Source organism: Glutamicibacter sp., assembly GCF_035257265.1.
In the GTDB taxonomy this organism is placed as follows: domain Bacteria; phylum Actinomycetota; class Actinomycetes; order Actinomycetales; family Micrococcaceae; genus Glutamicibacter.
The window spans coordinates 1-56268 of the sequence record NZ_DATEXC010000002.1; the positions used below are offsets into that span (position 1 = coordinate 1).

General features: G+C 56.1%; 58 protein-coding genes and 1 riboswitch (1 of these 59 only partly in view). Of the genes, 41 read left to right on the forward strand and 17 right to left on the reverse strand.

Going from position 1 to position 56268, the window contains the following annotated elements; genetic code table 11:
• The first annotated feature begins 123 nt into the window (after window positions 1-123).
• Window positions 124-618 carry a hypothetical protein gene (locus VJ369_RS00015; protein WP_324090111.1) on the forward strand — a complete coding sequence of 165 codons (495 nt, stop codon included), beginning with the start codon at window positions 124-126 and terminating at the stop codon, window positions 616-618.
• A 9-nt stretch (window positions 619-627) separates the two neighbouring features.
• A complete protein-coding gene (locus tag VJ369_RS00020) occupies window positions 628-1335 on the forward strand; it encodes a transposase family protein (protein WP_324090112.1) in 708 nt (235 codons plus the stop codon).
• Between the two features lie 70 nt (window positions 1336-1405).
• Here the strand turns inward: VJ369_RS00020 and VJ369_RS00025 are convergent, their stop codons facing one another.
• Complete coding sequence (locus VJ369_RS00025) at window positions 1406-3010, reverse strand: AMP-binding protein (RefSeq protein WP_324090113.1); 1605 nt, start codon at window positions 3008-3010, stop codon at window positions 1406-1408.
• A gap of 157 nt (window positions 3011-3167) precedes the next feature.
• Window positions 3168-4271 (reverse strand): PQQ-dependent sugar dehydrogenase, encoded by a 1104-nt coding sequence (locus VJ369_RS00030; RefSeq protein ID WP_324090114.1) that lies wholly within the window; start codon window positions 4269-4271, stop codon window positions 3168-3170.
• Between the two features lie 189 nt (window positions 4272-4460).
• Window positions 4461-4577, forward strand: a riboswitch (SAM riboswitch).
• Between the two features lie 107 nt (window positions 4578-4684).
• On the opposite strand from VJ369_RS00030, the gene VJ369_RS00035 reads away from it, so the two are divergent.
• From VJ369_RS00035 to VJ369_RS00050, 4 genes are all read left to right on the forward strand, one after another.
• Window positions 4685-5185, forward strand: a complete 501-nt coding sequence (locus tag VJ369_RS00035; RefSeq protein ID WP_324090115.1) for a flavin reductase family protein — start codon at window positions 4685-4687, stop codon at window positions 5183-5185.
• A 648-nt stretch (window positions 5186-5833) separates the two neighbouring features.
• Window positions 5834-7189 carry a replicative DNA helicase gene (gene dnaB / locus VJ369_RS00040; RefSeq protein ID WP_096255165.1) on the forward strand — a complete coding sequence of 452 codons (1356 nt, stop codon included), beginning with the start codon at window positions 5834-5836 and terminating at the stop codon, window positions 7187-7189.
• Window positions 7190-7493: 304 nt separating this feature from the next.
• Window positions 7494-8876 (forward strand): MFS transporter, encoded by a 1383-nt coding sequence (locus tag VJ369_RS00045; RefSeq protein ID WP_324090116.1) that lies wholly within the window; start codon window positions 7494-7496, stop codon window positions 8874-8876.
• A gap of 13 nt (window positions 8877-8889) precedes the next feature.
• Window positions 8890-9078 carry a DNA-binding protein gene (locus VJ369_RS00050; protein ID WP_324090117.1) on the forward strand — a complete coding sequence of 63 codons (189 nt, stop codon included), beginning with the start codon at window positions 8890-8892 and terminating at the stop codon, window positions 9076-9078.
• On the opposite strand, the gene VJ369_RS00055 is transcribed toward VJ369_RS00050, so the two are convergent.
• Genes VJ369_RS00055 through VJ369_RS00065 form a run of 3 tightly spaced genes read right to left on the reverse strand, consistent with a single transcriptional unit; the run spans window position 9075 to window position 11464 of the window.
• On the reverse strand, window positions 9075-9407 hold the full coding sequence (locus VJ369_RS00055) for a GNAT family N-acetyltransferase (RefSeq protein WP_324090118.1): 333 nt from the start codon (window positions 9405-9407) through the stop codon (window positions 9075-9077). The two genes, VJ369_RS00050 and VJ369_RS00055, sit on opposite strands and share 4 nt — an antisense overlap.
• A 14-nt stretch (window positions 9408-9421) precedes the next feature.
• A complete protein-coding gene (locus VJ369_RS00060) occupies window positions 9422-10423 on the reverse strand; it encodes a pirin family protein (RefSeq protein WP_324090119.1) in 1002 nt (333 codons plus the stop codon).
• Between the two features lie 9 nt (window positions 10424-10432).
• Window positions 10433-11464, reverse strand: a complete 1032-nt coding sequence (locus tag VJ369_RS00065) for a tellurite resistance/C4-dicarboxylate transporter family protein (protein WP_324090120.1) — start codon at window positions 11462-11464, stop codon at window positions 10433-10435.
• 135 nt (window positions 11465-11599) lie between these two features.
• Between VJ369_RS00065 and VJ369_RS00070 the strand changes: the two genes are divergently transcribed.
• The 3 genes from VJ369_RS00070 (at window position 11600) to VJ369_RS00080 (ending at window position 12900) form a co-directional block, all read left to right on the forward strand.
• On the forward strand, window positions 11600-12061 hold the full coding sequence (locus tag VJ369_RS00070; RefSeq protein ID WP_324090121.1) for a MarR family transcriptional regulator: 462 nt from the start codon (window positions 11600-11602) through the stop codon (window positions 12059-12061).
• 92 nt (window positions 12062-12153) lie between these two features.
• The gene (locus VJ369_RS00075) at window positions 12154-12411 is read left to right on the forward strand and encodes a hypothetical protein (protein ID WP_324090122.1); all 258 of its coding nucleotides are present in this window, start codon (window positions 12154-12156) and stop codon (window positions 12409-12411) included.
• A 48-nt stretch (window positions 12412-12459) separates the two neighbouring features.
• Window positions 12460-12900, forward strand: coding sequence for an SRPBCC domain-containing protein (locus tag VJ369_RS00080; RefSeq protein ID WP_324090123.1), 441 nt, complete (start codon window positions 12460-12462; stop codon window positions 12898-12900).
• On the opposite strand, the gene VJ369_RS00085 is transcribed toward VJ369_RS00080, so the two are convergent.
• Both VJ369_RS00085 and VJ369_RS00090 read right to left on the reverse strand, forming a co-directional pair.
• Entirely contained in the window at window positions 12880-13296 is a 417-nt protein-coding gene (locus VJ369_RS00085) for a hypothetical protein (protein ID WP_324090124.1), read from the reverse strand. The two genes, VJ369_RS00080 and VJ369_RS00085, sit on opposite strands and share 21 nt — an antisense overlap.
• 77 nt (window positions 13297-13373) lie before the next feature.
• Window positions 13374-14129: an SDR family oxidoreductase gene (locus VJ369_RS00090; protein ID WP_324090125.1), complete on the reverse strand. Its 756-nt coding sequence runs from the start codon at window positions 14127-14129 to the stop codon at window positions 13374-13376.
• A 168-nt stretch (window positions 14130-14297) separates the two neighbouring features.
• On the opposite strand from VJ369_RS00090, the gene VJ369_RS00095 reads away from it, so the two are divergent.
• Window positions 14298-15299 carry an AEC family transporter gene (locus tag VJ369_RS00095; protein WP_324090126.1) on the forward strand — a complete coding sequence of 334 codons (1002 nt, stop codon included), beginning with the start codon at window positions 14298-14300 and terminating at the stop codon, window positions 15297-15299.
• Between the two features lie 17 nt (window positions 15300-15316).
• On the opposite strand, the gene VJ369_RS00100 is transcribed toward VJ369_RS00095, so the two are convergent.
• Entirely contained in the window at window positions 15317-16339 is a 1023-nt protein-coding gene (locus VJ369_RS00100) for a sugar phosphate isomerase/epimerase (RefSeq protein ID WP_324090127.1), read from the reverse strand.
• An 11-nt stretch (window positions 16340-16350) separates the two neighbouring features.
• The gene (locus VJ369_RS00105; protein ID WP_324090128.1) at window positions 16351-17577 is read right to left on the reverse strand and encodes an ROK family transcriptional regulator; all 1227 of its coding nucleotides are present in this window, start codon (window positions 17575-17577) and stop codon (window positions 16351-16353) included.
• A 111-nt stretch (window positions 17578-17688) separates the two neighbouring features.
• Here VJ369_RS00105 and VJ369_RS00110 point away from each other — a divergent pair, with 111 nt between their 5' ends.
• Genes VJ369_RS00110 through VJ369_RS00125 form a run of 4 tightly spaced genes read left to right on the forward strand, consistent with a single transcriptional unit; the run spans window position 17689 to window position 22564 of the window.
• Window positions 17689-19227 carry a sugar ABC transporter ATP-binding protein gene (locus VJ369_RS00110; protein WP_324090129.1) on the forward strand — a complete coding sequence of 513 codons (1539 nt, stop codon included), beginning with the start codon at window positions 17689-17691 and terminating at the stop codon, window positions 19225-19227.
• Entirely contained in the window at window positions 19224-20252 is a 1029-nt protein-coding gene (locus VJ369_RS00115) for an ABC transporter permease (protein ID WP_324090130.1), read from the forward strand. Before VJ369_RS00110 ends, VJ369_RS00115 begins: the two co-directional genes overlap by 4 nt.
• A gap of 57 nt (window positions 20253-20309) precedes the next feature.
• Window positions 20310-21371, forward strand: coding sequence for a substrate-binding domain-containing protein (locus VJ369_RS00120; protein ID WP_324090131.1), 1062 nt, complete (start codon window positions 20310-20312; stop codon window positions 21369-21371).
• 44 nt (window positions 21372-21415) lie between these two features.
• Window positions 21416-22564 carry a Gfo/Idh/MocA family oxidoreductase gene (locus VJ369_RS00125; RefSeq protein WP_324090132.1) on the forward strand — a complete coding sequence of 383 codons (1149 nt, stop codon included), beginning with the start codon at window positions 21416-21418 and terminating at the stop codon, window positions 22562-22564.
• A 163-nt stretch (window positions 22565-22727) separates the two neighbouring features.
• On the opposite strand, the gene VJ369_RS00130 is transcribed toward VJ369_RS00125, so the two are convergent.
• Window positions 22728-22910 (reverse strand): hypothetical protein, encoded by a 183-nt coding sequence (locus VJ369_RS00130; RefSeq protein WP_105676629.1) that lies wholly within the window; start codon window positions 22908-22910, stop codon window positions 22728-22730.
• A 317-nt stretch (window positions 22911-23227) separates the two neighbouring features.
• Here VJ369_RS00130 and uraD point away from each other — a divergent pair, with 317 nt between their 5' ends.
• From uraD to araA, 8 genes are all read left to right on the forward strand, one after another.
• Window positions 23228-23722, forward strand: coding sequence for a 2-oxo-4-hydroxy-4-carboxy-5-ureidoimidazoline decarboxylase (gene uraD, locus VJ369_RS00135; RefSeq protein WP_324090133.1), 495 nt, complete (start codon window positions 23228-23230; stop codon window positions 23720-23722).
• A 29-nt stretch (window positions 23723-23751) separates the two neighbouring features.
• Window positions 23752-24108: a hydroxyisourate hydrolase gene (uraH, locus tag VJ369_RS00140; RefSeq protein ID WP_324090134.1), complete on the forward strand. Its 357-nt coding sequence runs from the start codon at window positions 23752-23754 to the stop codon at window positions 24106-24108.
• A 4-nt stretch (window positions 24109-24112) separates the two neighbouring features.
• A complete protein-coding gene (gene pucL, locus VJ369_RS00145; RefSeq protein WP_324090135.1) occupies window positions 24113-25036 on the forward strand; it encodes a factor-independent urate hydroxylase in 924 nt (307 codons plus the stop codon).
• 76 nt (window positions 25037-25112) lie between these two features.
• On the forward strand, window positions 25113-26648 hold the full coding sequence (locus tag VJ369_RS00150) for a nucleobase:cation symporter-2 family protein (RefSeq protein WP_324090136.1): 1536 nt from the start codon (window positions 25113-25115) through the stop codon (window positions 26646-26648).
• A 172-nt stretch (window positions 26649-26820) separates the two neighbouring features.
• Window positions 26821-27882, forward strand: coding sequence for a LacI family DNA-binding transcriptional regulator (locus VJ369_RS00155; protein ID WP_324090137.1), 1062 nt, complete (start codon window positions 26821-26823; stop codon window positions 27880-27882).
• Window positions 27883-28053: 171 nt separating this feature from the next.
• Window positions 28054-29667: a xylulokinase gene (locus tag VJ369_RS00160; RefSeq protein WP_324090138.1), complete on the forward strand. Its 1614-nt coding sequence runs from the start codon at window positions 28054-28056 to the stop codon at window positions 29665-29667.
• 34 nt (window positions 29668-29701) lie between these two features.
• Window positions 29702-30418, forward strand: a complete 717-nt coding sequence (locus tag VJ369_RS00165; RefSeq protein ID WP_324090139.1) for an L-ribulose-5-phosphate 4-epimerase — start codon at window positions 29702-29704, stop codon at window positions 30416-30418.
• Between the two features lie 42 nt (window positions 30419-30460).
• Entirely contained in the window at window positions 30461-31972 is a 1512-nt protein-coding gene (araA, locus tag VJ369_RS00170) for an L-arabinose isomerase (protein WP_324090140.1), read from the forward strand.
• 140 nt (window positions 31973-32112) lie between these two features.
• On the opposite strand, the gene VJ369_RS00175 is transcribed toward araA, so the two are convergent.
• The gene (locus VJ369_RS00175) at window positions 32113-32682 is read right to left on the reverse strand and encodes a hypothetical protein (protein ID WP_324090141.1); all 570 of its coding nucleotides are present in this window, start codon (window positions 32680-32682) and stop codon (window positions 32113-32115) included.
• A complete protein-coding gene (locus VJ369_RS00180) occupies window positions 32679-33221 on the reverse strand; it encodes an RNA polymerase sigma factor (protein WP_324090142.1) in 543 nt (180 codons plus the stop codon). The genes VJ369_RS00175 and VJ369_RS00180 overlap by 4 nt, the downstream gene beginning before the upstream one ends.
• A 112-nt stretch (window positions 33222-33333) precedes the next feature.
• On the opposite strand from VJ369_RS00180, the gene VJ369_RS00185 reads away from it, so the two are divergent.
• The 12 genes from VJ369_RS00185 to galE all read left to right on the forward strand — a co-directional run bounded on the left by VJ369_RS00185 (window position 33334) and on the right by galE (window position 44349).
• Complete coding sequence (locus VJ369_RS00185) at window positions 33334-33837, forward strand: Asp23/Gls24 family envelope stress response protein (RefSeq protein ID WP_324090143.1); 504 nt, start codon at window positions 33334-33336, stop codon at window positions 33835-33837.
• Between the two features lie 36 nt (window positions 33838-33873).
• Entirely contained in the window at window positions 33874-34050 is a 177-nt protein-coding gene (locus VJ369_RS00190; protein ID WP_324090144.1) for a hypothetical protein, read from the forward strand.
• Complete coding sequence (locus VJ369_RS00195) at window positions 34047-34427, forward strand: Asp23/Gls24 family envelope stress response protein (RefSeq protein ID WP_324090145.1); 381 nt, start codon at window positions 34047-34049, stop codon at window positions 34425-34427. Before VJ369_RS00190 ends, VJ369_RS00195 begins: the two co-directional genes overlap by 4 nt.
• Entirely contained in the window at window positions 34424-34975 is a 552-nt protein-coding gene (locus tag VJ369_RS00200; RefSeq protein ID WP_324090146.1) for a DUF6286 domain-containing protein, read from the forward strand. Before VJ369_RS00195 ends, VJ369_RS00200 begins: the two co-directional genes overlap by 4 nt.
• Window positions 34976-34977: 2 nt before the next feature.
• Window positions 34978-35565, forward strand: a complete 588-nt coding sequence (locus tag VJ369_RS00205) for a hypothetical protein (protein WP_324090147.1) — start codon at window positions 34978-34980, stop codon at window positions 35563-35565.
• A gap of 419 nt (window positions 35566-35984) precedes the next feature.
• On the forward strand, window positions 35985-37151 hold the full coding sequence (gene chvE, locus VJ369_RS00210; RefSeq protein WP_324090148.1) for a multiple monosaccharide ABC transporter substrate-binding protein: 1167 nt from the start codon (window positions 35985-35987) through the stop codon (window positions 37149-37151).
• A gap of 102 nt (window positions 37152-37253) precedes the next feature.
• Complete coding sequence (gene mmsA, locus VJ369_RS00215) at window positions 37254-38792, forward strand: multiple monosaccharide ABC transporter ATP-binding protein (RefSeq protein ID WP_324090149.1); 1539 nt, start codon at window positions 37254-37256, stop codon at window positions 38790-38792.
• The gene (mmsB, locus tag VJ369_RS00220) at window positions 38789-39970 is read left to right on the forward strand and encodes a multiple monosaccharide ABC transporter permease (RefSeq protein WP_324090150.1); all 1182 of its coding nucleotides are present in this window, start codon (window positions 38789-38791) and stop codon (window positions 39968-39970) included. Before mmsA ends, mmsB begins: the two co-directional genes overlap by 4 nt.
• A 106-nt stretch (window positions 39971-40076) precedes the next feature.
• Complete coding sequence (locus VJ369_RS00225) at window positions 40077-41015, forward strand: aldose 1-epimerase family protein (RefSeq protein ID WP_324090151.1); 939 nt, start codon at window positions 40077-40079, stop codon at window positions 41013-41015.
• Window positions 41016-41072: 57 nt separating this feature from the next.
• Entirely contained in the window at window positions 41073-42200 is a 1128-nt protein-coding gene (gene galT / locus VJ369_RS00230; protein WP_324090152.1) for a galactose-1-phosphate uridylyltransferase, read from the forward strand.
• Entirely contained in the window at window positions 42197-43375 is a 1179-nt protein-coding gene (gene galK / locus VJ369_RS00235) for a galactokinase (protein WP_324090153.1), read from the forward strand. The genes galT and galK overlap by 4 nt, the downstream gene beginning before the upstream one ends.
• Entirely contained in the window at window positions 43372-44349 is a 978-nt protein-coding gene (gene galE, locus VJ369_RS00240) for a UDP-glucose 4-epimerase GalE (protein WP_324090154.1), read from the forward strand. The genes galK and galE overlap by 4 nt, the downstream gene beginning before the upstream one ends.
• Here galE and VJ369_RS00245 read toward each other — a convergent pair.
• Window positions 44346-45140: a carbon-nitrogen hydrolase family protein gene (locus VJ369_RS00245; protein WP_324090155.1), complete on the reverse strand. Its 795-nt coding sequence runs from the start codon at window positions 45138-45140 to the stop codon at window positions 44346-44348. The two genes, galE and VJ369_RS00245, sit on opposite strands and share 4 nt — an antisense overlap.
• A 230-nt stretch (window positions 45141-45370) precedes the next feature.
• Here VJ369_RS00245 and VJ369_RS00250 point away from each other — a divergent pair, with 230 nt between their 5' ends.
• A complete protein-coding gene (locus tag VJ369_RS00250) occupies window positions 45371-45955 on the forward strand; it encodes a TetR family transcriptional regulator (protein WP_324090156.1) in 585 nt (194 codons plus the stop codon).
• 24 nt (window positions 45956-45979) lie between these two features.
• Here VJ369_RS00250 and VJ369_RS00255 read toward each other — a convergent pair whose 3' ends face one another.
• Both VJ369_RS00255 and VJ369_RS00260 read right to left on the reverse strand, forming a co-directional pair.
• The gene (locus tag VJ369_RS00255) at window positions 45980-47014 is read right to left on the reverse strand and encodes an aldo/keto reductase (RefSeq protein WP_324090157.1); all 1035 of its coding nucleotides are present in this window, start codon (window positions 47012-47014) and stop codon (window positions 45980-45982) included.
• A 203-nt stretch (window positions 47015-47217) separates the two neighbouring features.
• On the reverse strand, window positions 47218-47988 hold the full coding sequence (locus VJ369_RS00260) for an IclR family transcriptional regulator (protein ID WP_324090158.1): 771 nt from the start codon (window positions 47986-47988) through the stop codon (window positions 47218-47220).
• A 458-nt stretch (window positions 47989-48446) separates the two neighbouring features.
• Here VJ369_RS00260 and aceB point away from each other — a divergent pair, with 458 nt between their 5' ends.
• From aceB to VJ369_RS00275, 3 genes are read left to right on the forward strand one after another with little or no spacing between them, the layout of a single operon-like run.
• Window positions 48447-50078 carry a malate synthase A gene (aceB, locus tag VJ369_RS00265; RefSeq protein WP_324090159.1) on the forward strand — a complete coding sequence of 544 codons (1632 nt, stop codon included), beginning with the start codon at window positions 48447-48449 and terminating at the stop codon, window positions 50076-50078.
• Window positions 50075-51328: a DUF6986 family protein gene (locus VJ369_RS00270; protein ID WP_324090160.1), complete on the forward strand. Its 1254-nt coding sequence runs from the start codon at window positions 50075-50077 to the stop codon at window positions 51326-51328. Before aceB ends, VJ369_RS00270 begins: the two co-directional genes overlap by 4 nt.
• Before the next feature lie 10 nt (window positions 51329-51338).
• Entirely contained in the window at window positions 51339-52172 is an 834-nt protein-coding gene (locus VJ369_RS00275) for a bifunctional allantoicase/(S)-ureidoglycine aminohydrolase (protein ID WP_324090161.1), read from the forward strand.
• 65 nt (window positions 52173-52237) lie between these two features.
• Here VJ369_RS00275 and VJ369_RS00280 read toward each other — a convergent pair whose 3' ends face one another.
• Window positions 52238-52936 (reverse strand): maleylpyruvate isomerase family mycothiol-dependent enzyme, encoded by a 699-nt coding sequence (locus VJ369_RS00280; RefSeq protein WP_324090162.1) that lies wholly within the window; start codon window positions 52934-52936, stop codon window positions 52238-52240.
• A 155-nt stretch (window positions 52937-53091) separates the two neighbouring features.
• On the opposite strand from VJ369_RS00280, the gene VJ369_RS00285 reads away from it, so the two are divergent.
• Window positions 53092-53652, forward strand: coding sequence for a plasmid pRiA4b ORF-3 family protein (locus tag VJ369_RS00285; protein WP_324090163.1), 561 nt, complete (start codon window positions 53092-53094; stop codon window positions 53650-53652).
• 266 nt (window positions 53653-53918) lie between these two features.
• Window positions 53919-55679, forward strand: a complete 1761-nt coding sequence (locus VJ369_RS00290; protein WP_324090164.1) for a plasmid pRiA4b ORF-3 family protein — start codon at window positions 53919-53921, stop codon at window positions 55677-55679.
• 93 nt (window positions 55680-55772) lie between these two features.
• On the opposite strand, the gene VJ369_RS00295 is transcribed toward VJ369_RS00290, so the two are convergent.
• On the reverse strand, window positions 55773-55943 hold the full coding sequence (locus VJ369_RS00295) for a hypothetical protein (RefSeq protein WP_181148042.1): 171 nt from the start codon (window positions 55941-55943) through the stop codon (window positions 55773-55775).
• A gap of 296 nt (window positions 55944-56239) precedes the next feature.
• Between VJ369_RS00295 and VJ369_RS00300 the strand changes: the two genes are divergently transcribed.
• On the forward strand, window positions 56240-56268 hold the start of the coding sequence (locus VJ369_RS00300; RefSeq protein ID WP_324090165.1) for a formate--tetrahydrofolate ligase. 1657 nt of this gene lie beyond the right edge of the window; 29 of the gene's 1686 nt are visible here — the first part of the coding sequence; its start codon is at window positions 56240-56242; the stop codon falls past the right edge of the window.

Here is a 56268-nt window from a genome sequence, read left to right on the forward strand (position 1 = left end):
GCGCGTTGACTCATCATGAATGCTCGCGAAATGAAGCCCATGCCTCATTTACTTTTGCTCGCGAAAACTCTGGTGTTCCAGCGAGCATAGCGGTGTGCTGGAGTGATGAAACAAGGACTCTCGATGAACACTCGTCATCAAATCGTTAAAGGCTTCGCCAAAGAGTACGCCAAAGCCACGAAACGTGAAAAGGGAATCCTCTTGGACTACCTCTGTGCATCCACCGGCTGGTCCAGAGCCAACGCTCGACGCCGTCTGAGCACAGAATACAACCGAAACACCGGCAAGGTTCCCACACCAATCCCACGGCGCAGAGCCAGTAAGTACCAGCTCGCGTCCTACACGATCTTAGAGCGTATCTGGACGCTCTGCGGGGACCCCTGCGGCAAATACCTCGCCGCAACAGTCTCAGAGGACATCGAACGCCTTGAACGCTTCAATGAGTTCGGAAAACTCTCCGTACTACTCACCGACGAGGTGAAAACTGAACTGAAAAACATGTCTGCTGCCACAATGGACCGTCACCTGAAGAAAGTCCGGGATGCCAGATACCCGCTGTCCCTTTCGGCGACCAAACCGGGCTCAATGCTGCGCTCGGAGATTAAAGTCCGCTGGTAAGGGACTGCGATGGAACAACAACCTGGTTTCTTTGAAGTCGATACGGTCGCGCACTGCGGACATAGCCTCAAAGGCGAGTACCTCTACTCCATCACGCTCACCGACGTATTCACTGGCTGGACAGTTAATATTGCGGTGAAGAACCGTGCCCACCGCAACGTCGTGGCCGGCATCCAAACGCTGGTGGCGGATTTACCCTATCCGATGACGGGACTGGATTTCGATAACGGCGGTGAATTCATCAACGTCCAACTCATTGAATGGGCCGAAACGAACCACCTCGCGCTGACGCGGGCCAGACCGTACAAGCACAACGATAATGCGCATGTGGAGCAACGAAATCGTGATTGGGTGCGCAAGCACGCGTTCAGATTCAGGTATGAAACCCCTGAAGAGATGGCGTTGCTCAATGAGCTCTGGACGTTGGTGGACCAGCGGAAGAACCATCTGCTGCCCATGGTGAAAGCCAACGGTTACGGCACCGCACGGTCAGGGCGTAGGAAGCGGACGTATGATGCTCCACGCACCGCTTATCAGCGGATCATCGATTTGAAGGCCATGGATGAAGCGCATGCGGCAGAGCTCGCGGCGATCAACTATTCTTTGAATCCGGCGGCCATCAACAGACGGATCGCGGAGATTCAGGGACAGCTGATTGCCCGCTCTAAGTTCCGTAACAATGGAACTAATACTGAGTTTGGCGAGCAATTTAGTTGAGGCATGGGGTTAATTTTCGCGAGCATATTGACATGAGGCAAGGCGCCCTGAAGATAAGTCCGGGTCGCGCTTATTTAGTTTCGCTCATCCCTTGAGCACGCAGGACATTCTTTTGCACCTTGCCGGTGGAGGTGCGTGGCAGATCCTGTGGGAAGACGATGGTTCGTGGGACCTTATATCCGGCGAGTTTTTCACGCGCAAAACCGATCAAGGTCTGCTCATCCAGGATGGATCCGCTGGCTCGGATGACATAGGCGACCGGGCGCTCTCCCCACTTCTCATCAGGCAACCCCACGACCGCTAAGTCCAACACTTCAGGATGGGAAGCCAACGCCTGTTCCACCTCGATGGTGGAGATATTCTCGCCACCAGAAATGATGATGTCCTTCGCCCGGTCACGCACCTGGATGTAGCCGTCGGGATGCATGACCCCAAGATCTCCGGTGTGGAACCAGCCGCCGGCAAATGCCTGCTCCGTGGCCGCGTCGTCACGGTAGTAGCCAATCATGACGTTATTTCCGCGCAAAACAATCTCACCCATGGTCTGTCCATCGGGCGGAACGTCCACCATATTCTCGTCAACTATCCGAGCACTTTCTGCGGTCAGCATGCCCACGCCCTGCCGGGAGAGCAGGGAGGTACGCTCATCCTCGCCCAGCTGATCCCACTCGTCTTGATATTCGCAGATCGTGTAAGGACCATAAACCTCTGTCAGGCCGTAAACGTGGACTACCTCAATACCCAACTTTTGAAGCTTGGCGATAATCGCTGGCGAAGGTGGAGCGCCCGCGGTGGTGATGCGCAGTGGTTTTTGGAGCTGGTGAGCGCGCGGCGCATCGGCAATGATTGAGCAAACCGTGGGAGCTCCGCAGAGGTGCGTTGCACTCAGTTCTTCAATGCCATCCCAGACTGCCTCTTCGCGGACGCCACGCAGGCAAAGATGAGTGCCACCGGCTGCGGTGACCGCCCACGGTGTGCACCACCCGTTGCAGTGGAACATTGGCAGTGTCCAGAGGTAGCGGGTTTTGGTACTGAAACCCTGGTGGTGCGCCTCGGAGAGCGAGTTGAGGTAGCTGCCGCGGTGCGAGTAGAGCACCCCTTTGGGCTTCCCAGTGGTGCCCGAGGTGTAGTTCAAGGCGATGGGCGCGCGCTCATCTGCCACCTCATAGGCCAGTGGTTCCGCGGTCGAAGCGGCGTTGAGCAGTTGATCTAGTGTCCCGTCCACGGCAATCTCGGGGCGTTGGCCGGTGTACTGATCATCGGTGATCTCGATCAGCGCTTCGAGGCTCAAAATCTCGGCACGCAAGGTCGAAGTATTAGTCAGCAGCTCAGTGTCGGCAAAAAGCAGTTTCGCCTCAGAGTGATCCATGATGTAGCGCAGCTCGTGGGCGGTGAGTCGCGTATTTAAAGCGATCAGCACGCCTCCTGCCAGTGGTACCGCGTAGTGCGCCATCAGCATTTCTGGAGAATTGGGGGCCAACACGGCGACTCGGTCACCTGGGTTGATGCGCGCCTTGATGACCTGCGCAAAGCGTTGCACGCGGGACTCAAATTCCGCGTAGCTGTAATTTCGCGAACCGTGAATGATCGCGGTCTTGGTTGGATAAACCTCGGCCGAGCGCTGTAAGAAGCGCAGAGGGGTGAGTTCCGAATGGTTTGCCTGAGTCATAACCATGTGCGCGACTTCCTTTGATCCATCGTGTGGCTCACTTCAACATTCTCATGTGAGCTGAAGCACTTCCACCTAGTATCGTGGCATGAACCTCAGACTCAAACAAAGAAGCGCGGTCTCATTGCGTCGAGTGGGTGGAATTCAGCGGTCAGTGACTGAGTCACTGATTAAACTTTGCGGGAAAAATACCGAGAATCCTGTCATCAGATTCCTGCGCGGTGCCACGACCGTCGGTGTTATTGGTCAATACCAAAAGTTCCCCGGCAGCAGTAACCGCTACATCCCGAAACCTTCCGTAGCGGCCGGCGAGAGCTTCTGTGGAAACACTCGGTGAGCTCAAATCGATAATTCGCAGCCGTTCACCCCGTAAGTTAGCCACATAAAGTACGTCTTGGTGAATGCTCATGCCACTAGGACTCGCAGACCGCGTGCTCCATTGTTGGAGGGGGTCTACGTAGCCAGCATTATTAGCGATCCCTTCGGTGACCGGCCAACCGTAGTTGGCACCCGCCTTGATCAGGTTCAGCTCGTCCCAGCGGTTTTGCCCGAACTCGCTGGCATACATGGTTCCATCGCTCGCCCAGGCGAGCCCCTGCGGATTACGATGACCGAAACTAAAAACCGGTGAATCGGGAAATGGGTTATCTTCGGGAACTTCACCGTCGATGGTGAGCCGCAGGATCTTGCCACCGAGGCTGTCTAAATCTTGAGCCGAAGATTCGTTTCCCGCATCACCAACGGTTGCGTAGAGCATCAAATCTGGTCCGATGGCCAACCGTCCGCCATTGTGGATTGTTGCCGATGGCAGCCCTGAGATAAGAGTTTGTGGATTTGTGAGACTCAGATTTCCAGCCTCGCCGGTGACCCTGAAGCGTTGGATTCGGTTCCCTTCGGCGGCGGTCGAATAGACGAACAGATATGGCCGTTGATAAGCCAGACCGAGCAATCCACCCTCACCACCGTGAACCACGTCGTCGAGTTTGCCCACCTCCCGTTGGTTTCCTTGGACATCTATTTCCAATATTCGTCCAGAATCACGTTCTGAAACCAAGAGCGTAGTTTCCGCGAAAACCATCGACCACGGAGCATTCAACTCGTTAGCAACGACACGAGGTTCAGTTGCTTGTGGTGCAGTCGCACTGCTGGACAGGGCGTCTGGTGTTGTTGATGGCTGCGCCGTGCAGGCCGTTATGGAAACAGCGCAGGCCAGAGCAATTCCGAGGCAAGCACTGGTTTTACCGATGGCAACTGGTCCGGGACGCATGGGATCAGGCTAGCAACATTGGTTCAATGCGCAAGGGAGTTTTGGGACAAGTTTGAGCAACATCGAAAATGAACAATTTTCTGATTTGCCAGCAGAAATTGGGTGCTCATCGAATTTCAGGTCGAATATTTCGATTTGCGAAGCGATTTGTTTGACGCTTACGTACGTTGCCCAATATCGTTTAATCAGAATCATGAGCGTCAGTAACAAGCCCTGGCTAGCTGGCCGGCAACCCTCTATACGGTAGCGGGGTGCTCCAGGTGAGGATTCGGTGTCGTGCAACACCGCACGATACAAGTACCGCACATCGAGGCGTAAAACCTTCGACGGCGGGCCAGAGCATGCAGTAGATGCTTTTGTCCTGCCGCCGACCGTCGCCGTACCGGTGTGTATCGAAGTGAAGGAAGCAAAGCATGTCTTTGAATCAAGAGCTTGACGCGCTGACGTTACGCAAAGTTTTCGCCCAGCACCCATCGGGAGTTGCCGCGCTTTGCGCCGATATCGACGGCGAGAAAACGGGAATTGTTGCCTCCTCGTTTACGGTCGGTGTCTCATTGGAACCCGCGCTGGTGATGTTTGCGGTGCAGAAGACCTCAAATACCTGGCCTAAGCTGCGCGATGCTAACCGTATCGGTGTCTCAGTGCTCAGTGAGCGTAATGAAGGAGTCTGCGGGCAGATCGCATCGAAGAAGGGCGATCGGTTCCACGGTCTTGATACACACAGTAGCGCTGATGGTTCATTGTTCATTGAGGACTCCACGCTATGGCTCGACACCTCAATTTATAGTGAGGTTGAAGCGGGGGATCACTGGGTAGTTCTCCTTGAAGTTCACGGTCATAAGCTTGCCGAGCATCTTCCATCGATTTTCCATGATTCACGATTTCACTCCTTACCAGTCCCGGAATTCGTCTAAATAGCTTTTTCGCGCCGCCATCCTCTTGGTCAAGAGGATGGCGGCGCGATGCTGTTTAAACAGCGGGTTCGATTTGATTCCGGTGACTTTATACGTCACACGTTGACGCGGGCCCCGTTGGGTTTAATTGTGGATTACTTTACCCAAAGTTACGTCTCAGTAGCTTATAGTCGCTGTGACTACCGATTTCTAAGACCCTTGATTATCCACAAAACTATCCACATGTCTGTGGATGGGGCGTTGATAAGTTAGCTCATGCGTCAAAAAACACCGTAATTCCGGACTTTATCCTGTGGACAACGTAATTTGAGAAGGTTGTCTCTACAAAGAAATAAACTTTCTATCCACAGGGATGAAAATACGTTGATACAAGTCAGCGCATATTTTAATGAGTTTAAGTGGGGTAATCCACAAGCTTCTCCCCAAGTCACGCACAGGTTCATCCACAGTGAGAGCCTGCTTATCCACAGATCTTGTGGATAACCGAGTTTACGGCTATGGATAAGAGACCTACTGTTGGCTTTGGGACTGATATATCCACAGGTACCGCTGACGCTATAGCGTCGGTCGGCAGTGACATGCTTGAGCGTTGCCATCGGGGCACAAGGGTATTTCCCAGAGGTTCAATAGGGGATGGAAGTGTCTGTTATGAGTGCGGAACCGGTCTACGAGAGTCAGGGTTCTGAGGCGGGTCGTACTCCGCCGCAGGATATTCCTGCCGAAATGTCGGTTCTCGGCGGCATGATGCTGTCTAAAGATGCCATCGCCGACGTGGTTGAGGTATTGCGTGGTACAGATTTTTATCGTCCAGCCCACGAGTCAATCTTCGATGCAATTATCGACCTCTACGGCCGTGGTGAGCCTGCCGATGCCGTGACCGTCTCAGATCTGCTCACCAAACGCAGCGAGATCGCCCGTGTCGGTGGAGCCGCCTATCTGCACAATCTCATCCAACAGGTACCAACGGCCGCTAACGCCGGCTACTACGCTGAGATTGTCCGTGAGCGTGCGGTGCTCCGCCGTCTGGTGGATGCTGGAACACGCATCGTGCAGATGGGTTATTCGCCCGATGGTGAAGTTGACGCCATCGTGAACGAAGCTCAGGCCGAGGTCTACAAGGTTGCCGAAAACCGAAATAGTGAAGACTACGTACGCCTCTCGGACATCATCGAAGGAACCGTTGATGAAATCGAGAACGCAGCGAATGCCGGCGACGGCATCACCGGTGTGCCTACTGGATTCTACGAATTTGACGAGCTGACCCAGGGTTTGAAGGGCGGACAGATGATTATCATCGCGGCCCGTCCGGCAGTGGGTAAATCAACCTTTGCGCTGGACTTCGCCCGTTCCGCGGCCATCAAGAACAATATGGCCACCGTCTTCTTCTCCCTGGAAATGGGCCGCAATGAAATTGCCATGCGACTGCTCTCAGCCGAAGCATCCATTCAGCTCCAGGACCTGCGTAAGGGCTCGGTAGAGGACGCGCAGTGGACCAAGATTGCCACCACGATGGGACGGCTGAACGAAGCGCCGCTATTCATCGACGATTCGCCGAATATGTCCATGATGGAAATTCGCGCGAAATGCCGCCGGCTCAAGCAACGCAATGAGCTGCGCATGATCATCTTGGACTACCTCCAGCTGATGAGCTCCGGTAAGCGTGTGGAATCGCGTCAGCAGGAAGTCTCTGAGTTCTCACGTAACCTCAAGCTGCTGGCCAAGGAGCTAGACGTTCCGCTGGTTGCCCTGTCGCAGCTGAACCGTGGTTCTGAGCAACGCACCGACAAGAAGCCAATGATTTCGGACCTTCGTGAATCGGGTTCGATCGAGCAGGACGCCGATATGGTCATCTTGCTGCACCGTGATGACGTGTATGACAAGGAAAATCGTCCAGGCGAAGCCGACGTGATCATCGCTAAGCACCGTGCCGGTCCCACCAAGACCATCACCGTGGCCTTCCAAGGTCACTACTCGCGCTTCAGCAACATGCAAAACGACGGCTAAGAGCCTGCGTTAAACCAAAACAAAAATGTTGGGCTCAAGAAATCATGGAGATTTCTTGAGCCCAACATTTTTAAGTTAGTAGCTAGCCCTCGCGCAATTTGGCCAGGCTAGAAAAGGCTGAGCACCCCGCTGGAAAGAATTCCCGTGGCACCAACCATCACGGCTAGAGAAACCGCGGTGATTTTGACCATGCGGCGACGTGTATCTTCTTTAAGCATGCTTTCAGCTTACAAAGCAAAGCTGAATAAATGCTAACCAGAGGTGCCGAATCTGTGGGCGTGACATTCGATGAAAGAATGACGGTATGCCTTCGTCACCCACCCCACCCGCAAAAACTTCGGGTACCGAGTCAATCTACGACGCCAAATATTTAGCCACTACCGTGGGAATGTTTGTTTTAGTGTTCTTGGTGGCCTTTGAGTCGATGGCGGTGACCACCGTAATGCCGTTGGTCAGCGAATTATTAGACGGGCAACGATACTTTGCGCTGGCCTTTGCCGCTCCCATGGCTAGTGCCATGCTCGGCATGGTTGCCGCAGGTGAAATATCGGATCGGCGTGGTCCTAAAATCCCGCTCTATGCCTCGGTGGGTGTCTTTGTTATCGGCCTCTTGATCTGCGGGACGGCGAACACCATGCAGGTGTTGATTCTTGGAAGGATCTTGCAGGGGATTGGCGGGGGCGCTATTACTGTGGCCATTTATGTGTTGATCGCCAGAGCCTACCCAACAATTCTCCATACAAAAATTTTTGCACTCTTCGCCACCGCGTGGGTGATCCCGGCTCTGGCTGGTCCGTGGATTGCAGGGCTCATTGCCACCTATATCCATTGGCGCGCGGTATTCCTTGGCGTTCTAGTATTTATTGCTCTGGCCTTTATCGCTATCGTCCCCACCTTGCACCGAATGTCCGCAGAACGTGATCCGAGCTTTGGGCCGGTCTCAACTAAACGCCTACTATTGGCGGCGCTCACCGGTGCACTGGTCATCGTGATGAATTTACTTGGCAATGCCGGTACCGGGTGGTCCTTTGCCGGGTTGCTGGCCGCTTTGGTACTCGCGCTGGTAGCCATCAAACCCTTGCTTCCGCGTGGAACTTTTACAGTACGTCGCGGACTACCGGCCACAATAATGACCCGCACGCTGGTAGCTGGCGCATTTTTCGGGGCTGAGATTTATCTCCCCTATATGCTCCGTGAAGACTACTTCTTAGCCCCAGACCGCGCCGGGCTAGTCCTGACGGCATCCGCATTGATGTGGTCGTTAGGATCCTGGTTGCAAGGCAGAGCCGGCGATCGGCTCAGCAACGCTGCCTGCATTTCGATTGGCGGCGCAGCCGGTGTTATCGCAATCTCCACAGCGTTGTGCGCGGCATTGTTCCGTCCTCCCGTGGTGGTACTTGTCGCCGGATGGGCGGTTGGCGGATTTGGCATGGGGATGATCTTCCCTCGACAAAACGTGAACATGTTTGCCCTGTCTACGAAGTCGGAACAAGGCTTTAACTCCTCGGCTATGACCATGGCAGACTCGTTAGGCAATGCATCGGTGACCGCGCTAGGTGGTGTCATCTTCGCCATGGCCGCTATCGGCTTTGGCTTTGTCGCAGTGTTCACGTTCTCGCTGTTCCTGATCCTAGTGCTGCTGATCATCGCCCCGCGCACCAAAGCCAGTGCCGTAGTAAGTGTCTAGTTATGCTGGTCTAATGGCTACCAAATTACCGGCGATCGGGGCACCTGCAACCAGGGCATTAGAAAAAGCCGGCATCACCAACCTGGAACAGGCAGGGGACACCGGCTTTAAAGCACTCGCAGCACTCCACGGGGTGGGGCCGAAAGCCCTGAAGATTCTTAGCGAAGCGCTCGCCGAGCGCGGACTCACCATGAAGGGCTAAGCGCTTGGCAGAGCCTTTAAATGCTCGTCCGTGGCTGCGGTTAGATGCTCTTGGAATTCAGGATGTTTGGCAATATAGGCCTTGACATAAGGGCAGACCGCGACGATTTTTGCTCCGCCGGAGATCGTGTTATCCAACGCGAATTTCACCATCACGCTGGCTAGTCCTTGGCCGCTGTATTCCTCGTCTACTACCGTGTGGAAGAAGATCCGTTCGACGCCTTGCGAGCCCTGAAAATCACGGTAGTGTGCGGCTCCAATCAACTTTCCGTTGTCGTCCAAGGCATAACGATTGCGATCCGGAAGATATGCGGGGGTAATCTCACTCATGCTGATTCAACTTTCTACGAAGGGTTCACGCGGGGACGTAGCCGGACGGTGGGTAAGGCCGGGGCAGGTAATGCCGCCGGAGTGTTCGCTGGGAAAGGTCCAAACCGATCTTCTGAGGCATCTCCCGGTTCGGCACCAATTTCAGCCTGATATTGAGCACGGAAAGCGAGGACCTCTTCATGCGTGCGGCCCACGAAGTTCCACCACATGAGGATGTCTTCGCCTAGTGGCTCGCCACCAATAAGCAATGCGCGCAATGGCTCGTCACCTGCCTTAATTCGCAGAATGGTGCAGCCGGCCCGGACAAATCCGAGTTCACGGTGTTCCAACTGATTCCCATTAAGCGTGGCTTGGCCCTGGTCGATGAGCAGTCCGTGTTCGTGATGGGCGGGCACGACGATGTCGACTTCGGCTCCGGCTTCTAGATGCAGTTCGGCGCCACTGAGTTCGCTATGTGTTTTCACCGGTGAGGTAGAAATCTGATCGCCGATGGACAGGGAGCCTAGGAATACGTTGAGCATCCAGCCAGCGCCGTTCATTGGCTCTGGACGGAAGTTCTCAAAGGTCGGTTCCATATTGCGAACCCGGTCCGGCAGCGCAGTCCACAGCTGTGCTCCGTGTAAGACGGTGGAGTCTTCACACAAGAACTCCGAATGCGTGATGCCATAACCGGCGGTCATCAAGTTCACTTCACCGGGACGTACTATCGCCTGATTTCCCGCAGAATCGATGTGCTCAATTTCTCCAGTGAATAACCACGAAACTGTCTGCAGCCCGGTGTGCGGGTGGCGCGGCACATTCATGCCGCCGGTGAGCGAAACGTCATCCGGACCGTAATGATCAAGGAAACACCAAGCGCCAATCAAGCTCCGCTGACGCTGGGGAAGCGTGCGGAATACGGTCATAGCTCGTGGACCACCCAAGGGAACTGGGCGTGGTTCCAGGGTCTGTACCTCTAGATGCGCGTCGAGATTACTGCAGTCAATTTCCGCAGGGGCTGGTTCGAGGTTGCTCATAAGATAAGACTAGGCAGGTTGTTTCATTCGTGCCACCCATAACGCGATGGTTCCCGCCCAGGCTGCGACCGCAACCCAGATAAGTATTTGCCCCAAGGCAAAGAGCGCGGTGAAGTCCGGAATAGACCCCAGTGAAAGGCAAGCTGTGGAGAGCATGCCCAGCGGGAACACAATGGCCCATAACCCGGTCTCGTAGCTGACCGGATGCTGATGCATCACATGTCGCCAGATCCCAAAAATTATCAGCAGCGGGATGAACCACAGCCCGATAGACAACAACGCCAACGTGGTGAAAGCGATGTTTGCCTGCAGCCATTGAGGAATTTCACCACTATTTGCTAAGCCTAGAAGCTGCGAGCCAGTCAGGACGCTGATCGCCGTGGCACCCATGAAGATCCAATAGGTGGGGGAGAGTGTTTCAGCACGATTTGGGTAGCGAATCATCCGTACCGTCACCAGTGTTGCGGTCAGCAGGTAAAGCGCGCAGCCCAGCAACCAGATACCTAAGGACAGCATCGGTGTCCAGGATCCGAGGTAAGTGTGGTGCGCTAGGCCGCCTGCCACCGACTGTGTCGCAACAACCCAGAGGAACCACGAGCCGTTGGCAAGTGTCAGCGCAGGCTCGGGGCGCTCATGCAATACCAATCCGGCAGGAATGGCATAGGTGCCCGCGACCCAGAGAAGCGCACCAAAAATCATGGCTGTTAGTGCGGCGCCTGGCATATTCAAAACTGCCAAACCTAAGGCCAGGACGTTGGCTGCCGCGACGACTGTGAAGAACCCAAAACCAACAGCAGGGTTCAAGATATCTAACAGCATCGCGGCTGGGTGCCGAACCGCGCGTAGCGTCAGTACGCCCAGCAATCCAAGGAACATGACGAAGGCGAGCAGAGAAAATACTTGTCCCAATGCGATAAAACCAGACAGAACCAAGCCCAAGCCAATGATGCCGGTGGCCATGACGGACGAAAATACCGAGGGGGCAAGAGCGGTAACCCAATGGGAGAAGCGCCGGCGTATGCCATCGAGTTTTTGGTTCACCTGTAGTTCCTCGTATTCTTCGGTCTCAAATTTGAGGGTAGCGCGAGCGGGGCTCGGTATCCAAGCGGCGTCTCAGGTTGCTGGCGTACGATCTTAAGGAAGGTACCGGGATGAGCTCAAGGAGAACTAAACATCGTGGACACTACCAATCTTCGTCGTGATGATCTGCTTAAGCTTGAACGTCAATTATGTTTCGGGTTAGCGGTCGCCTCACGCGCGGTGATTTCAGCCTACAAACCCGTGCTTGACCCGATGGGGCTGACCCACCCGCAGTACTTGGTCATGCTGGCTTTATGGGAGCACGGCCCGATGGGCGCTCGTGAACTCAGCGAGAAGCTGCATTTGGATCCGGGAACCCTCACTCCGTTGGTGAAACGGCTTGAAAAAGCCGGTTTGCTTGAACGTCGCAAGAACCCTCGGGATGAACGTGCAATTCTGATTGAAATTACGGCGCAGGGCAGCGCATTGCGTGAACACGCTCTGGATGTTCCTGGCGAGATGATGCAGCGCCTGAACCTCAGCGAAGAAAAGGTTGTTGAGCTGTGCGAGATTCTTGGCTCGGTAGTGAACGCGGGAATTTCTGCGCCGAGGGAGTGACCTAAAATATAGTTGGTGCACCAACTAATAGCGTAGACTTGAAGTACTGACGTAGCCCGCCCAGGCGCACCGACAAGCATGAGGTTTACACCATGGACGAGTCACCACTACCCATCATCAGAGATACCACCGGACTAAGCCTTCGGTACCGCGCCCTTTGGCGTCTAAAGTTTCTAGGCCTGAGCATCTTCGGCCCGGCTGAACGCTCGGTAGCCACCAGTCCGCGTGAACGAATCAAGTGGGATCGGGCCATGATGGTGTTGCGCGCACATCAAGCCGCCGGAACACAGCCTGATGAACAGACCATCTACACCACAAACCGCATGGAATCGCGTCGCCCCAAACAGTAGTCAGTCGATTCCTGAGAAGGACCACGGTAAAATCTGAATATGCAGGAAATGACTGAACTTGTAGTGTCCCGGCAATTCACCGCACCGCGTAGCGCGGTGTGGGCGGCTTTTGTTGAGCCAGAAATTATCGCCCAATGGTGGGGCCCGCAAGGGTGGAACGTGCAAGATGGCTCGGTCATCCTGGAACCAAAAGTCGGCGGACGTCACGAACTGACCATGGAGCAGGGCGATAACCCCGAAGCACAGGTGCCTCTTAAGGCTGTAATCACCATCTTTGATGAACATACTTGTCTGGCGAGTGCCGACGGCCCTCATGAGATGACCTTGGATCTGGTGATTCACACCAAGGTGGACTTCAAAGAATTCGCAGGACAAACCTATGTGACTCTCACGCAGACGCCGCTGCCTTACGAGGTCATCGACACCAGCACCAAGGCGTGGAATTCGGCCTTCGCGAAACTTGAATCGTTATTGTCCGAATACTTCTAAGTGGGGCCTGGAGACTAGGTAACTGCGCACGGAGGCAATACGCGCTGTTTTGGTTGCCCCGGTGAAGCGCAGTACATGGCTGAAGGCCGCGGAGATATCTTGCTCGTTGGTGACGTTTCCGTCGGTGCTGCCCTCGCGTCCGTGAGTCAGTACGCTTTTGAATTCTAAAGACTTCGTTTCTCTGGAAGTGCTCACCCATTGGCATAGGGCATCAATTCCGTGCAACGTCTCAAAGCCCACGATTTCCCATTCAATATCGTCGCTCACCCACCGTTTCAGATGATCGACGTCCTTGCTGTGCAAGGCGACAATCACTTCTTGAATGATTTGATGCCGTGGGGCGTTACCGCAATTCTGCGGATAACTGATCTGTAAGTTTGAACGTTCGGCTGACATGTTTTCACTCACCTGGCTTCGGACTTAAATGGTTTGTCCCACTATAGTCACCACTTTTGCGGTGAGTCGGCAGAGCCTTACCCGCGACCGATAAATGGCATTCCGGCAGCGGTAATGGTTAGTTGATTGACCGACACGGTCAGTGGACTATTGGCGAGGAAAGCCACCGCATCCGCCGCCTGTTGCAAAGCGAATGTTGGTTCGACCTTGAGCGAGCCATCGGCCTGCAATGCACCCTGAGCGGTGCCTAGCTCATTCATGATGTCGCTTGCGGTATTGCCTATATCTATTTGGGACGCGCAAATATTAAACGGCCGGCCATCTAGCTCGATGGATTTTGTGAGCCCCGTAATAGCGTGTTTGGTGACTGCATAAGCCACCGACCGCGGCCTAGGAACCTGCGCAGAGATAGAGCCATTATTGATGACGCGGCCACCGTCGTGAGCTTTCATATAGATAAAGGCCTCGCGGGCGCAATTTATCGCACCGGTGAGGTTGACCCGGCAGACCCTGTCCCAATCGTCCTCGTGCAATTCATCGATTGATACCGCAGGGCCAAAGGTACCAGCATTATTAAACAGGGTGTCGAGTCTGCCGAAGTGAGCGGTGGCCTTGGTGAACAACTCATGGACTTGAGCGGCGCTGGTTACATCGGCGGTGAGTACAAGCGCATGCTCGTGGTCCTGGGCAGCCTGGCGGAGTGTGTCCTCGGTGCGCCCGGCCAGCACCACATTCCAGCCTTGGCTGAGCAGCGTTTGCGCGGTCGCTTTTCCAATCCCGGATCCGGCGCCGGTTATCAAGATGGTTGAACGAGACGTATTTACAGTAGCCATTTTCTCTCCTTAGGACACCAAAGTTCAGCACAGTGGTGCCTGACTACAGAGCATATGAACTAGTCGGCCAATGACTGAACTCGGTCCACGGATATTACGCCGATGCGCAGCGCCAGCACCTTAACTACTAGGCTTAGAAAGACTCAAAAAGACCTGTGAAGGATTCGTGTGTTCCTCGACGTGCTGTTCGGTGTTTTGCCGCTATTTTTCGTGATGCTCATTGGGTATGCGGTTAGCTATTCACCGAAGTTCCCGCCCAGCGTTGAACCAGCACTGAACGTCTTCGTTTTTTATGTAGCGCTGCCGGCACTGTTGTACAAGGTAGTTGCCCGCTCCGACATCAGTCATGGCGTTCCATTGGATTTTCTCTGGATTACGGTTCTAGCTACGTTGCTCTTCGCGCTCAGCTGTTGGGTGATTTTCCGGTATGTGCTTCGCGTGGACCGCGGCCGTTCCCTGGCAGGGATGCTCAGTACCAGCTTCGGTAATGTCTCGTATTTAGGGATTCCGGTAATTCTCGGAGTGCTCGGCAGCCAAGCCGGCCTTGCCGCCGGGATGGGGCAATTGATCCACAACGTCATTTTCATGGTCGGATTCCCGATTCTCGCGCAGCTCATGATGCCAATCGGTCCGGGAAACGGGCACAAGCCAAGTGGCCGTCGCATCGCGTTGACTATTCGAAATGCGCTGATTTACAGCCCCGTGACGTGGGCGATGGTTATTGGCGGGGCGGTAGTCATGTGGGGGATCCCGGTACCGCAGCCGATAGATGACACGGTAGATCTAATCGCCGCCGCAGCGGCTCCCGGAGCGTTGTTCGTGATCGGGTTGTCCTTGCGGCGTACGGTTCAACGAACATTAAAGCGGCGTGCCTCGGCAACTGCGGTTCCGGTGCGAGCGGCAAAACGCACCATGGGCATCATGGTGGTGGGCAAAATGCTAGCCCTGCCAATGCTCACGGTTTCATTGCTCTGGATTTTTGCTCCAGAACTTGATGCGATGTGGTTCAACACGGCGGTGCTGATGGCAGCTATGCCTACCTCGGCCACGGCGTACATCATGGCGCAAAACGACACCGGTGATGGTGAGCCGACCGCACTAGCCATCGTGATCACCTGCGCCTTGTCGGTGGTGGTCCTCCCGGTACTCGCGCAGCTGGTGCTCAAGTAGCTTGCTGCACCCGGGGGTCATTCTTGGTTGCTGAATGCAGCATCAAACCCTGCTTCGGGCAGTTTCCACAGCAGCGAGCGGACGTAACTTAGCGCCTGTCTGGCACCAAGCAAACGATCCATTCCGGCGTCTTCCCACTCAACTGAGATGGGGCCGGTGTAGCCAATAGATTTCAGTGCCCGGAACGCGTCCTCCCACGGTACGTCTCCGTGGCCGGTAGAAACGAAATCCCAACCTCGGCGAGGATCACCCCATGGTAGGTGTGAACCAAGAACACCAGCCCTCCCGTTAGGGGTGCGCATCCTGGTGTCCTTGCAATCCACGTGGTAAATCCGATCTTTGAAGTCCCAGATAAATCCCACTGGATCAATGTTCTGCCACATCATATGTGATGGGTCCCAATTAAAACCGAATGCCGAGCGGTATTCGATTGCTTCGAGGCTTCGCACCGAAGACCAGTAGTCATACGCAATCTCCGAAGGATGAACCTCGTGTGCGAATCGCACGCCTTGGTCATCGAAAACATCTAGAATTGGGTTCCAACGGGTGGCGAAATCTTCATAACCTGCTTCGATAACCGAAGCGGGAACCGGTGGAAATTGGGCGACGTAGGGCCAAATTTTTGAGCCGGTAAATCCCACCACCACGTTAACATCGAGCTTGCGGGCCACTCTGGCCGCGCGTTTCATATCTTCCGCGGCACGCTGGCGTACCCCCTCAGCGTCTCCGTCTGCCCAGGTGTATGTGCGCACCATAGCCTGATGGCGAAAATCAATGGGATCGTCACAGACGGCCTGACCAGTGAGATGGTTGGAGATTGCATAAACCTGCAATCCATACCGGTCCAAGATCTCCAGACGTGATTTCAGATAAATTGGATCTTCGTCGGCACGTTTAAGGTCTAGATGATCGCCGGAGGCAGCGATCTCCAACCCGTCATAACCCCAGTCCGCGGCCAACTTAGCTACGTGCTCGAAGGGAAGATCTGCCCATTGCCCGGTAAAGAGCGTTACCGGGTGGGTTGCGGGGTCGGTATTCATCGCAGGCTCTCCTAGGTGGTTTCGTGTGAGGATCGGGCGGCGGCTCGGGAATTGGCTAGTTCGTCGACTGCCTCGGCGGAAAGGACGTGCGAGATGACCAGCATGCTTGCACCACGGACACCGGCCATGTCTTTCGCCGTCGAGCCGCCGATGACCAGATGTTGGGTCGCCAAGGGTGTGGATCGGAAATAGACGACTTCACGTACTCCGGCGATGACGTGCTCGCCAGCGCGGGCCAGGCGTCCACCCAGGACGATTACCGAGGGATTGAGAAGATTGACGCACATGGCAAGCACTGCCCCGATATCGCGTCCGGCTTGCCGGAGCACTTGAATCGCGGCGGTGTTATTTTCCTCGGCGAGTTTTCCGACGTCGGATGCGGTCTGTACTGGATAACCTAGAACCGCCAGGTTTTTAGCTACCGCTGCCCCTCCCGCAAGAGCCTCTAAGCAACCGGTGTTTCCGCAGCTGCACGGTTTATCTTCTCCGCCGGGAACTTGCACATGGCCTAGGTCCCCAGCTGAGCCTTGAGCACCACGCTGCAGCTTGCCACCGCTAATGATGCCCACGCCGACCCCGGTCGCGACTTTCACAAAAATAAGGTTTTCGGTAGTAGGCCAAGACAGCGTTTTCTCGCCCAGCGCCATGATGTTCACGTCGTTGTCGACCAGGACCGGGACATCAAAGTGCTCTTGGATGGTGCCCGGGATATCGAAGTCGTTCCAGCCGGGCATGATCGGAGGTTTGGTGGGGCGCCCCGTTGAATGTTCGACCGGGCCAGGGACACCAATGGCGATGCCGGAAAGTGTATCTACACCGCGTGCATTACGTTGAAGTAGTTCCGTGAAGCTCTCCACGACCCATGTCAAGGTAGCAACGGGGCCGGCAGCGATGTCGACATCTGCGCGCAAGTGGTCAATGATGTTCCCGGCTAAATCGGTCAGCGCCAAAATGGCGTGCGCGGCTCCTAAATCGGCGGCGAGCACCGTGCGCGATGTCGGTGCGAAAGCAAAGTTTGACGGTGGCCTGCCTCCGGAAGACGCGCTGGCCCCGACGGTGCCGATGAGTTCGAGGTTAAGCAGTGCTTCTACACGTGCTGCGATGGTGGATCGCGATAACCCGGTGATCTGGGCGAGCTCCGAGCGCGTGCGCGGTTTGCCATCACGCAGAAACTGAAACAGTTCCCCTGCACCAGGTGCAGCGGTAGGTGGCTTGGGGGCTTTGATCGTCATGGCCATGACTCTAGTGAAACATACTCGGCAAAAGATGTTGTCCAGATCACAACTAATGACAATAATTAATCGACTTTTGCTCGACACTTATCAAAAGTCAGTGTAACGTCCATCACTATGAGCCACGATGAAGTCAACGGTGGGACGGGTGAGCAAGTTACTTTGCTCGAAATGCGGGGGATCGAAAAGCGATTCCCGGGCATCATAGCCTTGCAACAAGTCAGCTTCGGCGTCCAAGCCGGAGAGGTCCACTGCCTGCTGGGTCAAAATGGCGCGGGAAAGTCGACACTGATCAAAGTCCTCGCAGGGGTGCACCAGCCTAATGACGGAGAAATCCTGCTTGACGGCCAACAGGTCCGTTTTTCCTCTCCCGATGATGCGATCAAAGCTGGGATTGGAACGATGTACCAGGAACTCGACTTAGTCGAGTCGCTGACGGTTGCACAAAATATCTTCCTAGGACACGAAAAATCCCGAGGGGGATTCAGTTCCCATCAAGCTGAACAGGTCGAGGCAGCAAAGCTTCTTGCCAGGCTAGGCCACCAAGAAATATCGCCAAGTATGGAAGTCGGCGAGCTTTCGGCGGCCGGCCAGCAAATCGTCTCCATGGCCCGCGCACTGTCTCGCGAGGTGCGCCTTATTATCATGGATGAACCCTCTGCGGTCCTCGATTCCGAAGAGGTCCGCAACCTTTTTGACACCGTCAGAGCATTAACTGCCAGTGGGGTTGCGGTCATTTACATTTCGCATCGCCTTGAAGAAATCCGAGTCATTGGCGACCGCATCACGGTCTTGAAAGACGGCCGCGCCGTCGCCTCCAACCTAGAGGTCTCGCAGACTTCCAATGGTGAACTGATTACGCATATGACGGGCCGGACCATCAGCAATGTCTTCCCGCCGGTGGTCAGTCTTCCTGACGACGCACCAAACATTTTGCAGGTCCAAGAGCTGATCATCGCTCCCGGACAGGAACCACTCTCATTTAACGTTCGTGCGGGTGAGGTGCTTGGGTTGGCGGGGCTCGTTGGTTCCGGACGTTCGGAGATCTTGGCAGCCATATACGGCAGTACTAAACCCGTCTCCGGAGCGGTGCGCGTCGAGGGCAAACAATTGAGACCGGGTTCTGCGGTAGCCGCCGTCAAAGCAGGCATGGGTCTTTGCCCGGAAGAACGCAAAAGCCAGGCTCTGCTGCTCGACGACACGCTCATCTCGAACTTCACGCTCGCGAGTATCGGGCGCTACGGTACCGCGGGGTTTACCAGTGGTAAAAGCGAATACCAAGTCAGCATGGAACAGATCGACAAGCTCGAATTGCGGCCCGCAGACCCCACCCGCGAGGCCCGCACGCTCTCTGGCGGGAACCAACAAAAGATCGTCTTGGGTCGCTGGCTTTCCCACGGGTGCAAGGTGCTCCTGCTTGATGAACCAACGCGTGGCGTAGATGTCGGTGCACGAAGCGAGATCTATCAACTGATCTCGGAACTCTCCCGCGCAGGAATCGCGATCATCGTGGTGTCCAGTGAACTAGAAGAAGTACTCGGATTAAGCCATCAAATTCTGGTGGTTTCCGAGAACCGCATCGTGCACCGGGGCGCGGCAGCAGAACTGAGTGAACATCAAATTCTTGACCTTGTGATGGAAGGGACCACCCTATGAGCTCCGCAACTTCGAGCCACGCGCGGTCAGCGGTGCATAACCGGCCGCGACGCAGCGTCCTCAAATGGCTGCTCGATGCTGGGCTGCGCAGAAATATGGGGCTGATTTTTGCGCTGATCTTGTTGTGCGTAGTGGGCGGCCTCACCGCCGGAGAGCGGTTCGCTGACGTCAACAACATGATGACCATTCTGCGCCTGGCCGCGGTCACCGGCGTGGTCAGTATCGGGGCAACCTTTGTGATCACCATCGCCGGCATCGATCTGTCCGTGGGTGCGATCCTGGCACTCGCAGCAGTCTGGGCGACTACCTTGTCCGGGCAGATGTTCGCAGAGAGTACCTCTTGGATCTTTTTGCCCATCACCGCGATGGCCATCGGTGCCGCGGCCGGACTGGTCAACGGTATTTTGATCGCTTATGGCAAGGTCGTTTCGTTTATTACAACCTTGGCTATGATGGCCGCCGCACGTGGTTTGGCGGAGATTATTTCAGATAAGAAAACACAACTGATTTCGGTGGATGGATTTCTTCAGGCTATCGGTGGAGACCTTTTCGGAATTCCCACTATCGTGCTGATCTTTGTCCTTGTGGCGATAGGCGGTTGGGTCTTACTTAACCGCACGACTTTCGGACGCAGAACCTTCGCCATCGGTGGAAACGCAGAAGCCGCAAGGCTCGCAGGGATCAAGGTCGAACGTCACACCATGATCGTGTATGCGCTCGCCGGTCTATGCGCCGGAATCGGTGCTTTTATGCTCATGGCTCGTACCACCACCGGCAGTGCCACACACGGTACCGGCTTGGAGCTGGACGTCATTGCCGCGGTGGTTATTGGCGGAACTTTGCTCACCGGTGGCCGCGGCTCAATTTTTGGAACGGTGCTTGGTGTGCTGATCTTTTCCACACTGACCAACATTTTCGCACTGAACAACCTCTCGCTGTCGGTGCAACTGGTAGCTAAGGGCGCCATTATCGTGATCGCAGTGCTGATCCAGCGGCAGCTGGCGATTAGGCAGTCGAGAACCTGATTTACCTCAAGACTTTCCGTGCACCACTCGCAGTAACAATGATTCAAGGGAGAAGAAATGTTTGCCTCGGTTAAAGGTCCACGCAAGATGTTAGGTGCGGCCGTGTTGCTCGCAACCTCAGCATTTATGCTCACCGCATGCGTCTCAAATTCACCAGCACCCAGCAATGAAAATTCCGACGCCCAGAATGCCCCGGCAGCAGCCGGCGCCAACGCCGAAGAAGGCAAGAAGGTCACGATTGGTTTGTCGGTGCCCGCCGCGGACCACGGATTCATGGCTGCCATGACTGACCTCGCGGTGGAGACCGCGAAAGATTACCCAGACGTAGAGCTGAAGGTATCCGAAGGCACCAACGATGTCAGCGTACAGATCAGCCAGGTCGAGACGATGATCAATGACAAGGTCGATGCGATCGTGCTCTTGCCTTTCGACGGGGCTGCGTTGACCAAGGTGGCGCAAAAAGCCATGGATGCAGGCATCCCCGTGATCAACGTTGACCGTGAGTTCAGTACCGCGCAATCGTCACGAGTCACGGTGCTCGGCGATAACTATGGTGTGGGAGTCTCCGCTGGCGACTTCATCTGCGCCGAACTGGGCGACAAAAAAGACGCCAAAATCGGTGAAATACCTGGAATTGATTCCTTGCCACTCACCCAGGAGCGTAGTGAGGGGTTCAAGGATTCGCTGGCCAAATGCGGTCTTGAAGTTTCGAACCGGGTTCCAGCAGAGTTCACCGTAGAATCCGGTGAGCGCGCCGCCTCAAACCTGTTGCAAGCCGCACCTCATCTGGATGCAATCTGGAACCACGATGATGATCAGGGCGTCGGGGTGCTGGCAGCCATTAAAGCCGCAGACCGCAGTGAATTCTTTATGGTAGGCAATGGCGGTTCGGCAAATATGATGCGTGAGATTCAATCCGGAGATTCGGTGGTCAAGGCGACCACCGTATACCCGGCATATCAGGCTGCTGATGGCGTGAGGATGGCGCGCCTCGTTGCGCAGGAACGTTCATTGGAAGACCTGCTGGACATTGAAATTCCGCGCAAAGTTGTGCTGTACGCCGCAGTGGTGACCAAGGACAACGTGGAGAAGTATTTGCCTACAGCCTTTGAGTCCTAGACCACAGAGCGCAGCGAAATTAGTTCCATCAGAAGGAGAAGCAAATGCTCAGAACAGGATCGGCCCTTGGGGTTGCGGTGATTGGCCATTCGTTCATGGGCAAAGCCCATTCCCAAGCGTGGCGAAACATAAACGCCACCTACGATTCGACCCTGGTGAGCATGCGGGTGCTGGTGGGTTCTAACCCCACCAGCACCGCAGAATCAGCTGCCAAATATGGGTGGGAAGAATTTAGCACCGACTGGCGCGCGACAGTCCTCCGTGCAGATATCGACATTGTCGATATCTGCACCCCGGGAGCCCTGCACGCTGAAATAGCACTTTTTGCTTTAGCGCATGGTAAACACGTGGTGGTTGAAAAACCGCTGGCTAACACGCTGGCCGAAGCCGAGGAGATGAATGCGGCTGCGCGGGCGGCAGCCGAGCGTGGAGTTATCAGTATGGTGGGGTTCAACTATCGGAGAATTCCTGCCCTGGCCCTGGCGCAGCGATTGTTAGCCGAAGGGCGACTGGGCAAATTGCGACAGCTGAACATTCGCTACTACCAGGACTGGCTGGTCGATGATGCAGCTCCTATGACGTGGCGGTTGCGCAAGGATGAAGCCGGGTCCGGCGCGCTGGGAGATTTGGGTTCGCACGCGGTGGACCAGCTCAGGTTTCTCACCGGGGCGCAGATCAGCTCGGTTTCGGCGACCAGCCGAACCTTTGTCACCGAACGGACTGGGGACTCAGGGACAGAGCAGGTCAGCGTCGATGATGCGATCTGGGCGACCCTGGAACTGGATAATGGTGCGATCGCCACGGTGGAAGCCAGTCGGATGGCAACAGGCAGGAAGAATTCCCTGCGTATCGAGGTTTACGGATCCCAGGGATCCTTAGAATTCGACTTGGAGTCCATGAATTTTTTGAAGTTGTACGAGGCTTCGGGCGATACCGCGGAGCAGGGTTACAAATCGATTATGGTCACCGAGCCAGAGCATCCGTACTTAGACGGCTGGTGGCCTACCGGTCACGTACTTGGCTGGGCGGAAAGCTTTACCCATGAAATCCGGGATTTCCTGGCGGCCATTGGCAGTGGCATGCCGGCCAGTCCATCGTTCGCTGATGGGCTTGCAGTGCAGCAGGTGCTGGCAGGAATCGAAGATAGCGCGGTCCAAAGTGGTGTGCGGGTGCACATTGCAGGCCCAAATTAGCGAGAACCACAGGGAAAGAAATTCAAGTATCCGATTACCGGCGGGATCAATTTTCCAGTGGCATCATGCGCGGTGCCACGAATATTAAGCACGCAAAGACCATGCTCGGCGCCTCCGGAGCATGGTCTTTGCGCTGTTTGTGGCCCACGGGGTGGGCGGAGGTCTATCTGCGCAGCAAACGATCAAAGAAGGTTGGAGCGGAAGGGTTGATGCGCGCCCGCGGGGACATATCTGGATCCAGGTTTTCAATTGGCTGGAACATTCCCGTTTGCAATGCTGCGGTCGCGCTGAGGACTCGCGCTTCCTTGGGTGAGTAGTTGATGCTGGCCGGCTGGTTGGCGGTCATGGCGACCCTCCTTCTTGATTCTCTTCATTCCACAGTATGGAAGTTTAATTTTGTTCTACGGAACCATTATCTCCGGGTAGCTGGAGTCTTGGCAAGGGTTTACGCCCAAAAACTTCTTTCGACCGAAATCCCGGACAATAAATCACACTTCAAAAAAATAGTCTCGCCGAACCTCTTGACGGAAGTGGTGTGAGTTGGCTTACAGTTGTGGAACGAAGATTCCACGATCCAAAAACATCGAGTCGAAGCCGATAAACCATCGGTGGTAAGGGTGTTCAGCCGCCGGATTGTGGTGTAAGAAAAGAGCTGATCACCCAATGAACCTCGAAGAATTTAACAACCTCACCCAGGGGCAGGCCGCAGCTATTCTGCGCCCGTGCCTTGATGTGGAGCGTTGGATCAACGACATCGTTGCATCTCGTCCGTACGCAAGTACCGATGAATTACTCGCAGCAGGTTATCGAAGTGCTCAATCCCTGAGCGAAGCAGAGACCGCCGCCGCGTTGGCGCACCATCCAAGAATTGGTGAACGAGCCGATGGTAACTCGGCCGAAGCCACCCTTTCACGCGGTGAACAAGCAGACCTGCAGCTGAACGAGGACATTACCGCTCAGCTTTCAACGGCTAACCGCGCCTACGAAAACCGATTTAACCGGGTATTCCTTATCCGTGCCGCCGGTCGAAGCAGCGCCGAAATTCTAAGCGAATGCGAACGCCGTTTAGGCAATGACGATGACATTGAAGCGCGCGAAGTCGCCGAGCAACTGAGCGCCATTGCGCTGCTACGGCTAGAAAAAGCTGTCAGCAACTAAAGCCACCCCTTTGAACTAAGGAGTACTCCATGGATGAACAGACCGCGGAGCGCAGTCACATCACCACCCATATTCTCGACACCGGGACCGGGAGGCCTGCCTCTGGTGTTAAGGCCACGCTGGAAGCCAATTTGGCATCCGGCTGGCAAGAAATCGGATCCCGGATCACCGATGCGGACGGACGCATTAAGCATCTTGGACCGACTCAGGTTGAAATAGGCCGCTACCGGATTTCCTTTGAAACCGGCGACTATTTCGGGAAGCAGGGAACGGAAACTTTCTTCCCCGCGGTAAGCATCGAATTTTACGTTTCTGACGTTGCCGAGCATTACCACGTACCCCTTCTTATCAGCCCGTTTGCATATTCCACGTACCGAGGAAGTTAGAGTCATGACCGCACAAATCAACGCCCCCGCCGGAACTAAAATCGTCCTGGGTAGCAACCAGTACGGTAAAGCTGAAGTCCGCCTAGTGAAGATCACCCGAGACACCGACCGTCATCAGATCCAAGATCTAAACGTCACCAGCCAACTGCACGGAGACTTCGCCGCCGCCCACACCGATGGTGATAACGCCCATGTGGTCGCCACCGACACCCAGAAGAACACCGTATACGGTTTGGCCCGTGATGGAGTGGCTTCACCAGAAGAGTTCCTGAGTCGACTCGGTGAACACTTCACCAGCGAATTCGCTTGGGTTAGCGGAGGACGCTGGGCCGCGCAGCAATTCTTCTGGGATCGGATCAACGACCATGATCACGCGTTCTCGCAGAACAAGTCCGAGGTTCGCACCGCGGTCTTGGAAATTGCCGAGAACGGTGAGAAAAGTATTGTTGCAGGACTGGAAGACCTGACGGTTTTGAAGTCCACCGGCAGTGAATTCCATGGGTTCCCAGTGGATAGATACACCACCCTCAAGGGCACCACCGATCGAATTCTCGCCACCGATGTCACCGCCCGTTGGCGCTACACCCCGGAAGGTGTATCGGCCGGCATCGATTTTGATGCAGTATATGCGTCGGTGCGTTCCTTGTTGCTGACCCAGTTTGCGCTCACGCATTCCTATGCCTTGCAGCAGAGCATGTACAACATGGGCCAAGCGGTATTGGAGGCCCATCCGGAAATCGCTGAAATTAAGATGTCCTTGCCAAACAAGCATCACTTCCTGGTGGATCTTGAGGTTTTCGGCCAGGACAACCCGAATGAAGTGTTTTTTGCTGCTGACCGTCCTTATGGACTGATCGAAGCAACTGTCACCCGCGAGGGCACCGAAGCTAACCATCACATCTGGGCTAATATCCCTGCATTTATCTAATTCGACGTGAAAAGGGTGTGCCAGTGCTGGTACACCGGTACACCCTTTTGGCAGCGACTGACGTAGGAGGTCAGCCTTGAGCGCTACACACAATGAATCTATCAAAGCAGCACGCCCGGAAGACGCTAAATTACCTTTTGGAAAGTCGTTGGCCTACGGGCTTCAGCATGTATTGACGATGTATGGCGGCATTATCGCCCCACCTCTCATCATCGGTGGGGCGGCCGGTCTCAGCAGTGAAGAAGTAGGGCTCCTGGTCGCCAGCTGCCTATTCATTGGTGGACTTGCAACCATCCTGCAGACCATCGGCATTCCTTTCTTCGGCGCCCAACTGCCACTGGTTCAGGGCACCTCCTTCGCCTCCGTGGCAACCATGGTCGCCATCGTCAACGGTGGTGGAGGGCTTCCGGCTGTCTTCGGCGCGGTTCTGGTCGCGGCGCTCATTGGCTTTCTCATTGCCCCATTCTTCGCCCGAGTCATTAGATATTTCCCGCCGGTAGTCACCGGCGTGGTGATCACCATGATTGGCATTTCGCTGACCCCTGTAGCCGCAAACTGGGCAATGGGCGGAGATGCTAAAGCTGACGACTACGGATCACTGGCAAATATAGGTTTAGCAGCCGGTACTTTGCTGCTTGTTTTGCTGCTGTCCAAGGTCGGTAACGCAGCCATCTCGCGAATGTCTATCTTGATCGCAATCGTTTTAGGCACCGTCGGTGCCGCCTTATTTGGCATGGCCGACTTCTCTCAAGTGGGATCCGGGGCGATCTTCGCCTTCCCGCAGCCGCTGGCCTTCGGAATGCCGGTCTTTGAACTCGGTGGAATCATCTCGATGACCATCGTTGTCCTGGTTATCTTGACGGAGACGACCGCCGATATTCTTGCGGTCGGTGAAATCGCTGGTTCCCGCGTGGATTCCAAACGTATCGCCGACGGACTACGCGCAGATATGGCATCTTCCGCGGTAGCCCCAATCTTTAATACCTTCACCCAGTCTGCCTTCGCGCAGAATGTTGGTCTGGTAGCAATTACTGGGATCACCAGTCGCTTTGTTGTGGCTGCCGGTGGCGGAATCCTGGTGGTACTTGGACTGCTCCCAATCCTGGGTCGGGTAGTCGCGGCGATCCCCACGCCGGTTCTTGGCGGTGCTGGAATCGTCTTGTTCGGAACCGTGGCGGCCTCAGGAATTCGCACGCTGTCGAAGATTAAATATGACGGAATGAACCTGGTGATTGTGGCTGCGTCCATCTCCTTCGGTTGTATCCCCATCGTCAAGCCTGACTTCTATGCAAATTTCCCAAGCTGGTTCGAAACGATCTTCCACTCGGGGATCTCCTCGGCGGCCATTATGGCCGTGTTGCTGAACCTGCTGTTCAACGAATTCAAGTTCGGAAATTCCAAGAACTCTTCGGTCTTCTCTGCCGCCCCGCCACGTTTGGTGAAGCGCGAAGAGGTCTGCGGACTGATCGAGGGTGACCACTTTGAAGGTGGCAAGCTCATCGATAAGGAAGGCTATGAAATTCCCGTGGTGACACCCGACGAATTTGAACAGATTCAGACTGGAGCCATTGAAATGCCTGTACCCAAAGTCGCCAAAACACCGGAGCACTAACGGCGAAAATCCTATCGGCAAGCCCGATGTACAAGGTTGAAAGTACCAATGTTGGCAAGGTGCCCGCAGATGTTTATCTGCGGGCACCTTGCCTTGTTCTCAGACCGAGAAAACCCCACTATGTGAACAATATGGGAATTTATAGTCGGCGGGGCCCGTGGGGTTTGCAATAATGACGAATGTGAATACTTACCAGACTGACGCCGAGAGCTCTTCCAGCCGGCCGCCATCGATGGCGGACGTGGCAGCAGTCGCCGGGGTCTCCCATCAAACTGTGTCCCGGGTTTTGAATGATCATCCGAACGTCCGTGAAGGCACCCGGGTTCGGGTTTTGGAGGCAATTAAAGAGCTCGGATACCGACGGAACCTCGCCGCACGTGCCCTGGCTACGGCGCAAACACGCACCATCGGTATCTTGACCATTGGGAGCGAGTTTTTTGGGCCGCAGTCCACCGTACTTGCGGTAGAAGCGGCGGCTCGGGCCCAGGGGTATTTTGTCACGGTGACCTCCATGGACAGCTATGACATTGGCGCCGCGGTTACCGCGTTGAATCACCTCACCGACCAGAGCGTGGACGGCGTGGTGGTAGTTGCCCCCCATGATCAGGTCACCGAGGCTATCGATGAACTGAAGCTGAAGGTGCCGGTGGTCGTAGTGGCCGCCCGCACAAACGTTCCGGAGAATGATCCGGTGCACTACGTATATGTTGATCAGCGCGATGGAGCTCGGCAGGCCACCGAGCATTTAATTTCGCTAGGACACCAAAAAATAGTGCACGTTTCCGGCCCCACTGGATGGTTCGACGCGACCGAACGCAAGGTTGGATGGGCTGAGACCATGACGGCCGCGGGTTATGAAGCGGTGGAATTTCCCGCCGAGTCCTGGCTGGCTCCAAGTGGTTACGACGCGGGGGTTAGTCTTGCGCCGCGGGTAAAGGCCGGAGAAATTACCGCGGTTTTTGCATCCAATGATTATCTGGCCATCGGGTTATTGCGCGCCTTTTGGGAAGCTGGGGTATCGGTTCCGGAAGACGTGTCGGTAGTGGGATTTGATGATTTACAGATTGCCGAGTTCTATATTCCCAAGCTGACCACGGTGCGCCAGCCCTTTGGTGACGTGGGACGTGCAGCGCTCGCCGAGTTGCTCAATGATGATCCGGCGTGCTCTGGTCCACGGATGATCGCACCAACCATGATTGTGCGAGCAAGCACTGCGCCACCTGCGCGGAGCTGATCTGCGCGCTGAAGTAGGTAACTCAAACTTCTCCATGTGTTGCGCATCGCATTTTGTTAGCGCTAACATTGTGTGAGTGTTCCGGTTAGCCGTAGGACTTCACGCCCTCACGCGCAGCGGAACGCGAAGACATTGAGCGTCACCCGTTTGTGGGTGTAGGACGGAGAAGCGATGACTGGTCACCACATAGGTATGTCCGCGCCCGAGGTGATCGGTTCGGGACGTGCGGTGCTCGGCATCGAGTTCGGCTCGACGAATATCAAGGCGAGCCTCATCGGGCCCAACCACGAACAGCTGGCCAGCGGCCAACATGCGTGGGAGAACCAATTTGTGGACCGCCGCTGGACCTATTCACGCGAAGCCATCGTGACCGGTTTGCAAGAGTGCTTCGCCGATCTCGTCAACGAATGCGAACAGCAATACTCGGTGCGCCCCACCCAGTTTGCCGCCATCGGCATTTCGGCCATGATGCACGGCTATCTAGCCTTTGATGATGCGGGTCAGCTCCTTGTCCCATTCCGTACCTGGCGCAATACTTCCACCGAACGGGCCGCCGAAGAACTGAGCCAGGCTCTTGAGTTCAACATCCCTCAGCGCTGGTCAGTAGCCCACTACTACCAGGCACTATTGGACAACGAGGAACATGTTGCTGAGGTGGCTAGCCTCAATACCTTGGCTGGTTTTGTTCATCAGCAGCTCACCGGGCGCCGGGTACTAGGTGCCGGAGACGCCTCGGGTATGTTCCCGCTGGAGAGCTCCGTTCTTGGCTACGACCCCAAATTTTTAGCGGCCTTTGATTCGCTAGCCCAGCGTTTAGGTGCCACTGGCACACTGGCTGAGCTGCTACCTGAGGTGTTGCCTGCCGGAGCCGACGCCGGGAGCCTGACCGCTCAGGGTGCACTGCTGCTTGACCCAAGCGGGCAACTACAACCCGGAGCGCAGTGCTGTCCGCCGGAAGGAGACGCCGGAACCGGAATGGTGGCAACTAACTCCGTCGCCCCACGCACCGCAAACGTCTCGGTCGGAACGTCAATCTTCTCAATGGTGGTCCTCGACGCCGCGCTGCGCGAAGTTCACCCTGAAATTGACATCGTGACCACCCCTACAGGGGATCCGGTCGCCATGGTGCACTGCAATAACGGAGCCAGCGAACTAGCGAGCTGGGCATCTGTCTTCGGGCAATTCGCGTCGGCGCTGGGACAACAGGCCTCGGCGGATGAGGTGTACCAGGCGCTTTTGACCTCGGCGCTAGACGGTGCCGCGGACGGGGGAGGACTCGTTGCCTACAACTACCTTTCCGGAGAACCGGTCACCGGGTTAGCCGAGGGCAGGCCGCTGGTAGTGCGTACCCCCGACTCAACGCTGAATCTTGCAAACTTCATGCGAACTCAGGTGTATTCGATGTTTGCGACCTTGAGCGTGGGAATGGACATTCTTGGCGCAGAGGGTGTCAAAATTCAGAAAATGTTCGCCCACGGTGGCATTTTCCGCACCGCACAGGCCGCCCAAAGGCTCCTCGCGGCGGCACTTAACGTGCCAGTTTCCGTAGGAAGTACGGCACAACACGGTGGACCCTGGGGGATCGCCGTACTGGCCGCATATCGCCACTATGCCGGCACGCACCCAACGGTGAGTCTCGCCGAATATCTGAAGTTGCAGGTATTCGCGAACGCGCAGCTAGATGAGGTAACACCTCTGCCACAGGACGTAGCCGGTTACGCAGACTACCTGCTCACTTACCGGGCGGGGCTGGCCATTGAACGCGCCGCGATTAATGCAATCTAAAAACATTCCCACCGCGGCACCAAGGAGTTCTCAGATGAGCGATGCTCAAGGATTAGCCAAATACTCAGCAGCAATGCGCCAGGAAATTGCGCAAACACGCGAACTCGTCGCACAACTGCACGCGCAGTTGCCGCGTTATGAGCTGGTGGTGTGGACCGCCGGAAACGTCTCGCAACGCGTACGAAATCCCGAGGTTGCCGACGGCAGCGCGGATGTATTTGTCATCAAACCTTCCGGCGTTGCCTACGAGGAATTGACTGCCGAATCCATGGTGGTCTGCACGTTGGATGGGGAGCTCATTGACGGGACCCGCGCCCCATCCTCGGATACTGCCGCGCACGCCTACACCTACCAGCATCTGGCGCATGTTGGCGGTGTGGTGCACACCCACTCGACCTATGCGACCGCATGGGCTGCCCGTGGAGAAGAAATTCCTTGTGTGCTGACCATGATGGCAGATGAATTTGGCGGACCCATTCCGGTGGGGCCATTCGCCATCATTGGTGATGACTCCATCGGCCGAGGCATCGTCCAGACACTGCAAGAGTCGCGTAGCCCGGCGGTACTCATGCAAAACCATGGTCCCTTCACCATTGGCAAAGACGCACGCTCCGCCGTCAAGGCGGCAGTGATGTGCGAAGAGGTGGCCCGTACAGTTCACATCTCCCGCCAATTAGGTGACCCGGTGCCAATGCGCAGCGAAGATATCGACGCACTCTACGCACGCTACCAAAACGTTTACGGACAATAAGCGCTTCTTTCGCGCCCACCTACTTCAATTCGAAAGGACGTCATGAGCAAAGCATATGATTCCAAGGAAATCTGGTTTTTCACTGGAAGCCAAGACCTCTACGGGGAAGAAACCCTGCGTCAGGTCGCCGAGCAGTCGCGCGCAGTTGCCCACACGCTGGGGGATTCCGACCAGGTGCCCGCAAAGGTGATCTGGAAGCCGGTGCTCAAGGATTCCGATTCCATCCGCCGGGCCATGCTGGACGCAAATTCGGATGACAATGTGCTCGGCGTGATTACCTGGATGCACACTTTCAGCCCAGCCAAAATGTGGATTTCGGGTCTGAAAGCACTGACTAAGCCACTGTTGCACCTGCATACTCAGTCCAATGTTGAACTGCCTTGGGAAAGCATTGACTTCGATTTCATGAACCTGAACCAGGCCGCACACGGTGACCGTGAATACGCGTACCTAGCAACTCGTATCGGTGCCACCCGTACCACGGTGGTTGGTCACGTCTCCAACCCGGCGGTAGCCGGACGTATCGGCAACTGGGTGCGGGGCGCCGCAGGCTGGAACGCCACCCAGACGATGAAATTGGTTCGATTCGGCGACAATATGCGCAACGTTGCGGTGACCGAAGGGGATAAAACAGAAGCAGAACTACGCTTCGGCGTCTCGGTGAACACCTGGGCCGTGAACGACCTGGTGGAAGCCGTGGAAGCAGTTTCCGAGCCTGCCGTAGATGAACTCGTTGCAGAATACGAGCGTCAATACGACGTCTCCGCCGAATTGCGTGCCGGCGCCGAGCGTCATGAATCGCTGCGTTATGCCGCTCGACAGGAATTGGCCATCGAGTCCTTCCTGCGTGAGCTAGGTGCATGGGCCTTCACCACCAACTTTGAAGATCTTGGTGGGCTCAAGCAGCTACCGGGCCTCGCGGTACAGCGTCTCATGGGCAAGGGCTACGGCTTCGGTGCCGAGGGCGACTGGAAGACTGCGGTGCTGGTGCGTGCGGCCAAGGTGATGGGAGCCGGGCTGCCCGGTGGTGCCTCGCTGATGGAGGATTACACCTATGATCTGACCCCGGGCAAGGAACTGATCCTCGGCGCGCACATGCTTGAGGTGTGCCCGTCGCTGACCACTACCAAGCCACGAATCGAAATTCATCCGCTGGGTATTGGCGGCCGAGAAGATCCGGTACGCATGGTCTTTAACGCGGACGCGACCACCGGGGCGGTAGTTGTTTCCATGGCCGATATGCGTGAGCGTTTCCGGTTGACCGCCAACGTAGTGGACGTGGTCACTCCGCCACAGGACCTGCCGAATTTGCCGGTGGCACGCGCCGTTTGGCAGCCACGGCCAGACTTCTCCACGTCGGCCGAATCATGGTTGACCGCCGGTGGAGCGCACCACACGGTGATGTCTACGGCCGCCGGTATTGAGGCCTTTGAGGTCTTTGCTGAAATCGCCGGCACCGAATTGTTAGTCATTGACGAGAACACGACGCGTCGCGGGTTCGCCGAACAGGTGCGACTGAACCAGGCGTACTACCGTCTGGCTCAAGGCCTGTAAGAAAAAGAAGAGCTAGGGCCGGCAACAAAAGTTGCCGGCCCTAGCTCTCGATGTGGACGGTCTCAACTTAGTCAGACTCGTCGAACCACGTCCAAGATGCACAAGTCACGAAGAATGTAGCGAGAATCCTTGGCCACGGATCAAGCCTGGATTTCTGAGCGCACTAACACTTCACCGTGAACGTCTTCGACGGTAATTTCTACGGTGAGGTGGTCGCTCGCCACCATTGAATTGAGTCCAGCATTTACGTGAGTGAGGATTTCTTGCTCAATTTCGTGCACGGTGGACCTCGTGAGCATACTTACCGTGCATCTGATTAACCACATAGTATGTGGGATCGAGGTATCGGTGGCTCTGACTTCCGTGTAGTTCAACTGGGTCTTTCGAGATTCGGCGAACTCGGCTCGTATGCGGGTAATGATTTCGGTGGAAGACACTCGTACTGGTTGTCTCGTTTCGGGAGAGGCCGCATCCCAGCTGCGTTGCAAAGGCCGCAAGTTTGAGATTTTATCTAAAACATTGCGCATGAAATCTGGAGTGTTTTCCGCGCTCGAACTAGCCCGCAATTGGGACAGCATCTTGGCGTCTTGATCCTTGAGCCGGCGTCGCTCCTGATGGCACCATCTGCATTCCAGCTCGTGCAGGCTTGGCGCCTCGTCAAGTTTTTGAAGTATGTCATCCGTCGTGCGTCCGCAGGGAAGATTTTTCATGACACCTCCTCAGTGATAAGTTTTCGTGCCCGGGCAATCCGGCCGCGGATGGTCGATTCGGACGTGTTGGTGATGCGGGCAGCTTCCTGATAGCTGAGTTCTTCGAGACAAACGAGCACGAATGCCTGGCGCAAAGCGGAGGGGAGGGTGGCTAGAACACTCCAGGCTCGTTCCGTTTCGCTTCGTTGCACGGCAACATTTTCCGGAGAAAGATGTTCGGGCGCCGCCACCAACGCTAGTTCTTCATCGTCAATCGTGGGGACTTGGTTTTTCGGCGAACGTACACGATCTAAACAGATATTGCGTGCAACCCGGTAGAGCCATGTTTTAAATGCCCCATTCTGATTAAGCGTCGGAAGGCTTTTCCAAACCTTAACCCAGGTGTCCTGAAGCGCGTCGTCCACATCCTGCCAATTGTTGAAAAAAGAGCGGCAATATCTGCGTAAGCCAGGGCTCAGCTCCGCTACTAACGCAGCAAATGCTTGTTGATCCCCTTCACGCGAGCGGCCGACTAAGGCAAGTAACTCGAGTGCTTCCACGCATCACCCCAAATGTGACTTAGATCACTCATATTATGTGTGAGGATATTGTTATGCACCTCGTCTGTATGAGTGTAGGCGAAAATTTCGTCTCGAAAGTAGGAGTGAGAACATGACGCAGTCACAGATGAACGACAAGATCATCAAGCCCACCGGAGAAGAGATTGAGCGTCAGTCGAAGCGTCAGCAAGCGGAACCGGAAGAACAGCTTGTTGGCCCGCTGCATACCCAGCTTGGCAAGACGACTATTGAGGACCGCGTTGTACAGAAAATCGCAAGCATTGCCGCTCGCGAAGTCCCAGGGGTATATGCCATGGGCAACGCAGCACGCCGAACTTTCAATTCCTTGGCAGATCGCATCCCAGGGGCTTCGGCCAACACCGCCGGCGGCGTCAGCGTAGAAAAGGGCGAGCAGCAGACCGCCATCGATGTATCGATTGTAATTTCCTACGGCTTCTCAATCGTCGACGTTTCCAGTGACATCCGTTCAAACATCATTTCGCAGGTCGAACGCGCGACTGGCCTTGAGGTCATTGAAGTGAACATCGACGTTACCGATGTCCACCTGCCAGAAGATGATGAAGACGACAATGAGCCACGCGAAGACCTGAAGTAACCACGGCACCATCGATGAGCAGCGAAGGGAACAACCATGAATCAAATTAGGTGGGGACTAGCCGTGGGGCTAGTCGCGGGATTGCTGATTGCCTTCGGCTCTTTCACCCAATTTATTGTCGTAGCGTTTTTTGTTCTCATCGGTGGAGCGGTTGGCTGGTTCCTGCAGTCTCGCGTCGACTGGGAGCGCTTGTTTATTAATCGTCGGCGGTGAGTGGATTGGTAAGTGAGTTCAATTCCCGTGGCACAACCACCATTGCCACGCAGATATACGCGAAGATTGCTGCCAAGGCAGCCTCTGATATTGCTGGTGTGGGTTCCAGCAGTGGTGGACTGCTGAGCTTGGGCAGGCCCACGGAAATCACCGGACGCCCGCAAGTCGATGCGGAGGTTCTGTGTGGAACCGTAGCTGTTTCCATTAAGGCTGGCTTGCGATACCCGCTGAACATCGAGCAGACCTGCGAGGCCGTGCGGCGCCGAGTGGCAGATGAGCTAAGAGAGTACTTGGGGGTCTCATCTGTCCAGGTAGACATCGACATTTCGTGGCTACACGCGTCGGGAACTTCAGCGAAGGAGAGGCTCCTATTGTGAGTAGGTTTTGGTATATTCGCAGCGCCCGCACCGTGGCATTGCTGCTCATAGCGCTGCTCGTGCTCTCGGTAAGCATTGCTGCACTGGTACTTTGTCAGGTCCGGTTGAGCAGTGGGGCCTGGCCCGAGTGGATTACCGGGTTCCTGGGCGCAGTAAAAGGCATGACGTGGTCGGATGCGGGGTTGCTTGGTGCCGCCATTGGATCTGTAATCGTTGGCCTTTTGCTTCTTGGCGCGGCGGTGATCCCGGGAAAGCGCAAGACAGCGTTGCTGGACTGGGACTCGCAGGAGCTTAGCGAAGAGTGGACGATGGATCCGCGTGGTCTGTCCAACCTTGCGCGGTATGAAGCCGAGCGGACCGATGGTGTCCACAAGGCATCAGTGTCGTTCCGGGCTCAAGAACTGAAAATTCACGTTTCGACGCCGGTTCATGAGGTTGCTGAGGTTAAAAATTCGGTTCAGGAGCATGTGAAAGCCGCCCTGGCAGCGATTCCTTTGTCTCGTGAGGTCAAGGTCAGCGCCAGAGTCCTGATGAAAGGGGAACGGTAACCTTGTGGAAGACTAACGGTGCACGTCAACGCGTAATTCTCGCAGTAGTAGGGCTGATCCTCGTGGCCGCCGGAGCGGCTCTGTATTGGGGCAGGTGGAACGCGCCCAATACTGATCAGCCGGTTTTGAGCGGTCTGGATCACGGGGCCTGGTCGGAGGCAATGCCGTCGATAGTCATTTATACTTCACTGTTCCTCGGATTGCTTGCGGTAGCATCTCTGATTGTCATTTTGTCGACGTTCCCCCGTAAACCGTCAAATCAGAAGTTCATCTATCGCTCGAAAGAGCAATCGGGGATCAGCCGAATCGACACGGGTGTTATTTCGCGTGCAGCGCAGGATGCCGCGAAGGTCCATCCGGAACTCCTTGATGCTTCTATCCGCATCGGTGGCAGTACGGAAAGCCCGGTCCTCTACGCATGGTTCACCCTACGTGTTGACGCTTCCCCGATCGAAAGCATGAATTTGGTCCGCTCCCGCCTAATCCCGGACATGGAGGCCGCCCTGGGTCGAAGTTTTACGCAGAAGCACGTCAAACTGGATTTTGGGTTTAAGAAGTCTGAATCTGATTCCAAGGTAACGCTTAACTAGGTAGGTTGAGCGTCGATTCTGACGAAGTAGTTGAGCTAGCTGCGCGATTATTGCCCAGAAGCGCAGTGCTTGGTTGCCTCAGCGGAGAAATAATTATATTCAGTGGCCGTCACCGGAGTTTATCCGGGGATGGCCACTGCCGTTTTAGTATCGAAGTTATTTAGCTTGTTAGCTGCAGGCAAATAATCAATGGCAACGATGGGCAGCTTTTGTCGTCCGGGGCACTTGTTACCCTTGAGTAGGCGTAATTTTCCCTGCCGACGGCTAAATTTTCTGTCCTCTCGCGCTGAAGTTGGCGGCCTAAGTTTGAGAAATAAAAATTCTTCTCCAAAAAAGTGGCTCAAAGCACGTTGTTAGCGCTAACATAGTGTGAGCCCGGTCGCACCGCCGGAGCGAATCGGAACACGCAGGAGGAAAAGATGGCACGGAATAACTGGGCTCGCCGAGCGGTAGTAACGTTCGGATCCCTAGCACTGGTCGGCTCTTTGGCCGCATGTGGCGGTGGCGGAGCAGGAAGTGGCGACGCAGCCGGTGGCGACAGCAAGGCACCTGAAGATATCCAGGTCGGTGTCGCCATGCCAACCGAAACCTCCGAGCGTTGGATTGCCGACGGCGAAGCCGTGAAGTCCCAGCTTGAAGAAGCCGGCTACGAGGTCTTCATGCAGTTCGCCAACGATGACATCCCGACTCAGCAGCAGCAGATCGACCAGATGATCACCAAGGGTGCCGACATCCTTGTGGTCGCCTCCATCGATGGCACCGCACTGTCCAGCCAGTTGCAGGCTGCAGCTGACCAGGACATTCCGATCATTTCCTATGACCGCCTGATCAACGGCACCGAAAACGTTGACTTCTACGTCACCTTCGACAACTACAAGGTAGGTGTGCAGCAGGCTACCTCGCTGCTGACCGGCCTAGGCCTTGTCGATGATAAGGGCGAGAAGACCGGGAAGAAGGGCCCGCTGAATATCGAGCTCTTCGCCGGCTCCATCGATGACAACAACGCTCACTTCTTCTGGAAGGGTGCCATGGATACCCTGAAGCCATTTATGGATGACGGCACCTTGGTAGTCAAGTCCAAGCAGACCAAGATCGAACAGGCAGCTACCCTGCGCTGGAGCCAGGAAGAAGCCCAGAGCCGCATGGAGGACTTGATCACCGCGCACTACGCCGGTGGCAAGACCAAGATTGACGGTGTGCTTTCGCCATTCGACGGAATCTCCCGTGGCATCCAGACCGCATTGACCAACGCTGGCTACGGCAAGTCCATCAAGGACGGTCTGCCAATCATCACCGGTCAGGACGCCGAGATCGCTTCGGTGAAGCTGATCGATGACGGCGTGCAGTACTCGACCATCTTCAAGGACACCCGCAAGCTGGCTTCCCAAGCAGTCACGGCTGTGAAGTCCTACGCGGAGGGTACCGAGCCGGAAGCTAATGACACCGAATCCTATGACAACGGCAAGAAGGTTGTTCCTTCCTTCCTGCTTGATTCGGACGTCGTGACCGCCGACAACATCAGCTCGTTGCTGGTTGACTCCGGTTACTACACCGCCGCTGAGGTCAAGGCAGGACAGACCAAGTAGTACTCGGTGTACGACGCGTTGGCGGGTGCTGAAACTTAGTACCCGCCAACGTAGTCACCACGCAACTTGCAGTACAAAGATCACGACAAGGACGGCGCCAGTATGGACAGCACCATCCTGCAGATGCAGGACATCACCAAGACATTCCCCGGGGTCAAAGCCTTAGACGGAGTAAACCTTTCCGTCAGGCAAGGTGAAATCCACGCCATCTGCGGCGAAAACGGGGCCGGCAAATCAACCCTTATGAAGGTGCTCTCCGGCGTCTATCCACACGGCAGCTACGACGGAAAAATTCTCTTCAACGGTCATGAGCTCAAGGCTTCGAGCATCAAGGATTCCGAAGCCGAAGGCATCGTGATCATTCACCAAGAATTGGCTCTGGTGCCCTACCTGTCGGTTGCCGAGAACCTCTTCCTTGGCAACGAGACCAAGCGCCGCGGACTGATTGACTGGCAAGAAGCAAACCAGCGTGCCGCCAAGTTGCTGGCCCGCGTGGGCTTGGCAGAGTCACCGGTTACTCCGGTCGGACAGCTCGGAGTTGGCAAGCAGCAGCTGGTGGAAATCGCCAAGGCGCTGAACAAGGACGTGAAGCTGCTCATCCTTGACGAGCCAACCGCCGCCTTGAACGATGACGACTCCGAACACCTGCTTCACCTGCTGCGCGAACTACGGGAGCAGGGAATTACCTGCATCATCATTTCGCATAAGTTGGGCGAAATTGAAGATATCGCCAATAACACCACGATTATCCGTGACGGCCAGACCGTGGAGTCCCTCGACATGGCAGACCCCGGATCCACGCAGAGTCGGATCATCCAGGGCATGGTGGGACGCGCCCTCTCGGCGCGTTACCCAGACCGGGAACCGGATATCGGACAAGTGGTCTTCGAGGTACGCGACTGGTCGGTGCACCATCCCACACAGCATGAACGCGTAGTAGTCGACAAGGCCTCACTGGACGTACGCGCCGGAGAAATTGTTGGCATTGCCGGACTTATGGGTGCAGGACGCACCGAACTGGCCATGAGCATCTTTGGCCACAGCTACGGACGCGGCATTTCCGGCACCGTGCTGATGGACGGACGGCCGGTAGACACCTCCACCGTAGGCAAAGCCATCAAGGCTGGTATTGCCTACGTTTCCGAGGACCGCAAAAAATTCGGACTGAACTTACTCGAAGACATTCGCGTGAACACCACCGCCGCCGGGCTCGGAAAGATCTCTTCGCGCGGGTTTGTCAACGGCAACAAGGAAATCCAGATTGCCGAGCATTACCGAAAATCCATGCGTATTAAGGCGCCGAGCGTGCTGGCTAAAACCGGCAACCTCTCCGGCGGCAACCAGCAGAAGGTAGTACTGGGCAAATGGCTGCACACCGCACCGGAACTGTTGATCTTGGATGAACCAACCCGCGGTATCGACGTCGGTGCAAAGTACGAGATCTACACGATCATCAATGAGCTTGCTGCCTCCGGTAAGGCGGTGCTGGTGATCTCCTCGGAGCTGCCCGAACTGCTGGGTATCTGCGACCGTATCTACACCCTTGCTTATGGCCGAATGACCGGCCAACTCCCGAAAAGCGAAGCCACCCAGGAACGCCTCATGGAGCTTATGACCATCGAGAAGGAAAACGTCCGATGACACTGAAAACCGAGCTGAAAGACATTTTCACCAAGAATTTGCGCACCAGTGGCATCTATATTGCCTTCGTGCTCATCGTGGTGCTCTTTACCATCATGACCGACGGGCTGCTGCTCAGCCCGATCAACCTGACAAACATTGTGTTGCAGTACTCTTACGTACTGATCTTGGCCCTGGGCATGATTATGGTCATTGTCGCCGGACATATTGACCTGTCGGTGGGTTCGCTGGTCGCCTTAACCGGTGCGGTCTCCGCGGTACTGGTGATCAAGACCGGGGCCCCGTGGTGGGTTGGTATCCTGGCGGCGGTAGCCGTGGGTGCTTTATGCGGTGTGTGGCAGGGATTCTGGGTAGCCTATGTGGGCATCCCGGCGTTCATCGTCACGTTGGCCGGCATGCTGCTGTTCCGTGGCTTGACCTATGAAGTGCTCAACAACGTCTCACTGTCCCCATTCCCTGGTGAATACCAGCAGGTGGCCGGCGGCTTCCTGAACGGTCTGCTCGGCGGTTACGGCTTTGACATGTTCACCGTGCTGATCGGCGTGGTGGCCGTGGCAGGTCTAGTGTGGTCGCAGTACAGCACTCGTCGTGGACGGGTGAAGTTTGGCCAGGACGTCGAGTCGATGACCATGTTCATCGCCAAAAACGCATTGTCGGCGATCGTGATTCTGTGGTTCTTCTGGCAGATCGCCATCAGCCGCGGCATGCCAATCGTGCTGATTATTCTTGGCGTACTGGTGATCGCCTACCACGTGTTGACCACACGGACCGTCTTCGGCCGCCACATTTACGCCATTGGCGGCAACCTCTCGGCTGCTCGGCTTTCGGGAGTCAACGTCAAGAAGGTCAACTTCTGGATCTTCATTAACATGGGCATGCTCGCCGGTGTGGCCGGAGCGGTCTTCTCCTCGCGTTCCAATGGTGCACAGCCCGGCGCAGGTAACATGTTTGAGCTGGACGCCATCGCTGCCTGTTTCATCGGTGGCGCCTCGACAACCGGCGGTGTGGGCCGGGTAACTGGTGCAATCGTTGGTGGTTTGGTGATGGCGGTACTGTCCAACGGTATGCAGCTGATGGGTGTGGGTGCTTCGGCCCAGCAAATCGTCAAGGGCCTGGTGCTCTTGCTCGCCGTTGCCTTTGACATCTACAACAAGCGCCGCGCAGGCGAAGCCAGCTAAGCGCCTTGAACCCTCCTGCCGGTTCACCTTGGCTCACGCCTGACAAAGGACCTGCGGGAGGGTTCAGCTATGTCCTGAGCACAGCGAAAACTAGGAAAGAAAAGATATGCAGGCGGAATTGAAGGACCTCACCGCAAATGGGCAGCTGATCAACCTTGCAGCCCATGGCTACAGTGCGCAGATCGCCACCATCGGAGCCACCGTGGTGAACCTGGAATACCGCCAGCGTCCGTTAGTGCGCAGTTTTGACCCGCAGTCACAACGCCCGGTGTACTCCGGCGCAACGCTTGCCCCATGGCCAAACCGGGTTATCGACGGCCGGTACAGCTGGCAGGGCACAGAGTATCAGCTACCTCTCACCGAGGTGACTCGCGGACACGCACTGCACGGGTTGGTGTACCTCTCGGATTTCTCGATCCTCAGCCAAAGCGCCGAGCGGGTGGAATTAGAGGTACTGATCCCGAAGCAGGAAGGTTACCCCTTCGCCTTGCTGCTGCGCGTGAATTATCAGCTTGAGCCCTCCGGGCTGCGCAGTACCATCAACGCCACAAACCTAGGCGATCTTCAGGCTCCCTATGGCTTTGGCTCCCACTGTTATCTGGTGGCTCCCGGGGACCGCGTGGATGACTGGACCCTGCATGTTCCGGCGCAGCAAGTTCAGCAGGTCAGCGGCGAGCGCCTGTTACCGGAAGATGTCATCGCGGTGGCAGGAACGAACCTTGATTTTAGTTCCCCGCGCATCATTGGGGACACCTTTATCGACCACGCGTTTACCGACTTGCGGGGCACAGGGGGACGGCACTACCGCGTTGAGCTCAGGGATCAGCACGGTGTGGGTAGTTACATCAGCTTTGATGAAAGCTGCCCATGGGTGCAGGTGCATACTGCGGATCAGCAAGACCCGGCGTTGAACCGTACCGGCTTAGCCATAGAACCCATGAGCTGTCCACCAGCAGCGTTTAATGATGGCACCGACGTCATTAGTTTGGCTCCCGGAGCTAGCCATCATGCCGCGTGGGTCATCGGCGCCATCCAACCACACTAAAAGCCCGCACCGGCAGTCTTTTTACCGCCTGGAACCATCCACTTACTGGAGCAGCAAATGCCACAGGGCACACAGCACAATCGGTCACTCACCGCACACCGTACCCACCATCTGGCCGATGGCCGCGAAGCAATCTTCTTCGCCGACCACGGGCATACCGTTCCCGAGCAGGTCAGCGACCAGCGTTCGCTGGATCCTCGCGGGGAGCCTGGCGAACTACGTTTTGACCAGTTGACGGGGGATTGGGTAGCGGTAGCGGCACACCGTCAGGCGCGCACCTACCTTCCACCTAAGGAAGACTGCCCGCTGTGCCCAAGTACCGAAACCCGGCATAGTGAAATTCCGGCCAGCGAATTTGATGTGGTCGTCTTCGAGAATCGTTTCCCCTCCCTGGGCCCTGTTCTGGGAGAAGTCCCGGATCCCGCAGAAGCGGCCGAACTTCCGGCCGGGGCCGTGGCTGCGGCAGGCCGCTGCGAGGTAGTGGTCTTCACCTCTGACCATGCCGGATCCTTCGCTTCCTTGGCTGACGGCAGGGCTCGCACGGTCATCGACGCCTGGGTGCAACGCACCGAGGATCTCTCGGCGAAAACCGGGATCAAACAGGTTTTTGTTTTTGAAAATCGGGGACAGGATATCGGGGTGACCTTGCATCACCCGCACGGGCAGATCTACGCCTACCCCTATGTCACACCGACCGCGCAGAAGATGGCCGAGCAAGCACGCAAACACCTAGCTTCCACCGGTAAAAACCTGCTGGGCCAAATCCTGGAAGATGAACTGGCTGACGGTTCGCGAATCGTGAGCCAGGGTGAACACTTCACGGTGTTCGTCCCCTACGCATCGCGCTGGCCGTTAGAAGCGCATCTGGTCCCGCACCGCCATGTACCTGACCTTGCTGCCTTGAATGAGGCAGAAAAAGCCGAGTTGGCCATCATGTATCGCGATTTAATGCGCCGTTTTGACGCGCTTTATGAGACCCCTACCCCTTATATTGCTGCGTGGCATCAGGCGCCGCTCAACGCTGCGGACCGTGCGGCTTCCCGACTGCATCTGCAGCTGACCAGTCCGCGCCGGGCGGCAGATAAACTTAAGTTCCTTGCCGGTTCCGAAGCCGCCATGGGTGCCTTCATCAATGACGTGCCTGCCGAGCAGACCGCAGCACGCCTGCGCGAGGTGAAACTGTGAACACCGCCTTTACCGTGCAGCGCGCCCAAACGCTGCAGCAAAAATTTGTGGACACCTTTGGGCAGACGCCTGACGGAATCTGGCGAGCGCCGGGACGTGTGAATCTCATCGGTGAGCACACCGATTACAACCTTGGTTTTGTGCTGCCCTTCGCCATTGACAAGAACGCGCTGGTGGCGGTGCGACGCAAAGCTGCAAACGAAACTCAAAGCTACCAATTCGCCTCCACTTATGGTGCGCAAAATACGGTGGAAATCACCGAGATTCTCCACGAAAATCTAGTACCAGGCGCGGTGCCCGGTTGGGCTGCCTACCCGGCTGCGGTTGCCTATGTTTTGGATCAGCTGCCGCAGGTTCAGCTGGGCGGATTTGAGCTGCTGGTTGATTCCAACGTTCCGGTCGGTTCGGGACTCTCCTCTTCGCACGCCATTGAGGTCGGAACCATTGTGGCGCTCAACGACCTCTTTGAGCTGGGACTTAATCTGAAAGAAATGGCGCGGTTGACCCAACGTGCTGAGAACGAATTTGTGGGTGCACCGACGGGCATTATGGATCAAAGTGCGTCACTGATGTCCGGGGCGGAACATGCGCTGTTCTTGGATTGCCGAACTCTTGATTCACAGCTCGTTCCGTTGCCGTTGGATGAACATCACTTGGTGGTGCTGGTGATCGATACGCGGGTGGAACACTCGAATTCTGACGGTGGCTACGGTGCGCGCCGGGCCAGCTGCGAACAAGCAGCCAGTGAGTTAGGAGTTGAATCTCTGCGAGATGTCCAAGATATTGGACGGCTAGAAAATCTTGAACCGTTGGTCCGGCGCCGAGCCACACATATCGTCACCGAAAATCAGCGGGTACTGCACACCGTTAAAGCACTACGTGCCGCCGATATGAACGCCGTAGGCCAATTACTCAACGCCTCTCATGTTTCGATGCGTGATGATTATGAAATTTCCTGCCCCGAACTGGATCTTGCGGTCAGTGTTGCGCAGGGCGCCGGGGCGCTCGGAGCCCGAATGACCGGTGGCGGGTTCGGTGGCAGTGCCATCGCGTTAATTTCCGAAGATAAGATCGACTTGGTGAGCGAAGCAATCACGGATGCTTTTGCTGGGGCTGGATACCGCAGTCCCACAATATTCACGGTCATTGCAGATGAAGGTGCAGGAAGTCTATGAGTTGGTTAGTCACCGGCGGTGCCGGATATATCGGATCCCATGTGGTGCGTTGCCTCGATGAGGCAGGGCTTAAACCGGTCATCGTGGATTCAATGAGCAGTGGAATCCGCTCCTTTGCGCCTGCGCATGTGCCGTTCTACGAGGCGAGCGTGCTGGACCGTGCGGAACTGGTACGAATTATGGAGGCGCATTCAATTACCGGTGTCATCCACTTGGCTGGTTACAAGTATGCGGGAGAATCAGTGAAATTCCCGTTGCTCACCTTTGAGCAGAATGTCACCGGGACCTCCCGCCTCCTCGAAGCAATGCACGAGGCGGGAGTAAAGAACATGGTCTTCTCCTCCTCCGCGGCAGTTTATGGAACGCCGAGCGTTGCACTGGTTACCGAGCAGACCGCCACCGAACCGGAGTCACCTTACGGGCAAAGCAAACTCATCGGAGAATGGCTGATTCGTGATCAGGGGATTGCCACCGGACTGAAGCACACCAGTCTGCGCTACTTTAATGTGGTGGGTTCTGGCTCCGAAGAGCTCTATGACGCGAGCCCGCACAACCTGTTCCCACTGGTATTCGCAGCGCTCAACTCCGATGCCACACCAAAAATCTTCGGTACCGACTACGACACCCCCGACGGCACCTGCGTGCGCGACTACGTGCACGTGGCAGACCTGGCGCTAGCCCATGTGGAAGCCGCTAAAAAGTTCGAAGCGGACCAGGGCTTGGAGCCGGTGTACAACCTCGGTTCGGGTGATGGAGTGTCCGTGCGAGAAATCATGGATGCCGTAGCGCGGGTGACCGGGAACCAGTTCCAGCCGCTGCTGGAACCACGGCGCTCTGGAGACCCTGTTCGGATTGTTGCTGACGGCCAGTTAGCTGCCCGCGATCTAGGCTGGGCTATGCGCCACAGCTTGGACCAGATGGTTGATAGCGCGTACCGAGCCTCACACGCGTTGACTCCTGCCAAGGAAGCCTAAAGATCGACGGCGTTGTCCAAAACCGGTAGCTGCTTGCGTGCGGTCACCACTTCGGTCAAATCCAGCTCCACTACCAGGAGTTCTGGAGCCGCGCCGGCCTGGGCAAGAACCTCGCCCAGCGGCCCCACTGCGATGGAGTGGCCGACCCCAAGCGGAGCGCTGCTCTTTGGTTCTTGTCCCATGCTCAACGGGTCCGCTTGATCCACCGCGAGCACAAAGGTGGTCGAGTCCAAGGCGCGTGCTTGGGCCAATGCGGTCCATTGCTCAACTTTGCGTGCTCCGGCGCCCCAGGAAGCCGAGACGAGGCTGACCTGCGCTCCCTGCCTGGCATGATGCGTGAACAACTGCGGGAAGCGGATGTCGTAACAGGTCGCCAAGCCGAAGGTGACCTCATCGATTACAAACTGCACTGGGCGCTCGCCGGGGGTCACCGTGTCCGATTCGGAGAAGCCGAATGCGTCGTAGAGATGAATTTTGTCGTAGTGGGTGTCGGCGTCGGGTCCGGTAACCAAGAGCGTATTGCGTACGTGTCCTGCGGTGCCCGGGGTGAACATTCCCACGACAATGTTGATGCCGATATCCCGGGCGAGCTGCTTGACGAGCGTGGCCCAGGGACCGCCTAGCGGCTCGGCGATGTTCGTCAGGGAATGGCCAAAGCAGATCTGCATGGCCTCGGGGAAGATCACCAATTTCGCATCTTGCGCTGCTGCCTGTTTGGCGTAGTCACGGATGATGGCGAGATTGTGCATCGGATTGGCGGTGCTAAGCACCTGTGCCATGGCGATTTTCATCTTAGGCAGTTTCCCTTCCCTGAGGTGTTCTGGCAACGCGTACGTGCTGCTTCTGACTCTACGGAAGGACCCTGAGCACTGGCAATCCCGGCTCAACCACGTCATTGTGGAATTTGCTGCTGACCGGAGCTGTTGCACCGGCGAATCCCCAGATTTCGGGATAAAACGACACAAAAAGTGTGAGACGCAGTCTCATTGGTGGTTGATCATCTCAGAGTAGAGTTATTGTCATGAGCGTAAGCATGCGTACCAGGGTCCGAGCCAAAATGCGCTCCGAGCTCGCGCTGCAGATGTATCCACTGTTTGCAGAGCAGGGAATTGAGACTGTCACCGCAGAACAGGCAGCCAAAGAAGCCGGTATTTCACGGGCAACGTTTTTCCGATATTTCTCATCTAAAGAAGAAGCAGTTGTCACTGCCTTGCATGCTGTGGGCACAGATTTAACGTCCGTGATGGAGCAGCTGGAACCACGAAGCGGAGAAAGCACTCTAGAAATGCTTCGGCGTTGTTTTGAAGCTTCGGTCATCGCCGCCGAGTCGGATCCATCGACGGTTCGTAGCCGCACGCAGCTGGTGCTCTCTTCGCCTTCCTTGCGCGCAGCATGGTCAATGCAACGCCGTGAGACGGAAAAGTCTTTGGCTGAGGCACTGAACGAACACTGTGGAAATCTACGGTTAGCCCAAACGGCAACGGTGATCGCACTGACATTGCATGAACATGCCTTGATGCGCTGGCTGGAAAGCGACGACATTTCCTTGAGAGATGCGCTTGATGAAGCTTTCGACTATGCGGCCATGCTTGATACTCCGCGGTAGTGGAGATTGAGCTGAAACTAGCGTTTATCGTGTACTCATCTGCTGTTCTTCGCGTCCTTTAGACACCGAGTAAATGTCTTTCTGACGTTCGCCGGCAACTCGGCTTGCTAATGCGTCTAAATCCGTCAGAGCTTGCGCGCTGAGTTTCAGAGAAATCGCGGAGACATTCTCCTCCAGGTGCGAGATGAAACGTGTTCCCGGAATCGGTGCCATGGCTACATTGAACTTGCGGCCTTGCTCATAGACCCAGGCCAGCGATAGCTGCCCGGGGGTGATCTTTTCATCGTGTGCAATGGAGAAGATTTCGTCGCGAAGCGTGAGGTTAGAGTCGATGTTTTCCGCGGCGAAGCGGGGGAAATTATGTCGAATATCCTCTTTGGGTAGCTGCTCCAGCGATTCGGCGGCACCGTTAAAGAATCCGCGTCCGAGAGAGGCGTAGGGAACTACGCCGACCCCTAGTTCGCTTGCTGCGGGCAGTAGCCACTTTTCGATGTCACGGCTAAATAGCGAGTATTCCATCTGTATCGCGGTGATTGGGTGAACCTGATGCGCACGTTGGAGTTCGTGGGTCGTGACCTCGGACAGGCCAATGTGCTTGATCTTCCCAGCCTGTACTAGCTCGGCGTAGGCGCCTACGGTTTCTTCGATAGGAACGCGGCTGTCCACCCGGTGGTAGTAGTACAGATCAACTTCGTCGACTCCCAGGCGCTGCAGGCTCTCGTCCAGGCAATTTTTGATAAATGCAGGATCGCCGTTTGCGCGTGGATCTCCGGGGTTCTTGGGCCGAACGATACCTGCCTTGGTTGCAAGGGTGACCTCGTCGCGGCGTGTTTTGAGCACCTGAGAAAGCAGTGCTTCGCTGTGCCCTGCCCCGTAGATATTTGCGGTGTCCAGGAAAGTGACGCCGATATCCAATGCATGATTGACCATGCTCACAGACTCGACGTCGTCAGCTGAACCGTAGACGCCGCTGACCGACATGCACCCGAGTCCTTGTTCGGATACCTGCAGTCCTTGACCGAGATTGATGCTGGAAAGCGTTCGTTGATCCTGCGCCATGGTGTTCCTCTGGTTGCCGTCAGTTCTCTGTGCCGAGACTACCGGCGGAGGGGTGGTGCCCGGCAAGAAGTAATGCGCAATATGTCGGCAGGTGAAGACTGCGCGATCGCCCTATAAAGGAGGACAACGGATCCCAGCAGCTGCGAGATTCTCTGATCAGTCGAGATCTATCATCCCTGCATAGCCGAGTGCCGCCAGATCAATTAATCAGAGACAGCGATGAGCTGACGCCCGAGCTCCGCAGCTGCCTGGTGCAATTCCGGAACTGCCTGCACGATGAATTCCTGATTGACGCGGGTTACTGGCCCGGAGACAGAGATCGCCATCGGTGTTGGTGCTCCGGGGACCGGAACAGAAATGCAGCGAACCCCTAATTCCTGTTCTTCATCATCCATTGCGTAGCCGCGTTCGCGGGTCGCCTCCACATCGGTGAAAAGCTTGCCGAGCGTGGTGATGGTCTTCGGGGTTTTTGGCGGCATGCCCGATTGCGAGACCAGGCGCTGTACGCGTTCATCATCAAGTACGGAGAGTACCGCTTTACCGACACCCGAGTTGTGCAACATTGCGCGGCGGCCAACTTCAGTGATCATGCGCATCGAGTGAGGGGACTGCGCCTGGGCAATATAGGTGACCATGTCGCCATCGAGTACTGCGATATTTGCAGATTCGCCCAGTTTTCCTACAAGTTCCTTTAATACTGGCGAAGCCAGTGCTCCGAGCTGCCGATTAGCGACTTCGCCCAGACGGATCAAGCGTGGGCCTAGTGAGTAGCGGCGGTTGGGAAGCTGGCGAACGTAGCCGACCCCGACGAGAGTCCGCAATAAGCGGTGAATCGTGGGTAGCGGCAGCGGAGACTCGAGCGCTAGCTCGCTCAATGCCGCTTCTCCTCCGGCGCGGGCAATAACCTCTAGTAGCTCAAAGGCGCGTTCGACCGACTGGACACCACTGGTTGCCTTTGTTGGGGTCTGTGTCATGTCTTGCTCCTAGTAACTTGATGTTGCGAACCGCGAACTTCTGCAATGCGGAATCTTTCCCTTTAGATTACCGCTAAAACCGCAAAACATTCCACGATCCGAAAAAACTGTCCGAATTTATGTGAAGTGGCGGACAAAAAGCTCTTGCAATTTCATTTTATAGATAATAGTATCCACTATACGGAAACTTTTTGGAGGAGGGGCGGAATGGTGGTCTTGAGCGTAGAGCAGTCGTTGATGATTCGAGTGCAGACTTCAGCCTCGAATTTGGCAATGAAGCTATTGACTTCCACCATCCGGACGTTCGTCGCTGAATCCGCCAAACCCAACTCCATACGCATTACCTCGCGGGTTGCACCGCAAGAGCAAAATTTCGGGTTCAGCAGTCTCTAAAAGACGAAAGAATCCACCAGTAGAAAATGTCGCCGGAACACGACACCAATAGGTTAAGGAGCACCATGACCATCTCAATCTCACGCATCCCAGAGGTAAACGGAGCGGAAGAAATTCTCAGCATCGAGGCGCTAGCCTTCATCGAGAAGCTGCATGAAAAGTTCGCGGACACCCGTAATAACCTGTTGGACGCACGCAGCGTACGCCGCCAAGAATTCTCCGACGCCCGCGCCATCGACTTTGATCCGGAAACCGAGCACGTACGCACCGGAGACTGGAAGGTCGCCGAAGCGCCGGAAGCGTTGCGCGACCGCCGTGTGGAAATCACCGGTCCGGCCTCCCCGGCCAAGATGGCCATCAACGCGCTGAACTCAGGCGCGAAGGTCTGGTTGGCTGACTTGGAAGATGCTTCCACCCCTAACTGGTCAAATGTCATTGATGCAATCGCTAACCTGTCAGCCGCCGCCCGTGGCACCCTGGCCTTCACCGATGAGAAGAGCGGCAAGTCCTACGCACTGCGCAACGACGCCCCACTCGCGGTAGTAGTGGTACGCCCACGTGGGTGGCACCTGCCAGAAAATAATGTGCTGATCAATGGCAAACCTGCCATCGGCGCGCTGGTGGACTTCGGTCTGCACTTCTTCCACAACGCGAAGGTGCTCGCCGAGTCCGGCCAAGGCCCGTTCTACTACCTGCCAAAGATGGAGCACTACCTGGAGGTACGCCTGTGGAATGAGGTCTTCACCTTCGCGCAGGAACAGCTCGGCATTGATTACGGCACCGTGCGTGCCACGATGCTCATTGAAACCATCCCGGCAGCATTCCAGATGGAAGAATTCCTCTACGAACTACGCGACCACGTTTCGGGACTAAACGCCGGACGCTGGGACTACCTATTCTCGATTATCAAGACCTTCCGTGAAGCCGGCGAAGCGTTCATCATGCCTGACCGCTCCGCGGTCTCGATGACAGCGCCAATGATGCGCGCCTACACCGAACTGCTGGTGAAGACCTGCCACAAGCGTGGTGCCTTCGCCATGGGTGGCATGGCAGCCTTCATCCCCAACCGCCGTGAACCAGAAGTCACCGCCGCAGCCTTTGCGAAGGTCCGTGAGGATAAGACCCGCGAGGCCAATGACGGATTTGATGGTTCCTGGGTGGCCCACCCGGATCTGGTGGACATCTGCAAGGAAATCTTCGATTCGGTGCTCGGGACCAAGCCAAACCAGATCGATCGCCAGCGCCCAGAAGTTGAGGTCACTGCCGCTCAGCTTCTGGACATCGCCAGTGCACCCGGAGATGTTACCGAGGCAGGCGTGCGCGCCAACCTCTACGTCGCGGTGAACTACGTGGCCGTGTGGCTTTCGGGCAATGGTGCGGTCGCCATCCACAACCTGATGGAAGACGCCGCTACCGCAGAAATTTCCCGCTCACAGATCTGGCAGCAGATCCGTAACAAGGTTGTTGCCGCTGATACCGGTAACACCATCACCGCGCAGCTGGTCTCCGGCATTTTGGCGGAAGAAGTTGAACGTCTGCGTTCGGAAGTTAATAACGAGGAACAGTTCACCGCCTACTACCAGCCGGCAGCTGAGCTGATTGCGCGGCTGACCAGTGGTAAGGATGAGGACTTCGCCGACTTCTTGACCACTCCAGCCTACGAACTATTGGATAAGGAATTCGTGACCAAACCATGAGTAATCTCTTCGATGAGTCAACCCTCGCTGCCGTAGAAGCGCAACTGGCCGATACCGACAAACTCTTGCGTGAGAACTATCCAGGCGATAGCGGAGCACGTCAGCCGGTGCACACCGTGTATGTGCCCGGGGACCGTTTCACCGGTGAATTAACCGCGCAGTGGGGAACTAACGCGCTCACGGCCGCCGGGGGAGCTGCGGGGTTGCGTGAACTAGCCACTCGGTTAGGTTATGCGCAGCCAGAGAAGCTCGGTGCCCTGGTGGCAGCCAAGCTTGAGGGTGAACCCATCGAAGATTTACGCCTCGACTTTGAGGATGGTTACGGCAACAGGCCGGATGCCGAGGAGGACGCGCACGCACTTGCCGCCGCCGACTCGGTATCCGCCGCCGTGGCCGCCGGGCAAGCTCCTGCCTGCATCGGTATTCGTTTTAAATGCTTCGAAGCCCCCACCCGGGCCCGTGGTATCCGCACCCTTGACTTGTTTATATCCCGGCTAGTGGCCAACGGTGGGTTACCTGCAGGATTACGCTTGACCTTGCCCAAGGTCAGTACGGTCACGCAAGTCCAGGCGATGGTATTCCTTGCAGAGAAACTTGAAGCAAACCACGGTCTGGATGCCGGGCGGATCCGCTTTGAGGTGCAGGTGGAAACGCCGCAGGCAATTATTGCTGCGGATGGAACCCACCCGGTAGCCCAATTGATCCACGCGGGTAAGGGCAGAGTCTCCTCCCTGCACTACGGTACTTATGATTACTCGGCGTCGCTGTCGGTAGCCGCCGCCTATCAGTCCATGGAACACCCGGTCGCGGACTTCGCCAAGGACGTCATGCAGGTTGCTGTGGCCGGCACCGGGGTGGAACTCTCAGATGGATCCACCAATATCATCCCGGCAGGAGACCCGGAGAATATCGCCGCCGCTTGGGCCTTGCACGCTCGGTTGGTGCGTCGTCACCTGGAACGCGGGATCTATCAGGGCTGGGATATGCACGCCAACCACCTGCCTACCCGTTATCTAGCGACCTTCGCATTCTTCCGCGAAGGGTTGAGCGCCGCGGCCACACGATTGCGTAACTACGTACACCAGATCGACTCGACGATTATGGACGAACCCGCCACCGCCAGGGCCTTGGCCCGTTATATCCACCGCGGACTCAGCTGCGGCGCGGTGTCCGTGGAGGAAGTCCAAGAACTTGCCCAGATCTCGGCCGCCGAGCTTGAAGCCATCGCCTTAAATCGAACCCATGCCTAGGAGGAAAATCATGACTGCAGCAGCCACACACAAAGCCCCGTATTACACGAACTTCGGTGGGCACCCGCCACAAACCGAACTCTTGACCGATCGCGCCATCGTGACCGAGGCCTACACCGTCATCCCCAAGGGCGTTTTGCGTGACATTGTCACCAGTGTGTTCCCCGAATGGAGCAACACCCGTGCCTGGGTTCTCAACCGTCCGATAGCCGGAGGCGCGACCACTTTCTCCCAGTCAATCCTTGAAGTTGCTCCCGGCGGAGCCGCTTCCAAGCCGGAGCCGCAGGCCGAAGTTTCGGGATTTATCTTTGTTCTCGGCGGGGAACTGACCCTAGTTATCGAGGGACAGGAGCATGTGTTGGTTGATGGCGGTTACGCCTATCTTCCTGCCGGAGCTACCTGGTCTGCCCGCAACGACGGCGGCGAAGTGGCAAGCTTCCACTGGATCCGCAAGCGTTATGAGCCGGTGGCTTGTATTTCCGCTCCGGGTCCGGTAGTGGGCAACGAACGCGACGTGGAACCAGGTGAAATGCCTGGCACTGAGGGTAAATGGCGGACCACCCGGATGCTTGATCCGAATGACATTGCCTTCGATTTTGGCGTGAATATCGTGACCTTTGAGCCCGGAGCTTCGATTCCCTTCGCAGAAACTCATGTCATGGAACATGGCCTGTATGTGCTCGAAGGCAAGGGCGTCTACCGGTTGAACGGTGACTGGGTCGAGGTGGAGGCGGGGGACTACATGTCACTGCGCGCCTTCTGCCCACAGGCTTGTTATGCCGGGGGACCGAGTAACTTCCGCTACCTGTTGTACAAGGATCAGAACCGCCAGGTCGCTTTGTAAGCTGCTAAAAAATGTAGGCTGCGGAACTGAAAAGTTCCGCAGCCTACAGTAGGTCTGTGCCGGTGCTACCAGGCAGGCAGAACCGGGATTGGGCCATCGGCTTCAATATGCCGGGCCTGGCCGCGGGCCAGCCACTCGATGAAACCTTCACGGTCTGAACGAACTTGCAGCGCACCGTCACCGATAACCCATTCGTCGCCTTCTTCGCTGAGCAGCGTCATGCCTGGGGCGTTCTTCACACGCATGGTGCGCACTGCTGCCTCGACGGCGTTCTCCTGTGAATCAGGATCGGCTTCTTCGATGGTCCATGCGGTTTGCAGGTCATGGTGGTGGATGACTACCTCGGCGATGCGCAGTGCCACGATGGACGTTGCAGGGATGATCTTGCCGTGCAGATCAACCTCGTCAACGGCTAGTTCACCGGTGAGGCGTTCGGACTGTTCGGCGAAGTAGCTGGCTGCGTCGCGGAAGCGGGAAAGCAGTTCGTCGCCGGGCAACGCTGCAAGTTCGGCAATTTCCGCGTTGCGTGCTTCGGTGGACGCGTAAAGCTGCTGCGGTTCGCCACTGATCGCCCAATCGATGAGCTTGACCAGGGTGCGGCCATTGGAGGCAAGGTGGGCGATGACGTGGGCGCGGCTCCAACCCTCACAGAGGGAGTCGGCTGCAAGTTCCTCGGCAGACAACGTGTCAATCGTGGCCATCATCATTGAGGTTTCACGGTTCAGGCGGGACAGGTCTGAGTGCAATCGGGCGGTGTTGATCATGGTGTCACCCTACCAATGTGGGGTTTGAAATAGCACGGGAAAGTCCTTCTATATCAAACGAGTATCGCCGCGAACCCGGGAAGTTCTATTCGGGGAGCGGCGCGCAAGAATCCAGTATTGAAGATTAGCGATCTAATGTTCAGGAGTAAGAGCTGATGCGCTCAAAACCTTCGGTAATGCAGTTGAAACTAAAAGTAAGGGACACCAGCCCGCCCATCTGGCGCAGGGTATTGGTTCCGTCATCGATGCGATTAGACCAGCTGCACCAAGTGATCCAATACAGCTTCGGATGGTACGACGCACACCCGCACCAGTTTGAACTTGATGGTGTCAGCTACGGCGCTACGGATTCCGAGAATTTGTCGGACCTTGAAGAATCCACTGTGTGCCTTGGGCACCTTCCATGGTCTCGACGAGCCATCCTCGATTACGTTTATGACTTTGGCGATTACTGGGAAGTGCGCATTGAACTAGAACAGGTTCTCTTTGACGACGGCGGTGATCTGCCACGCTGCATCGGCGGGCGCCGTATGGCCCCGCGCGAAGACTCCGGCGGCCCGCTGGGTTGGGCCATGGTCATTGAAGCGTTAAAAGATCCAAACCATCCTGACCTTGCGGAGTACCGCGAGTGGCTACTGCTCCGTGAAGGTGAGCAGTTTGATGCCGCACTTTTTGATAAGCAGCAAATCAACGAAATGTTCGACTACGCCAGATAGTTGCCGAGCTGGACGCGGTGAGCCTGTGGATAAACGTGTAAAAACCTTTACATGTTTTCCAGTGCCACTATGCGCACCCGCATTGACCGAAAGCTACGATTTGTTCACCATATACACCATGCAAGAGCAGCTGTCCGAAAACATCGGAGGCGATTTCATGGAGGAATGGGCAACAACCTTCTTGAATCCCAGTACGACGGCGAAGGTCAACACCGCTAAGAACCGTTAGCCTTAAAGTCAAGCCGACCGTGGATGAAGGAATCGTTGTGGCCAAGAGCAATAAGAAGCAACCAAAGCAGGGGCACCCGGGTCGTAGCCAACATGGCATGGTCTCGGTGGGGCAGGTCAAGATCGATCGTGGGATTGATGCGATGACGCCTTCGTTCGTGCGCTGGTATAGCCAATTTGATGTGGACACGGAGACTTCATTAGTGGTGCTGGCCGCGGTTCGAGAGACTTTGTATGGGTATGCCGATAGTGCCACGTTGGATTCGGTGACCGCATTCGACGTGCGTCCTCTCTTCGCCGCCATAGAGGATTTAATCGAGTTCCAATCTGGCTTTGAACCAGCCGGGCAAGCCGATCAGATGCGCGGACTGATCCACATGGCTTGGGCGGACTATCTTGATTACCTCGAAGAGATGGGGCTCTGGGAAAAGAGCACCCAGGATTTGCAGTGGTTGCGGAGCAAACTTGAGGCGTCTAATCTTTTTGCGACAGAAGACCTCGAAGCATCAGCAGTAAACGGTGAGGTTGAAGCTCTTCTGCTGACCGATATGACGAAGCCTCCACTGGTGGATTTGGCCCGAAACTTCGCACAGTGGTGCGCCAACGAATTAGGATCCGTTCAAGGAAGAATTCTTGACGAAGATTTCATCCCCCATGCGGCGAAAGCGCTCAATGACGAGGTGCTCAAGACACTGAACACAGAGCAGGCTGAGCAGGTCCTGACCATCACCTTCATGGGGTTGTTGAGAGCCGAAGTCGTCGCGCTCGAAGCACCAAATCAGTTATCTGCAGGCGCCAGGTTCTCTGAGTTCCAGAAATCAGCTGGTGAGCTGACCTTCGAGACGATTTACATGTTCCTGCAGAGCTTCCTCGACGCCTACCTTGAAATGCCTGAAGACACCGATCCAATGGTGGTCGAGACGTGGGGTCTGGCGAACCTGTGGATACTTGAAGGTATCGAAGGTGGAGGGCATGAAGTCGCCGAACCTCGCGACGAACAATTTTCCGCCACCGTGTGGGACGCCGCGCATCAACGCATGGCAGTATTGTGCGCACTAGGGCTCGTCGAAGAGGGAGAATATTATTCACTTCCCGGCTTCGTCGCAGCATTCTTGACCGACATTGATGAAGAGACAGAGGACGAAAACTTGACTGAACAGAATCTGGACTCGAAGTGGGAGGAGCTTTTGGCATTGCTCCCGAACGAACCGCGACGCTTGAAACGCGAAGAGCCCTATACCGGCAAGGTGCTGCAGCTCAAGCTCGGATTAAAAGAAACCAAGCCGCCGATCTGGCGCAGAGTTCTAGTGCCGATGGATCTGCACTTAGGTGACCTGCACGATATTATTCAGGCGAGTTTCGACTGGTACGACGGACATCTGCACGAGTTCCGCTCCGGCGGATATAAGGGCACCAGCTATGGGCCCGAAATTGAGGAGATGGAATACGACGAAGTCGAGGACGGCTTCCTTGTGTCCGAGCTACTCAAGGCAGAGAAAGACCGTCTGGATTACGCCTACGACTTTGGCGACGGCTGGGAAGTGCGTATTGATGTAGAGAAGATCCTCGACTCTGCCGAAGGCCAGCTTCCACGTTGCACGGGAGGCCGGCGTATGGCGCCCATTGAAGATAGCGGCGGGCCCTGGGGTTGGGCAGAAATGCTCAAGGCTATGAGGGAGCCAGCTCATGAAGAACATGGCGAAGTCTCGGAATGGTTTGAAGAGATGGGTGTGGACGAGATTGATCCTGCGGCCTTTAGCATCGAGGAGATCAACGAGGCCCTGGAACTTGAGTTCTAACTTCTAAAAACCAGCAGAGCAAAAATAAAGTTCCCCATTGATGACATCAAATTCTGATGCCCCCAATGGGGAACGAATGCGCTTATGGGTCGGTTATCGCTGGGATTCTTCGGGACTGACATCTGTTGCAGGACCAGCGGGGGTTGCCCCACCTTCATCGGTCCAGTCATGTCCCGCTTCATCGGAAAGCGCGGGATCCGAAATGTGGTCCTCCAGCGTCTGATCCGAAGTATCGGTGGAATTCGTTGGGACGCTTTCTTTCATACATCTCCCTATGCTCGAACTTCCGCCGCCAACCTCTTGCCTGCCAATAATGACCAAGGACTAAGGGGTCGAGCGATCCTTACCCGGCCAATCTAGCACTGCACTGCGAGGTTTGCGAGCGTTCTAAGAAAGCTCTCAGCTAACTGATCAGCAACGTTTTGATATTGCCGAAGTGCCCGCGGGGTTCGACCCCCATCAGCAGCACAGTGGTAGCTTGTAGATGAATCGAGGAAAACCATAAACCTTGGACTTCCTCATTGGCCGATATGCGGAAAGCCAGGCAAAGGGGACACACGATGGAAGCGACGCAGGAAACCGATATGAG

Bases quoted from the DNA above. Each gene is read 5' to 3' on its own strand.
- VJ369_RS00110 (WP_324090129.1), top strand. From the start codon at position 17,689: ATGAGCCACGATGAAGTCAACGGTGGGACGGGTGAGCAAGTTACTTTG.
- VJ369_RS00120 (WP_324090131.1), top strand. From the start codon at position 20,310: ATGTTTGCCTCGGTTAAAGGTCCACGCAAGATGTTAGGTGCGGCCGTG.
- VJ369_RS00125 (WP_324090132.1), top strand. From the start codon at position 21,416: ATGCTCAGAACAGGATCGGCCCTTGGGGTTGCGGTGATTGGCCATTCG.
- VJ369_RS00280 (WP_324090162.1), bottom strand. From the start codon at position 52,936: ATGATCAACACCGCCCGATTGCACTCAGACCTGTCCCGCCTGAACCGT.
- VJ369_RS00225 (WP_324090151.1), top strand. From the start codon at position 40,077: ATGCAGGCGGAATTGAAGGACCTCACCGCAAATGGGCAGCTGATCAAC.
- dnaB (WP_096255165.1), top strand. From the start codon at position 5,834: ATGAGTGCGGAACCGGTCTACGAGAGTCAGGGTTCTGAGGCGGGTCGT.
- VJ369_RS00160 (WP_324090138.1), top strand. From the start codon at position 28,054: ATGACTGGTCACCACATAGGTATGTCCGCGCCCGAGGTGATCGGTTCG.
- VJ369_RS00105 (WP_324090128.1), bottom strand. From the start codon at position 17,577: ATGGCCATGACGATCAAAGCCCCCAAGCCACCTACCGCTGCACCTGGT.
- VJ369_RS00055 (WP_324090118.1), bottom strand. From the start codon at position 9,407: ATGAGTGAGATTACCCCCGCATATCTTCCGGATCGCAATCGTTATGCC.
- VJ369_RS00190 (WP_324090144.1), top strand. From the start codon at position 33,874: ATGAATCAAATTAGGTGGGGACTAGCCGTGGGGCTAGTCGCGGGATTG.
- VJ369_RS00030 (WP_324090114.1), bottom strand. From the start codon at position 4,271: ATGCGTCCCGGACCAGTTGCCATCGGTAAAACCAGTGCTTGCCTCGGA.
- VJ369_RS00015 (WP_324090111.1), top strand. From the start codon at position 124: ATGAACACTCGTCATCAAATCGTTAAAGGCTTCGCCAAAGAGTACGCC.
- uraD (WP_324090133.1), top strand. From the start codon at position 23,228: ATGAACCTCGAAGAATTTAACAACCTCACCCAGGGGCAGGCCGCAGCT.
- galE (WP_324090154.1), top strand. From the start codon at position 43,372: ATGAGTTGGTTAGTCACCGGCGGTGCCGGATATATCGGATCCCATGTG.
- VJ369_RS00260 (WP_324090158.1), bottom strand. From the start codon at position 47,988: ATGACACAGACCCCAACAAAGGCAACCAGTGGTGTCCAGTCGGTCGAA.
- mmsB (WP_324090150.1), top strand. From the start codon at position 38,789: ATGACACTGAAAACCGAGCTGAAAGACATTTTCACCAAGAATTTGCGC.
- VJ369_RS00035 (WP_324090115.1), top strand. From the start codon at position 4,685: ATGTCTTTGAATCAAGAGCTTGACGCGCTGACGTTACGCAAAGTTTTC.
- VJ369_RS00165 (WP_324090139.1), top strand. From the start codon at position 29,702: ATGAGCGATGCTCAAGGATTAGCCAAATACTCAGCAGCAATGCGCCAG.
- chvE (WP_324090148.1), top strand. From the start codon at position 35,985: ATGGCACGGAATAACTGGGCTCGCCGAGCGGTAGTAACGTTCGGATCC.
- VJ369_RS00075 (WP_324090122.1), top strand. From the start codon at position 12,154: ATGGACGAGTCACCACTACCCATCATCAGAGATACCACCGGACTAAGC.
- VJ369_RS00090 (WP_324090125.1), bottom strand. From the start codon at position 14,129: ATGGCTACTGTAAATACGTCTCGTTCAACCATCTTGATAACCGGCGCC.
- VJ369_RS00025 (WP_324090113.1), bottom strand. From the start codon at position 3,010: ATGGTTATGACTCAGGCAAACCATTCGGAACTCACCCCTCTGCGCTTC.
- VJ369_RS00080 (WP_324090123.1), top strand. From the start codon at position 12,460: ATGACTGAACTTGTAGTGTCCCGGCAATTCACCGCACCGCGTAGCGCG.
- VJ369_RS00115 (WP_324090130.1), top strand. From the start codon at position 19,224: ATGAGCTCCGCAACTTCGAGCCACGCGCGGTCAGCGGTGCATAACCGG.
- VJ369_RS00250 (WP_324090156.1), top strand. From the start codon at position 45,371: ATGAGCGTAAGCATGCGTACCAGGGTCCGAGCCAAAATGCGCTCCGAG.
- VJ369_RS00020 (WP_324090112.1), top strand. From the start codon at position 628: ATGGAACAACAACCTGGTTTCTTTGAAGTCGATACGGTCGCGCACTGC.
- mmsA (WP_324090149.1), top strand. From the start codon at position 37,254: ATGGACAGCACCATCCTGCAGATGCAGGACATCACCAAGACATTCCCC.
- VJ369_RS00255 (WP_324090157.1), bottom strand. From the start codon at position 47,014: ATGGCGCAGGATCAACGAACGCTTTCCAGCATCAATCTCGGTCAAGGA.
- VJ369_RS00175 (WP_324090141.1), bottom strand. From the start codon at position 32,682: ATGAAAAATCTTCCCTGCGGACGCACGACGGATGACATACTTCAAAAA.
- VJ369_RS00045 (WP_324090116.1), top strand. From the start codon at position 7,494: ATGCCTTCGTCACCCACCCCACCCGCAAAAACTTCGGGTACCGAGTCA.
- aceB (WP_324090159.1), top strand. From the start codon at position 48,447: ATGACCATCTCAATCTCACGCATCCCAGAGGTAAACGGAGCGGAAGAA.
- VJ369_RS00060 (WP_324090119.1), bottom strand. From the start codon at position 10,423: ATGAGCAACCTCGAACCAGCCCCTGCGGAAATTGACTGCAGTAATCTC.
- VJ369_RS00085 (WP_324090124.1), bottom strand. From the start codon at position 13,296: ATGTCAGCCGAACGTTCAAACTTACAGATCAGTTATCCGCAGAATTGC.
- VJ369_RS00245 (WP_324090155.1), bottom strand. From the start codon at position 45,140: ATGAAAATCGCCATGGCACAGGTGCTTAGCACCGCCAATCCGATGCAC.
- pucL (WP_324090135.1), top strand. From the start codon at position 24,113: ATGACCGCACAAATCAACGCCCCCGCCGGAACTAAAATCGTCCTGGGT.
- VJ369_RS00285 (WP_324090163.1), top strand. From the start codon at position 53,092: ATGCGCTCAAAACCTTCGGTAATGCAGTTGAAACTAAAAGTAAGGGAC.
- VJ369_RS00185 (WP_324090143.1), top strand. From the start codon at position 33,334: ATGACGCAGTCACAGATGAACGACAAGATCATCAAGCCCACCGGAGAA.
- VJ369_RS00155 (WP_324090137.1), top strand. From the start codon at position 26,821: ATGACGAATGTGAATACTTACCAGACTGACGCCGAGAGCTCTTCCAGC.
- VJ369_RS00295 (WP_181148042.1), bottom strand. From the start codon at position 55,943: ATGAAAGAAAGCGTCCCAACGAATTCCACCGATACTTCGGATCAGACG.
- VJ369_RS00100 (WP_324090127.1), bottom strand. From the start codon at position 16,339: ATGAATACCGACCCCGCAACCCACCCGGTAACGCTCTTTACCGGGCAA.
- galT (WP_324090152.1), top strand. From the start codon at position 41,073: ATGCCACAGGGCACACAGCACAATCGGTCACTCACCGCACACCGTACC.
- uraH (WP_324090134.1), top strand. From the start codon at position 23,752: ATGGATGAACAGACCGCGGAGCGCAGTCACATCACCACCCATATTCTC.
- VJ369_RS00270 (WP_324090160.1), top strand. From the start codon at position 50,075: ATGAGTAATCTCTTCGATGAGTCAACCCTCGCTGCCGTAGAAGCGCAA.
- VJ369_RS00130 (WP_105676629.1), bottom strand. From the start codon at position 22,910: ATGACCGCCAACCAGCCGGCCAGCATCAACTACTCACCCAAGGAAGCG.
- VJ369_RS00275 (WP_324090161.1), top strand. From the start codon at position 51,339: ATGACTGCAGCAGCCACACACAAAGCCCCGTATTACACGAACTTCGGT.
- araA (WP_324090140.1), top strand. From the start codon at position 30,461: ATGAGCAAAGCATATGATTCCAAGGAAATCTGGTTTTTCACTGGAAGC.
- VJ369_RS00050 (WP_324090117.1), top strand. From the start codon at position 8,890: ATGGCTACCAAATTACCGGCGATCGGGGCACCTGCAACCAGGGCATTA.